Below are 52844 nucleotides of genomic sequence, written 5' to 3' on the forward strand. Positions count from 1 at the left end.
CGAAGGCCGTCTCGGAGGAGATCGTCCAGAAGACCAAGGGCGAGTAGCCTCTCGGGGGCCCCTTCTCGAAGGGGCCCCCGGGACGCGCCCTGCCGGTTCGGCCCCTGGGCCGAGCGCGGATACCATAACTGCATACCCCGAAGCGCTTCGCCGCCGCGCGTGCTGCGAAGCGAGACAGAACCAGACGTCCTAGGAGGACACAGTGGCCAAGGCCAAGTTCGAGCGGACCAAGCCGCACGTGAACATCGGAACGATCGGTCACGTCGACCACGGCAAGACGACGCTCACCGCCGCGATCTCGAAGGTCCTCGCGGACAAGTACCCGTCGGCGACCAACGTGCAGCGCGACTTCGCCTCGATCGACTCCGCTCCCGAGGAGCGCCAGCGCGGCATCACGATCAACATCTCGCACGTCGAGTACGAGACGCCGAAGCGCCACTACGCGCACGTCGACGCCCCGGGTCACGCCGACTACATCAAGAACATGATCACGGGCGCCGCGCAGATGGACGGCGCGATCCTCGTGGTCGCCGCCACCGACGGCCCCATGGCGCAGACGCGCGAGCACGTGCTGCTCGCGAAGCAGGTCGGCGTGCCGTACCTGCTCGTCGCGCTCAACAAGTCGGACATGGTCGACGACGAGGAGATCCTCGAGCTCGTCGAGCTCGAGGTCCGCGAGCTGCTGTCGTCGCAGGACTTCGACGGCGACAACGCTCCCGTCGTCCGCGTCTCGGGCCTCAAGGCGCTCGAGGGCGACGAGAAGTGGTCGCAGGCCGTCCTCGACCTCATGGAGGCCGTCGACGAGTCCATCCCGGACCCGATCCGCGACAAGGACAAGCCCTTCCTCATGCCGATCGAGGACGTCTTCACGATCACCGGTCGTGGCACGGTCGTCACGGGTCGCGCGGAGCGCGGCACGCTCGGCATCAACTCCGAGGTCGAGATCGTCGGCATCCGCGCGACGCAGAAGACCACGGTCACGGGCATCGAGATGTTCCACAAGCAGCTCGACGAGGCATGGGCCGGCGAGAACTGCGGTCTCCTGCTCCGTGGCACGAAGCGCGAGGACGTCGAGCGCGGCCAGGTCGTCGTCAAGCCGGGCTCGGTCACGCCCCACACCAACTTCGAGGGCACGGCCTACATCCTGTCCAAGGACGAAGGTGGGCGTCACAACCCGTTCTTCACGAACTACCGCCCGCAGTTCTACTTCCGCACCACCGACGTCACCGGCGTCATCTCGCTGCCCGAGGGCACCGAGATGGTCATGCCCGGCGACACCACCGACATGGTCGTCGAGCTGATCCAGCCGATCGCCATGGAGGAGGGCCTCGGCTTCGCCATCCGCGAGGGTGGCCGCACCGTCGGCGCCGGCACGGTCACGAAGATCGTCAAGTAGTCATCTGACTGCACCGCGACCCCGGTCGCATCGGAAGGGCCCCGCCTCGGCGGGGCCCTTTCGCGTGCCGCCGGCACGGCGCTGGGCGGGAGGCTCCTCGCCGTGCTCGTAGGATGGACGGCATGGTGGACATCATCGACTTCGACGTGCAGACGACGCCCATCGAGGGCCTGGCCCTCATCCGGATGAAGCAGATCACGGACGACCGCGGCACCGTCCGCGAGTTCTTCCGCGCGTCCGCGCTCGCCGAGGCGGGATTCCCGCTGCCGGCCTTCCAGCAGGTGAACGTCACCGAGACGAAGCCGGGCGGCATGCGCGGCATGCACGGCGAGTCGATGGTGAAGCTCATCGCGATCGCGCACGGCACGGCGTACGGCGCCTGGGTCGACACCCGGCCCGGCTCGCCCACGCGCGGCGCCGTCTTCCAGACCGACCTGCAGCCGGGCACGCAGATCCTCGTCCCCGAGGGCGTCTGCAACGGCTTCCAGTCGACGGGCGACACCCCGACGCAGTACGTGTACTGCTTCACGAGCGAGTGGGTGCCCGGCATGGCCGGCGTCGCCATCACGCCGCTCGACCCCGAGCTCGGCATCCTCTGGCCGATCGAGCCCGACCGCGACGACCGGTCGATCATCAGCCAGAAGGACCTCGACGCACCGACGCTCGCCGAGGTGCTCGCGGGCTGACCCGCACCCCGGGTCCGACGCGCATGCCCGCCATCGCGCTCGACGCGTCGATCGCCGACGACGTCGTCGCCTTCCTCGACGAGCACCTCGCCGACATGCGCAGCGTCTCGCCACCGGAGTCGGTGCACGCGCTCGACGTCGCCGCGCTGCGCGCCGAGGGGATGCGGCTGTGGGTGCTGCGTGGCGACGACGGGTCGGTCGCGGGCACGGTCGCGCTCGCGCCGATCGCGGGCGAGCCCGGCCACGTCGAGCTGAAGTCGATGCGCGTCGCCGGCGCGAGCCGCGGCGGCGGCCTCGGCCGGCTGCTGCTCGACCACGTGCTGGCGGAGGCCGCGGCCGGCGGGGCGACGCGGATGAGCCTCGAGACGGGCGCCGAGCCGTACTTCGCGCCGGCGCGAGCGCTCTACCTCCGCAGCGGCTTCGCGGTCTGCGAGCCGTTCGGGTCGTATGCGCTGGACCCGTGCAGCCTGTTCATGACGCGCGCGATCTGAAGGGCCGCACAGAGCTCACCGCGCGGCAGGGTCCGCATCCCGACCCGGCTGGGAGCGGCGTGCGGCCAGGCGCGCGCTCAGCTCGGCGGCGATCTCGACGACGAGCACCTGCAGCGCGGGCCATGCGTCCGCGGCATCCGCGTCGTCGAGGCGCACCGTGACGCCCACCCCGGCGACGGGATCGCCGACCGCGTCGATCGCCGCCGCGGCGACGGAGCCGTACGCGGGGTCGACGTCGCCGCGCTCGAGCGACCAGCCGCGGGCGCGCACGTCGGCGAGCATCCGCCCGAGCGCGGCGCGCGTCGCCGGCTCGCCGCCGCCGGCGAGGTCGGCGTCGTGCGGCATGAGCGCACGCACCTGGGCGTCGTCGAGCGCCGCGAGCAGCGCGCGCCCCGTCGCGGTGCGCACGGCCGGCAGCCGCACGCCGACGCTCGAGACCGTCGTGGGGGAGCGGCGGCCGGAGCCGCGGCCCGCGTACCGCACCTCGACGCCCGACAGCACCGCGAGATGCGCCGTCGCCGGCACGGGGGCCGCTCGCACGAGCCGGTCGAGGAGCGGCTGACCCAGCCGCTCGATCCGGGTGGCGGCGTCGACGCGCGAGCCGATGCGCGCGACCCGGGCGCTCGGACCCCATGCGCCGAGCTCGGGGTAGTGCACGAGGAAGCCCTCGTCGCGCATGACGGCGAGCAAGTCGTAGGTCGTCGAGCGAGGGATGCCGAGGTCGCGTGCGATGGTCTGCGCGCGCACGGGGCCGAGGTGCTCGGCGAGCAGCGCGAGGACGCGCAGCGCGTGCCTCGCCGCGGGCATGCGGGGCGTCGGCATGCGCGCCTCCCCTCCGACCCGGCCCAGCGTCCGAGATCTCGGACACCAGTGTCTCCCAGCTCGATGCGCCGGCGCACGCGCCGGGCTGAGATGGACCCATGCAGGAGATCGTCATCGGGGCAGGGCCCCTCGCAGCAGCCGACGTCGTCGCGGTCGCCCGCCACGGCGCGCGCGTGCGCATCCATCCCGGCGCGCTCGTCGCCGTCGCCGAGACCCGCGCGATCGTCGACGCCCTCGCCGACGACGTGCAGCCGCACTACGGCATCTCGACCGGCTTCGGCGCCCTCGCGACGACGTCGATCGCGCCCGTCGACCGCACGCGGCTGCAGCAGAGCCTCATCCGCTCGCACGCCGCATCCTCGGGGCCCGCGGTGGAGGACGAGGTCGTGCGCGCCCTCATGCTCCTGCGCCTGCGCACCCTCGCCACCGGCAGGACGGGCGTGCGACCGATCGTCGTGGAGACGTACGCCGCCATGCTCGACGCCGGCATCCACCCCGTGATCGGCGAGCACGGCTCCCTCGGCTGCTCGGGCGACCTCGCTCCGCTGTCGCACGTCGCGCTCGCGCTCATGGGCGAGGGCACCGTGCGCGTCGACGGCGTCGAGCTGCCCGCCCCGGATGCGCTCGCCGCCGCCGGCATCGAGCCGGTCGTGCTCGCGGAGAAGGAGGGCCTCGCCCTCGTGAACGGCACCGACGGCATGCTCGGCATGCTGTGCCTCGCGCTCGCCGACCTCGACCGGCTGCTCGGCACCGCCGACCTCGCCGCCGCCATGAGCGTCGAGGGGCTGCTCGGCACCGACGCGCCCTTCGCCGCCGACCTGCAGGCGCTGCGCCCGCACCTCGGGCAGGCCACGAGCGCCGCGACGATCGCGAGCCTCCTCGCAGGCAGCCCGATCGTCGCGAGCCACGCGGGACCGGAGGACACGCGCGTGCAGGACGCGTACTCGCTGCGCTGCGCCCCGCAGGTGCACGGCACGGCGCGCGACACCGCCGACCACGCGGCGCGCGTCGCCGCCGCCGAGCTGTCGTCGGCGATCGACAACCCCGTCGTGACGCTCGACGGCCGCATCGTCTCGAACGGCAACTTCCACGGCGCGCCCGTCGCCGCCGTGCTCGACTTCCTCGCGATCGTCGTCGCGGACGTCGCCTCGATGAGCGAGCGCCGCACCGACCGGTTCCTCGACCCGGCGCGCAGCCACGGGCTCCCGCCGTTCCTCGCCGGCCAGCCGGGCGTCGACTCCGGCCTCATGATCGCCCAGTACACGCAGGCGGGCATCGTCTCCGAGCTCAAGCGGCTCGCGATGCCCGCGTCGGTCGACTCCATCCCCTCGAGCGCGATGCAGGAGGACCACGTGTCGATGGGATGGGGTGCGGCGCGCAAGCTGCGCACCGCGCTCGCGGGCCTCGAGCAGGTCCTCGCGATCGAGGTCATGACGGCGGCGCGCGGCATCGAGCTGCGCGACGCTCCCGCCGGCAGGCGGACGGGCGCCGTGATCGCGGCGGTCCGCGAGCACGTGCCCGGCGCCGGCCCCGACCGGTTCCTCGCCCCCGACATCGCCGCCGTCCGCGCGCTCGTCGCCTCCGGCGACCTGCTCGCGGCGGCGGGCATCACCAGCACCGCGTCGGCGATCGCCGACGCCGACGGAAGGAACGACCGATGACCGGTCCCAGCGTCAGCGGCCCCAGGCCCGTCCGCGCCCATCGCGGCACCGAGCTCCATACGAAGGGGTGGGAGCAGGAGGCCGTGCTGCGCATGCTGCAGAACAACCTCGACCCCGAGGTCGCCGAGCACCCCGACGCGCTCGTCGTCTACGGCGGCACGGGCAAGGCCGCGCGCTCGTGGGAGGCGTTCGACGCCATCGTGCGCACGCTCGAGACGCTCGAGGACGACGAGACGCTGCTCGTGCAGTCGGGCAAGCCCGTGGGCGTCCTGCGCACGCACGAGCGCGCGCCGCGCGTCCTCATCGCGAACTCGAACCTCGTGGGCGACTGGGCGACGTGGCCCGAGCTGCGCAGGCTCGAGGCCGCGGGCCTCATGATGTACGGCCAGATGACGGCCGGATCGTGGATCTACATCGGCACGCAGGGCATCCTGCAGGGCACGTACGAGACGTTCGGCGCCGTCGCACGGGCGCTCGGCCGCGACTCGCTCGCCGGCACCATCACCCTCACCGCGGGGCTCGGCGGCATGGGCGGCGCGCAGCCGCTCGCCGTGACGATGCAGGGCGGCGTGGCGATCTGCGTCGAGGTCGACGCGACGCGCATCGCGCGCCGCATCGAGCACCGCTACCTCGACGAGCAGGCGACGAGCGTCGAGGACGCCGTCGAGCGGGCGATCCGCGCCCGCGACGAGGGCCGTGCCGTGTCGATCGGCGTGCTCGGCAACGCCGCCGAGATCGTGCCGCAGCTGCTCGCGATGCAGGCGCCCATCGACGTCGTCACCGACCAGACGAGCGCGCACGACCCGCTCGCGTACCTGCCGGTCGAGGTCGCGTTCGACGACTGGCACGCGGCGCGCGAGGCCGACCCCGAGGGCTTCGCCGAGGCGGCGCGTGCGTCGATGGCGCGGCACGTCGAGGCGATGGTGGGCTTCCAGGACGCCGGCGCCGAGGTGTTCGACTACGGCAACTCGCTGCGCGCGGAGGCGCGGCTGGGCGGCTACGAGCGCGCCTTCGACTTCCCCGGGTTCGTCCCGGCCTACATCCGCCCGCTCTTCTGCGAGGGCAAGGGGCCGTTCCGCTGGGTGGCGCTCTCGGGCGACCCCGAGGACATCGCGAGGACCGACCGCGCGATCCTCGAGCTGTTCGGCGACGATCCGCAGCTGCGCCGCTGGATCGAGCTCGCCGGCGAGCGCGTCGCGTTCCAGGGCCTGCCTGCGCGCATCTGCTGGCTCGGCGCCGAGCAGCGGCACCTCGCGGGGCTGCGGTTCAACGAGATGGTCGCCTCGGGCGAGCTCTCCGCGCCGATCGTCATCGGCCGCGACCACCTCGACGCCGGCTCCGTCGCGAGCCCGTATCGCGAGACGGAGGCCATGAAGGACGGCTCCGACGCGATCGCCGACTGGCCCCTGCTCAACGCGCTCACGGCCACGGCGTCGGGCGCGAGCTGGGTGTCGATCCACCACGGCGGCGGCGTCGGCATGGGCCGGTCGATCCACGCGGGCCAGGTGAGGGTCGCCGACGGCACGCCGCTCGCCGCCGAGCGCCTCGAGGCCGTGCTGCGCAACGATCCGGCCATGGGCGTGCTGCGGCACGCGGACGCCGGGTACGACGAGGCGACGGAGTTCGCGCTCGCGCACGGCATCCGCGTGCCGATGCAGGAGGGATGATGCCGCGCTCGACGCTCGTGACGGGCATCGGCGAGCTCATCACGAACGACGAGCACCACGGCGGCCGCCTGCAGGACGCCGCCGTGGTGCTCGAGGGGGAGCGCATCGCGTGGGTCGGCGCGGCGGCCGCGGCGCCGTCCGCCGACGAGCGCGTCGACGTCGCAGGTCGCGCCGTGCTCCCCGGATGGGTCGACGCGCACACGCACCTCGTCTTCGCCGGCGACCGCTCGGCGGAGTTCGAGGCGCGCATGGCGGGGGAGGCGTACGCCGCCGGCGGCATCGCCACGACGGTCGCGGCGACCCGTGCCGCGTCGGACGCGACCCTGCAGGCGTCGTTGGACGGCCTCGTCGACGAGGCGCTGCACGGAGGCACGACGGCGTTCGAGACGAAGACGGGCTACGGCCTCACGGTCGCGGACGAGGCGCGCTCGGCGCGGATCGCGGCGACGCGCGCCGATGCCGTGACGTTCCTCGGCGCGCACCTCGTGCCCGACGGCCGCGACCAGGCGGCGTACCTCGACGAGGTCACGGGGCCCATGCTCGCGGCGGTCCTGCCGCACGTCGACGCGATCGACGTCTTCTGCGAGCGCGGCGCGTTCGACGAGGCGGCCTCGCGGCGCGTGCTCGAGGCGGGACGGGCGGCCGGCCTCGCGGTGCGCGTGCACGGCAACCAGCTCGGACCCGGACCGGGCGTGCGCCTCGCGCTCGAGCTCGGCGCACGCAGCGTCGACCACGTCGGCTTCGTCGACGACGACGAGATCGCGGGGCTCGCCGCGTCGTGGGCCGACGGTGCGCGCGGCACGGTCGCGACGCTCCTGCCCGCATGCGACCTGTCGACGCGCATGCCGCTCGCGCCGGCCCGTGCGCTCGTGGACGCGGGCGCCGTCGTGGCGATCGCGACGAACGCGAACCCCGGAACCTCCTCCACGACGTCGATGGCGTTCTGCGTCGCGACGGCCGTGCTGCAGCAGCACCTGACGGTCGCGGAGGCGGTGCGCGCGGCGACGCTCGGCGGCGCCATCGCGCTCGGGCGCGACGAGCCGCGCGCGGGTGCGCCCGATCTCGGCCGCATCCGCGCGGGTGCGCGTGCCGACCTCCACGTGCTCGACGCCCCGTCGGCCGCGCACCTCGCGTACCGGCCCGGCGTGCCCCTCACGCACGCCGTGTGGCGCGCGGGGGAGCGGGTCGTCTGGCCGCGGGGACGCTCGGAGAGGACCGCGAGCGCCTAGCGCCGGGGGCGCTCGGCGAGGCCCGCGAGCGCCTCGAGCACGCACAGCGCGGTCAGCCGCACCGTGCGGCCATCCGCGGCATCCGCGGTGGCGTCGACCTCGGTGAGGTCGAGGGATCGCACGCGCGGGTCGCGGGCGAGGGCGCGCACGAGCTCCCGCAGGCGCCATGCCGAGATGCCGCCGGGCACCGATGCGGGGCAGGCGGGCACGGCGGCGCGGTCGACGACGTCGACGTCGACGTCGACGTGCACCGGTCCGCGCCCTGCCGCTGCGACGTCGAGCGCGCGGGCGGCGACGATGCCGGCCGGCTCCTCCTCGACGGCGGCGCGCGAGATGACGACGATGCCGAGCTCCGCCGCGCGGCGGGCGTGGGCGGCGGAGTTCGCGAAGTCCTGGATGCCGACCTGCACGATGCGGCGGCCGTCGAGCCCGGCCTCGACGAGCCGGCGGACGGGGGACCCGTTGGAGCGGCCGTTGCGCAGGTCGTGGTGGGCGTCGAGCGTCACGAGCCCCGCCGTGGCCGCCGTGACGCCCGCACCGCGCCAGGCGCCGAGCGCCGCGGGCACGGTCGCGGCGTTGTCGCCGCCGAGCACGATGACGAGGCGCGAGCGCGTCGCTGCGCGCGCGACGAGCGCGGTCGCCGCCTCCTCGTCGCCGTCGGGGTCGACGGCGTCGCCTGCATCGGCGATCCGCAGCGCGCCGAGGTCGACGCCCTCGGCGTGGGCGGCGAAGCGCGCGAGCGCCTCGCGTACGGCGAGCGGCGTCGCGTGCGCGCCCGTCGCGCTGATGCTCGTCGCGTGCGTGCCGACGCCCACGAGCACGGCGTCGACGTCCTCGTCCCCGAGGTCGGCCCATCCGCCGGCCCGCGGCCACAGCGCGTCGACGTGCATCGCGTCCCGCACCCGCCGCGCCGCGACCCGCGAGTCGACCCCTGCGTCCGACCGTGCGTCGCGCCCTGAAGGCAGACCTGCGTCCGCCCCCGCGTCGGTCCTCGCGTCCGTCTGTGCGTCCGTCCGTGCGTCCTCGCCCATGCGCCCACGCTATCCGCAGCCCCGCCCGCCCTGATGACTGGTCACGGTCGCACGTCGACCAGTCGCCGTCTCGCCGGTACGCTGGAGCCACCGGCGCGGTCCCCGGGGTGCGCGTGCCGGAGGCGACGGCAGCCGCCGCGGCCGCCAGCGCCGAGCCGCGATCCCGCTGCATGACCCGGGATGCAGGCCCCGATGCGGTGGCCGCGACACGCCCGGGTTGCACACACCACCCATGCGTGCGAGAATCGTCAGGTTGCAGACGCCGCGATCGCGGCTCACTGCTCGGCAGTGCACAGGACCTCAGGTCGTGGGCCGCGGGCAGATCGACATCACTTCGCCGAAGCTCCTGCGGGCGTGCCCGCAGCAGGATCGGCGTGCCCCTCGGGGCGTTGACAGAAGAACATGGCGCACAGCAGTGCTCAAGGTCGCAGTCGCAAGGCTGCGCGTCGATGAGAGAAGGACAGCATGGCGGGACAGAAGATCCGCATCCGACTGAAGTCGTATGACCACGAGGTCATCGACTCGTCGGCGCGGAAGATCGTCGACACCGTGACCCGTGCGGGCGCGACGGTGGTGGGCCCCGTGCCGCTGCCGACCGAGAAGAGCGTGGTGCCGGTCATCCGCTCTCCCCACAAGTACAAGGACAGCCGCGAGCACTTCGAGAAGCGCACGCACAAGCGCCTCATCGACATCGTCGACCCGACGCCGAAGGCGGTCGACTCGCTCATGCGCCTCGACCTCCCTGCCGACGTCAACATCGAGATCAAGCTCTAAGGAATCGCATGTCCACCCTCGCAACGACTCAGGGTCTGCTGGGCCGGAAGCTCGGCATGACGCAGGTGTGGGACGAGCAGAACAAGCTCGTGCCCGTCACCGTCGTCGAGATCACGCCCAACGTGGTCACGCAGATCCGCACGCCCGAGCGTGACGGCTACGACGCGATCCAGATCGCGTTCGGCCAGATCGACCCCCGCAAGGTGAACCAGCCCACGGCCGGTCACTTCAAGGCAGCAGGCGCCACGCCTCGCCGCCACCTCACCGAGGTCCGCACCGCCAACGCGTCCGAGTACGCGCTCGGCCAGGAGATCGCGGTCGACGTCTTCCAGGCCGGCCAGAAGGTCGACGTCGTCGGCACTTCGAAGGGCAAGGGCTTCGCGGGCGTCATGAAGCGTCACAACTTCGCCGGCGTCTCCGCCTCCCACGGTGCCCACCGCAACCACCGCAAGCCCGGCTCCATCGGTGCCTCGTCGACGCCCAGCCGCGTCTTCCGCGGCATGCGCATGGCGGGCCGCATGGGCGGCGACCGCGTGTCGGTGCTCAACCTCACGGTGCACTCCGTCGACCTCGAGAAGGGCCTGATGCTCGTCAAGGGCGCCGTCCCCGGGGCTCGCGGCCGCATCGTGTTCGTCCGCAACGCCGTGAAGGGAGCCTGACCATGGCGAACAAGGTCGACGTCCTCGACGCCAAGGGTGCGAAGGCAGGCTCGGTCGAGCTGCCCGAGTCGCTCTTCGACGTCCAGACGAACGTGCCCCTCATCCACCAGGTGGTCGTCGCGCAGCTCGCTGCCGCACGCCAGGGCACGCACAGCACCAAGAACCGCGGCGAGGTGTCCGGTTCCGGTCGCAAGCCGTTCAAGCAGAAGGGCACCGGCCGTTCGCGCCAGGGCTCGATCCGCCAGCCCGAGCACCGTGGTGGTGGCGTCGTGCACGGCCCGACGCCGCGCGACTACTCGCAGCGGACCCCCAAGAAGATGATCGCCGCCGCGCTCCGCGGTGCGCTCTCGGACCGCGCCCGCGGTGGCCGTCTCCACGTCGTGGAGTCGTTCTCGACCGACGAGGCTCCCTCGACGAAGACGGCCGTCGCGCTGCTCGCGACGGTGGCGTCCTCGAAGCAGGTCCTCGTGGTGCTGCACCGCGACGAGGAGTCGGCGTGGCTGTCGGTCCGCAACCTGGACAACGTCCACGTGCTCACGTGGGACCAGCTGAACGCGTACGACGTGCTCCGCAGCGACGACCTCGTCTTCTCGCAGGCCGCGTACCAGGCGTTCGTCGAGGCCCGCACGGGCGAGACCGTCGAGGTCGAGGCCGCTGCGGCGAAGAAGGCTCCGAAGGCGAAGGCCGCGAAGGCCGAGGCCACCGAGGCAGAGGAGAAGTAGGACGATGAGCATCCAGAAGGACCCGCGCGACGTCATCCTGCGCCCGATCGTCTCGGAGAAGAGCTACTCGCTCATCGACCGTGGCAGCTACACCTTCGAGGTCGACCCCCGCGCCTCCAAGACCGAGATCCGCCTCGCGATCGAGAAGATCTTCGGCGTCAAGGTCGAGCGCGTCAACACGCTGAACCGACAGGGCAAGACCCGCCGCACGAAGTTCGGCCTCGGCAAGCGCAAGGACACCAAGCGCGCGATCGTCACGCTGCGCTCCGGCTCGATCGACATCTTCACGGCCGTCGGCTGAGGATCTGAGGACTAGACACATGGCTATTCGCAAGTACAAGCCGACGACCCCGGGTCGTCGTGGCTCGTCGGTCGCCGACTTCGCGGAGATCACGCGCTCGACCCCCGAGAAGTCGCTGCTCCGCCCGCTGCCCAAGACGGGTGGCCGCAACAACACCGGTCGCATCACCACGCGGCACATCGGTGGCGGTCACAAGCGTCAGTACCGCGTGATCGACTTCCGTCGTCACGACAAGGACGGCATCGACGCACGCGTCGCGCACATCGAGTACGACCCGAACCGCACGGCGCGCATCGCGCTGCTGCACTTCGCGGACGGCACGAAGCGCTACATCATCGCGCCGAACAAGCTCTCGCAGGGCGACGTCGTCGAGTCGGGGTCGGGTGCCGACATCAAGCCCGGCAACAACCTGCCCCTGCGCAACATCCCCACGGGTACCGTCATCCACGCCATCGAGCTCCGCCCCGGCGGCGGCGCGAAGATGGCCCGCTCGGCCGGCGCCTCCGTGCGTCTCGTCGCGAAGGACGGCCCCTACGCCCAGCTGCGTCTCCCCTCGGGCGAGATCCGCAACGTGGATGCGCGCTGCCGCGCCACGATCGGCGAGGTCGGCAACGCCGAGCAGTCGAACATCAACTGGGGCAAGGCCGGTCGCAACCGCTGGAAGGGCATCCGCCCGACCGTCCGCGGCGTCGCGATGAACCCGGTCGACCACCCGCACGGTGGTGGCGAGGGCAAGACGAGCGGTGGCCGTCACCCGGTGAGCCCCTGGGGCAAGCCGGAGGGCCGTACCCGTCGCCCCAACAAGGAGAGCGACAAGCTCATCGTCCGTCGCCGGTCCACGAACAAGAAGCGGAAGTAACCCAAGATGCCTCGCAGCCTCAAGAAGGGCCCGTTCGTCGACGACCACCTGTTCCAGAAGGTGGTCCGTCAGAACGAGGCCGGCAGCAAGAACGTCATCCGTACCTGGTCGCGCCGCTCGATGATCGTGCCCGCGATGCTCGGTCACACGATCGCCGTCCACGACGGTCGCAAGCACATCCCGGTGTTCGTCACCGAGTCGATGGTCGGTCACAAGCTCGGCGAGTTCGCGCCGACCCGTACCTTCCGCGGCCACGTGAAGGACGACAAGAAGGGCCGTCGCCGCTGACGCGGCGACGCTGAAGGAGGAAGAGATGATCGAGTCGATCGCTCGGGTGCGGCACATCCGCATCACCCCGCAGAAGGCCCGTCGCGTCGTGGCCCTCATCCGCGGGAAGCAGGCGGAGGAGGCCATGGCCATCCTCAAGTTCGCGCCCCAGAGCGCGGCGGAGCCCGTCCGCAAGCTCGTCGCCTCCGCGGTGGCGAACGCTCGCGTGAAGGCCGACGCCGCCAACACCTACCTCGACGAGCAGGACCTGTACGTGTCCAGCATCTACGTCGACGAGGGCACCACGCTCAAGCGGTTCCGACCGCGCGCGCAGGGTCGTGCCTTCCGCATCAACAAGCGAACGAGCCACATCACCGTCGTGCTGGCCACGCCCGAGACGGAGGTCTAGGAACAATGGGACAGAAGGTCAACCCGTACGGGTTCCGCCTCGGCATCACCACCGACCACGTGTCGCGGTGGTTCGCCGACTCGTCGAAGCCCGGTCAGCGCTACGCCGACTACGTGGCCGAGGACATCAAGATCCGCGAGCTGCTCAAGAAGAGCCTCGACCGTGCCGGCGTGGCACGCATCGAGATCGAGCGCACCCGCGACCGCGTCCGCGTGGACATCCACACGGCACGTCCGGGCATCGTCATCGGCCGCCGCGGCGCCGAGGCCGAGCGCATCCGCTCGGAGCTCGAGAAGCTCACGAGCAAGCAGATCCAGCTGAACATCCTCGAGGTCAAGAACCCCGAGGCCGAGGCACAGCTCGTCGCACAGGGCATCGCGGAGCAGCTCAGCGCTCGCGTCGCGTTCCGTCGTGCGATGCGCAAGGGTCTGCAGGGCGCGCAGCGCGCCGGCGCCAAGGGCGTCCGCGTCCAGGTGTCGGGTCGCCTCGGCGGCGCCGAGATGAGCCGCTCGGAGTTCTACCGCGAGGGCCGCGTGCCCCTGCACACGCTCCGCGCGAACATCGACTACGGCTTCTACGAGGCCCGCACCACCTTCGGCCGCATCGGCGTGAAGGTCTGGATCTACAAGGGCGACATCACCAACCGCGAGCTCGCTCGCGAGCAGGCGAACCAGAAGTCGCAGCGTCCGGAGCGCCGGGGACCCCGTCGCGACTCCAACGCCGGATCGGAGGGCTGATCATGCTGATCCCCCGTCGCGTCAAGCACCGCAAGCAGCACCACCCGAGCCGTACCGGTCAGGCGACCGGCGGCACGAAGGTCAGCTTCGGCGAGTTCGGCATCCAGGCCCTGACGCCCGCGTACGTGACCAACCGTCAGATCGAGTCCGCTCGTATCGCGATGACGCGTCACATCAAGCGTGGCGGCAAGGTGTGGATCAACATCTACCCCGACCGTCCGCTGACCAAGAAGCCCGCCGAGACCCGCATGGGATCCGGCAAGGGCTCGCCCGAGTGGTGGGTCGCGAACGTCAAGCCGGGCCGCGTCCTCTTCGAGGTCGCCGGCGTCGACGAGGCGCTCGCCCGCGAGGCGCTCACCCGTGCAATCCACAAGCTGCCGCTCAAGGCGCGCATCATCACCCGCGAGGAGGCTGACGCATAATGGCGATCGGAACGAAGGAGCTGCTCCCCGTCGAGCTCGCCACGTTCGACGACGAGCGTCTCGTCGCCGAGCTGAAGCGCGCCAAGGAGGAGCTGTTCAACCTGCGCTTCCAGGCTGCCACCGGGCAGCTCGAGAGCCACGGCCGCGTGCGTGCCGTGAAGCGCGACATCGCGCGCCTCTACACCGTGATCCGTGAGCGCGAGCTCGGGATCAGCGCCTCCCCGGCGCCGGTGGAGAAGCCCGCCGAGAAGAAGAAGTCCAAGAAGGCCACCGAGGCCGAGAAGGTCGAGGAGAGCTGATGGCCGACAAGGCAGAGGCAGCTCAGACGATCCAGCGCGGCTACCGCAAGTCGCGTCAGGGATTCGTCGTGAGCGACAAGATGGACAAGACCATCGTCGTCGAGGTCGAGGACCGCGTGAAGCACCCGCTCTACGGCAAGGTCATCCGCACGTCGTCGAAGGTCAAGGCCCACGACGAGCAGAACACCGCCGGCATCGGCGACCGCGTCCTGATCGCGGAGACTCGACCGACGAGCGCCACCAAGCGCTGGCGTCTGGTCGAGGTCCTCGAGAAGGCCAAGTAGGGCGAGGGAGACAGACATGCTGCAGCAGGAATCCCGCGTCAAGGTCGCCGACAACACCGGCGCCAAGGAGCTTCTGACCATCCGCGTGCTCGGCGGCTCCGGCCGCCGCTACGCGGGTCTCGGCGACACGATCGTCGCGACGGTCAAGGACGCCATCCCGGGTGGGAACGTGAAGAAGGGCGATGTGGTCAAGGCCGTCATCGTCCGCACGGTGAAGGAGACTCGTCGTCCCGACGGCTCCTACATCAAGTTCGACGAGAACGCCGCCGTGATCCTGAAGACCGATGGTGACCCCCGTGGCACCCGCATCTTCGGACCGGTCGGCCGTGAGCTGCGCGATCGACGATTCATGAAGATCGTCTCGCTCGCGCCGGAGGTGCTGTGATGGCGACCATCAAGAAGGGCGACACCGTCCAGGTGATCTCGGGTGGCCGGGAGAGCCGTGGCGGCGATCGCGGCAAGACCGGGCGCGTGCTCGAGGTCCTCAGGGACCAGGACCGCGTGATCGTGGAGGGCATCAACCTCGTCACGAAGCACGTCAAGGTCGGCCAGACGCAGCGCGGCACGAAGACGGGCGGGATCGAGACCCAGGAGGCCCCGATCCACCTGTCGAACGTCGCGCTCATCGACCCGGAGACCAAGAAGCCGACGCGTGTCCGTGCCTCGATCAGCAAGGTCGAGAAGGACGGCGTCAAGGTGACGACGAAGGTGCGTGTGAGCACGCGCTCGGGCAAGGAGATCAAGAGCAATGACTGACACGGCAGTGCGCCTGCCGCGCCTCAAGGCGCAGTACCGCGCGGAGATCGTGGGCCAGCTGCGCTCGCAGTTCGAGTACGCGAACGTCATGCAGGTCCCCGGCCTCGTGAAGATCGTCGTGAACACGGGCGTCGGCGAGGCTGCTCGCGACTCGAAGGTCATCGACGGCGCGGTGAAGGACCTCACGGCCATCACCGGCCAGAAGCCGATGGTCACCAAGGCTCGCAAGTCGATCGCCCAGTTCAAGCTGCGCGAGGGCATGCCCATCGGTGCCCACGTGACGCTCCGCGGCGACCGGATGTGGGAGTTCCTCGACCGTCTGCTGACGCTCGCGCTGCCCCGCATCCGCGACTTCCGCGGCCTGAGCCCGAAGCAGTTCGACGGCAACGGCAACTACACGTTCGGCATCCAGGAGCAGGCGGTCTTCCACGAGATCGACCAGGACCGCATCGACCGGGTCCGAGGCTTCGACATCACCGTCGTCACGACGGCCAAGTCGGACGACGAGGGTCGCGCGCTGCTCAAGGCGCTCGGCTTCCCCTTCAAGTCCGAGTAGCAGGACCCTCGGCGCCCATCGGCGTCGAGGCACGTGTCCAGGTCGCCGTCCGTGGAACGGGCGGGGAAACCGGACTCAACCCAAGGAGACATCCATGACGATGACCGATCCGGTCGCCGACATGCTGACGAGGCTCAGGAACGCCAACACGGCGTTCCACGACGAGGTCTCGCTGCCGTCGTCGAACCTCAAGACGCACATCGCCGAGATCCTCGAGCGCGAGGGCTTCATCACCGGCTGGAAGGTGGAGGACGCCCGCGTGGGCAAGACCCTCACCATCGGCCTCAAGTACGGCCCCGAGCGTCAGCGCTCGATCGCCGGCATCAAGCGGGTCTCGAAGCCCGGCCTCCGCGTGTACGCGAAGTCGACCGAGATCCCCCAGGTGCTCGGCGGCCTCGGCGTCGCGATCCTCTCGACGAGCTCGGGACTGCTCACCGACCGTGAGGCCCAGCAGAAGGGCGTGGGTGGGGAAGTCCTCGCCTACGTGTGGTGATCTGACATGTCTCGAATCGGACGACTCCCCATCGACATCCCCGCGGGTGTCGAGGTCAACGTCGACGGCGCCTCGGTGACCGTCAAGGGCCCGAAGGGCGAGCTCAGCCTGGAGGTCGCGAAGCCGATCCAGGTCGAGGTCGTCGACGGCCAGGTGCAGGTCACGCGCCCGGACGACGAGCGCGAGTCGCGCTCGCTCCACGGCCTGACCCGCACGCTCATCGCGAACGACATCGTCGGCGTGACCGACGGCTACTCCAAGGGCCTCGAGGTCGTCGGCACGGGCTACCGCGTCGCGTCGAAGGGCGCCGGCATCGAGTTCGCGCTCGGCTACTCGCACCCGATCGCCGTCGAGCCCCCCGCGGGCATCACGTTCACGGTCGAGGGCAACAACAAGGTCATCGTCGCCGGCATCTCGAAGCAGGCCGTCGGCGAGGTGGCTGCCAACCTCCGCAAGCTCCGCAAGCCCGAGCCCTACAAGGGCAAGGGCGTCCGCTACGCGGGCGAGCAGATCCGCCGCAAGGCCGGAAAGTCAGGTAAGTGATGGGAATCGGAACCCGAGGCACCAGCAAGTCCGCTGCCCGCGGCCGTCGTCACTCGCGACTGCGCAAGAAGATCGTCGGCTCGGCCACCACGCCGCGCCTCGTCGTCACCCGCTCCGCACGGCACCTGTTCGTGCAGATCGTGGACGACGCCCAGGGCCACACGCTGGCCTACGCGTCGACGATGGAGGCCGACCTGCGCGGCCTCTCCGCCGACAAGTCGGAGAAGGCGAAGCGCGTCGGCGAGCTCGTCGGCGAGCGCGCCAAGGCCGCCGGCGTCGAGAAGGTCGTGTTCGACCGCGGCGGCAACCGCTACGCGGGCCGAGTCGCGGCAGTGGCCGACGGTGCACGAGAGGCAGGTCTGGAGCTGTGAGCGAAGAGACGAAGGAGACGCAGGTGAGCGACACAACCGCCACCGCCGCTGCGGAGACGACGGTGCAGGGCACCGACGTTCGCAGCGAGCCCCGCGAGCAGCGTCGCGGCAGCCGCGACCGCGGCACGCGCGGCGAGCGCGGACAGCGCGACCGCGGCAACGACAGCCAGTTCCTCGAGCGCGTCGTCACCATCAACCGCGTGTCGAAGGTCGTGAAGGGTGGTCGTCGCTTCAGCTTCACCGCCCTCGTGGTCGTCGGCGACGGCAACGGCATGGTCGGCGTCGGCTACGGCAAGGCCCGCGAGGTCCCCACGGCGATCTCGAAGGGCGTCGAGGAGGCGAAGAAGAACTTCTTCCGCGTCCCCCGCATCGCCGCGACGATCCCGCACCCCGTGCAGGGCGAGGCTGCTGCAGGCGTGGTCCTGCTGCGTCCGGCCGCTGCCGGTACCGGCGTCATCGCTGGGGGCCCCGTCCGCGCGGTCCTCGAGTGCGCCGGCATCCACGACGTGCTGTCGAAGTCCCTCGGCTCGTCGAACACCATCAACATCGTCCACGCGACGGTGAAGGCGCTCAAGCAGCTGGAGGAGCCGGCAGCGGTCGCAGCCCGTCGTGGGCTCGACCTCGACCGCGTCCTCCCGGCACGCCTGCGCCGTGCAGCGTCCGATGCCGTGCAGCACGCGGCGGAGATCGCGGAGGCGACCCGATGAGCAAGCTCAAGGTGACCCAGGTCAAGTCGAAGATCAGCGAGAAGCCCAACCAGCGCGAGACGCTGCGGTCGCTCGGCCTCAAGCGCATCGGCCACACGGTCGTGCGCGAGGACGATGCGCAGAACCGCGGCTACATCAACGTTGTGCGGCACCTCGTGCGCGTCGAGGAGGTCGACGAATGAGCGACAAGAAGAACAAGGACGGCGAGCAGCTGCCCGCACTCAAGGTGCACCACCTGCGTCCCGCGCCGGGTGCCAAGAAGGACCGTCAGCGCGTCGGACGCGGTGAGGGCTCGAAGGGCAAGACGGCCGGTCGTGGCACCAAGGGCACGAAGGCCCGCAACACCGTGCGCCTCGGCTTCGAGGGTGGTCAGCTCACCTCGGTGATGCGCGCCCCCAAGCTGCGCGGCTTCAAGAACCCGTTCCGCACGGAGTACCAGGTCGTCAACGTCGGCCAGCTCCAGGACCTCTTCCCCGAGGGTGGCGACGTGACCGTCGCAGCGCTCGTGGCGAAGGGTGCCGTGCGCAAGAACGAGCTCGTGAAGGTGCTCGGCGACGGCGAGCTGACGGCTACGCTGAACGTGACGGTCGACAAGGTGTCGGCTGCTGCGGAGCAGAAGATCGTCGCCGCCGGCGGCTCCATCCACTAAGCGACGGGGATGGGGTGGCCCTCGCGGCCGCCCCATCCTTCTTCTGCGTCCACCGGAAGGCTCACGTGTTCAAGGCAATCGGCAGGATCTTCAGGACTCGCGATCTGCGACGGAAGATCCTCTTCACGCTCGCCATCGTGGCGGCGTTCCGGCTGGGATCGTTCATCCCCGCCCCGTTCGTCGACTACGGCAACGTCCAGGCGTGCCTCGACACGGCCGCGGCGGACACGTCGGGCCTCTACCAGCTCGTCAACCTGTTCTCGGGTGGCGCGCTGCTCCAGCTGAGCGTCTTCGCGCTCGGCATCATGCCGTACATCACGGCATCGATCATCGTGCAGCTGCTGCGCGTGGTCATCCCCCGCTTCGAGGCGCTCTACAAGGAGGGCCAGTCGGGGCAGTCGAAGCTGACGCAGTACACGCGGTACCTCACGATCGGCCTCGGCGTCCTCCAGTCGACGACGCTCATCGCCGTCGTCCGCTCGGGCCAGCTCTTCTCCACCGGCGGCGTCGTGCCGACCGGGCCGTGCGCGAACCTGCTCACGAACGAGTCGTGGTGGGCGATCGTGCTCATGGTCGTCGCGATGACGGCCGGCACTGGCGTCATCATGTGGATGGGCGAGCTCATCACCGAGCGCGGCATCGGCAACGGCATGTCGCTCCTCATCTTCACGTCCATCGCCGCGACGTTCCCGAGCGCGCTCTTCCTCATCGGCGAGACGAACGGCACCGAGATGCTCGTCGCGGTCATCGCCATCGGCGTCGTCATCATGGGCGCCGTCGTGTTCGTCGAGCAGTCGCAGCGTCGCATCCCGGTGCAGTACGCCAAGCGCATGGTCGGCAGGCGCATGTACGGCGGCAAGTCGACGTACATCCCGATCAAGGTGAACATGGCCGGCGTCGTGCCCGTCATCTTCGCGTCGTCGCTGCTGTACTTCCCGGCGCTCATCGCATCGTTCAACTCGCCGGCCAACGGCCAGCAGCCGGCCGGCTGGGTGCAGTGGATCAACGACAACCTGACGACGGGCGACCACCCGCTGTACATGGTGCTGTACTTCCTGCTCATCATCGGCTTCACGTACTTCTACGTCGCGATCACGTTCAACCCGGACGACGTCGCCGAGAACATGCGCAAGTACGGCGGGTTCATCCCCGGCATCCGCGCAGGACGCCCGACGGCCGAGTACCTCGACTACGTGCTGACGCGCGTGACGTTCCCCGGCTCGATCTACCTGGGCGTCGTGGCGCTCATCCCGCTCATCGCCCTCGCGACGGTCGGCGCGAACCAGAACTTCCCGTTCGGCGGCGCCTCGATCCTGATCATCGTGGGCGTCGGCCTCGAGACGGTGCGGCAGATCGACGCGCAGCTGCAGCAGCGCCACTACGAGGGGCTGATCCGCACGTGACCCAGCTGCTCATCGTCGGTCCTCCCGGAGCGGGCAAGGGCACGCAGGCCTCGCGCATCGCCGAGCGCTTCGGCATCCCGACCATCTCGACCGGGGACATCTTCCGGTCGAACATCCGGGATCGCACCGAGCTCGGCCAGCAGGTCACCGCCATCCTCGACGCGGGCGACTACGTGCCGGACACGCTCACGAACGACCTCGTGCAGGATCGTCTCGAGCAGGCCGACGCGCAGGAGGGCTACCTGCTCGACGGGTACCCGCGCACCGAGGGCCAGGTCGCGTTCCTCGACGGGCTCAACGAGCGTCGCGGTCGCGGCATCGACGCCGTCGTGCGGCTCGTGGCCGACCACGACGAGGTCATCCGGCGCCTGCGCATCCGCTCGGAGGAGCAGGGGCGCAGCGACGACACCGACGGTGCCATGCGGCATCGCCTCGAGGTGTACGAGCGCGAGACCGAGCCGATCCTCGCCGCATACGCGGGGCGTGGCGTCGTCGTCGAGATCGATGGCCTCGGCGAGATCGACGAGGTCACCGAGCGCATCCTGTCGGCGCTCAGCGAGCGCGGCGTCGTCGCGCGCTGACCGTGCGCCGCATCTACAAGTCCCGCACGCAGCTCGCCGCGATGCGCGCCCCGGGCGCGCTCACGGGTCGGGCGCTCGACGCGGTCCGCGCCGCCATCCGGCCCGGCGTGACGACGCTCGAGCTCGACGCGATCGCCGAGGACGTCGTGCGCTCCGGCGGCGGCATCCCGAACTTCCAGCTCGAGCCGGGCTACCACCACACGATCTGCGCGAACGTCAACGACGTCGTGGTGCACGGCATCCCCGACGAGCGGCCCGTCGAGGCGGGCGACCTCGTGACGATCGACTGCGGCGCGATGGTCGACGGGTGGAACGGCGACGCGGCGTTCTCGCTCGTCGTCCCCGGCGGCTCCGGCTCGCTCGTCGAGGTGCGCGAGCGGCTGTCGCAGGCCACGCACGACGGGCTGTGGGCGGGCATCGCCGCGCTCGCGTCGGCGCGGATGCTCGGCGAGGTCGGCGCCGCCGTCGAGGATGCGATCGAGGCCGCGGGCGACTACGCGATCAGCGACGACTGGATCGGCCACGGCATCGGTCGCGCGATGCACGAGGAGCCGCCGGTCTTCAACTACCGCACGCGCGTGCTCGGGCCCGCGGTGAAGCCGGGCCTGTGCGTCGCGATCGAGCCGATCGTCGTCGCGGGCGACCAGGCCACGCGCATCCTCGACGACGGCTGGTCGGTCGTGACGGTCGACGGCAGCCAGGCGTGCCAGTGGGAGCACTCGGTCGCCGTGCACGCCGACGGCATCTGGGTGCTCACGGCCGAGGACGGCGGGGCGGCAGGGCTCGCGCCGTTCGGCATCGAGCCGCGCCCCATCCGCGACCGCTGACTCAGCGCCCCGCGGCGACGAGCGTGAGGTAGGCCCGCACGACGTCCTCGGTGAGGTCGAGCTCGTCGGCGATCTCGGCCGGATCGTGGCTCCAGCGGCTCGCGGCCTCGAGCGCGGCGGGATCGACGAGCAGCCGCGCCGCGAACGCGTCGGCGACGCGCTCGTTCGCCGGCGTGCCGGAGCGATGGCGATGCCGCGCATGGCCGAGCTCGTGCGCGAGGACGCAGCGGCGCTCGACGGGCGTGAGCCCCTCGGCGAGCCAGATCCGATGCGCTCGCGCGTCGTAGAGGCCGAGGAGGCCGGGCTCGAGCGCGGCGACGCCCACGCGGACGCCGAGTCGACGCGCGAGCGCGTCGAGGTCAGTCGGCGTGGCGCTCGTCGCGCCGGGAGGTGCCGCGCTTCGCGGCGAGGGGGAGGTCTGCATGCTGCCTCTGCATCGAGTCGATGCGGGGGATGCTAGCCGCTGCCTCCGACGAGCCCGTCTCGCGGACGTGGTGGGCGATGGCGGCGATCGCGTCGTCCGCGGCGGCCTCGCGCGCATCGTCCGGCAGCGAGCGCAGCAGCGACTCGATCATCGCCGACCACAGCGCGACCTCGAGGTCCTCGGCGCCGTCGTCGGTCGCGATGCCGAGCGCGCCGAGCATGCGACGCAGGACGTCCGGCTGCGGGGCGACGGCGCCGCGCTCGACGTTGCTGACCGTCGTGCGATCGACGCCCGCGATCGTCGCGAGCTCGAGCTGCGACATGCCCAGGCGGGCCCGGCTCGGCCGCACGAGCGCCGCGTAGCGCGCGCGCTCCGCGGCGCTCGCGCCCTTGAGGTTGATGCTCACGTCGTGGCCTCCGGCGTGGTCCGTTCGGCACGAGCATAGGTCCGTTGTCCACAGGAGGCCGCCGTCCGCTCGATCGGCGTCGAAGGTATGGCATGGTCTTCGACATGACCGATGGGCGACGCGTGGGTGCATCCCTGCGTCGGCTGCGCGAGACGGCAGGCATGTCGTCCGACGAGCTCGCCGCACGCCTGGGCGTCGGCGTCGACCACCTCCGCGCCGTCGAGCGCGGCGTGGTCACGCCGTCCGCCGACTTCCTGGCCGCCGCGACCGCCGTGCTCGCGGCGCACCTGCGCGATGCGGGCGTCGGGGGTGCGTCATGAGCCGTCGACGGGGTGTCGGCGCGCAGCCTCCGCGGGCCATCGACTCGCCTCCCACCGCTGGTGGGCGCCGCGCTCGGGCTGGCGACGAGCCCGTCGCGCGCTCCCGAGACGTCGGCCGAGCACGAGGCCGACCGGCAGCGCAGCCCTGGCCCTCCGATCCCGACACGCCTCGCCTCGACCCGTGCCGCGGCACCTCGGTCGTGGCGTGGCTCGGCATCCTGGTCGTCGTCACGACGGTCATGGCGCTGCGGCTGCCGCAGCTCGAGCGCCTCGCCCGCGCGCGCACCGCCCCGCTCTCGGGAGACCCGGGCGACGCCGCGCTCGACGGCGCCTCGGTGCGCGGCGGCGTCCTCGCCGCGATCGTCGTGCTCGTCGTCGTCACGATCGCCGTCGCGGTCGTCGTCTCGCTGCTCGAACGATGGCTCGGTCCTGCGGCGTGGGCGCCTCGCTCGTGGCTCCGGCTCGGCGCCGGGGGCCTCGTCCTCGGCGTCACGACCGTCGGGCTGCAGCTCGGCGCCATCGCGCTCGACGTGGAGTCCGTCGGCACGTCGCCGCTCGCGCTCGGCCCCATCGCCGCGCTCGCCGCCCTCGTGCCGTTCGCATTCCGCGAGCCGCGATCGCCGCGCGGCTACCGGCGCGCACTCGTCGTGACCGTGGCCGCGGGGGTGCTGCCGTGGATGCAGTGAGCAGCCGCGGTCCGCTCGGCCTGCGCGTGCCGCTGTCGCGGCCGCTCGCACGCGCGTCCGCCCTCGCCGTCGCGCTCTCCTGCGGAGGCCTGGGGATGGCGGTCGCCGCGGGTGGCAGGGGCGTCGAGGCCCACGCACCGGCGCGGACGGTCGCGGTCGTCGTGGTCGTCGCCATGTCGGTCGCCGTCATCGCGGGAGTCGCACTCGCGATGCTCGGGCCGTGGTCGGCCAGGATCGTCACGGCGCTCACGTTCGCCTTCGCGGGCGTCGCCGGCGCCACCGCGCTGGGTGTCGCACCCGTCGGCGGCTCGCTCGCTCCGACGCTCGTCGTCCTCGTCGCCGCGGTGGCGCTCGTCCACCACCTGCTCGCGTCTCCCGAGCTCGACGGCGGTGACGCATGAACGTCGCCGCCGCGTTCGCGCCGGCATCTGTCTCGGCCGTCCGGTCGGCCGCCGCTCGAAGGGGACTGCGATGCATGCCGTCGTGACGCGCGGGGTGCGGCTCGCCGCACCGCTGGCATCCGTCGTCGTGCCCGACCTCGAGGTCGCGTCGCCCGGCATCACCGTGCTCGGCGGGCCGCACGGCACCGGCGCGTCGACGTTCGTCGAGCTCTGCGCGGGCACCCTGGCCGCCCGCAGCGGCGCCGCGCGCGTGCTCGGGCTCGATCCCGCCGACCCGCGGCTCGTGCGCAGCCGCAGCATCTGCCGCACGACGATCGGGCTCGCCGCGCGAGCGAGCGTGCGGCAGCACGTACGGCTCTTCGCGCACGCCGCCGGCATCGACGACGAGCCGTTCCTCGCCCGCTTCGCCGCCCACGGCCCGCTCGCCTGGCTCGACGCGCCGACCGAGCGGCTGTCGGCCGGCATGGCGCGGCTCGCGTGGGTCGTCCTGACGACGACGCCGCAGCGCGAGCTCGTCGTGCTCGACGAGCCGTTCCTCGATCTCGACGACGCGGCCTCCGCGGTCCTGCTCGACGAGATCGAGGCGTGGGCACGCACGTCGGCGGTGCTCCTCGTCGACCGCAGTGCGCCCCGCGGGTGGTCGCGGGACGTGGTGCGCATCGCGATGGGATCCGGCGAGTGAGTGCGATCGAGGCGCAGGGCCTCGGCGTCGAGCGCTCCGGCCGCACGATCCTCCGCGACGTGTCCCTCCAGGTGCCGTGGGGCAGCGTGACCGGCCTCCTCGGCACCGACGGCGCCGGCAAGAGCACCACGATCCGTCGGCTGCTCGGCCTCATCGCCGGGCGCGGCACCGTGCGGATCGCCGGCGTCGCGCCCGAGCGCATCCACAATCCCGCCCGCGTCGTCGGCGTCGCGCTCGACGCGCTGGCCGCCTACCCGGCCCACACGCCGAGGATGCACCTCGAGCAGCTCGCGGTCGCGGCCTCGATCGGGCGCGGACGCGTGCCCGGTCTGCTCGAGGACGTCGGGCTCGCCGACGTCGCCGACCCGCGGCGGCGGGTGCCCATCTCGGCGCTCTCGCTCGGCATGCGGACGCGACTCGCCATCGCGGGCGCGCTCGTGGGGGCGCCGCGCATCCTCGTGCTCGACGAGCCGTTCGACGGCCTCGATCCCATGGGCAGGCACTGGCTGCGCGACGTGGTGCGCCAGCACGCCGACCGCGGGGGAGCGGTGCTGCTGTCGGCCCACGGCCTCGACGAGGTCGCTCCCGTCGTCGACCGGGTCGTCGTGCTCGACGCCGGGCGCGTGCGCTTCGAGGGCGAGACCGCGGCGCTCCGGGCGCGGCTCGCGAGCGCCGTCGACGTGCGGACGCCGTACGTCGCGAGGCTGCGTCGCGCCGTCGAGGCCCTCGGCGCGACCGTCGTGCACGCCGAGGGCGACCGGCTGCGGGTCGCGGGCGTCGCCTCCGAGACCGTCGCGTGGGCCGCGCTCGCCGAGCGCATCCTCGTCCTCGAGCTCACCACCTGGACGCCGTCGCTCGACGACGCGTTCGTCGACGCGATCGGGCCGGCATGAGGCGCGGCGTCCACCCCGTCGGCTGGCGGGCCGCCATGGGCTCCGAGCTCCTGCGGCTGCGCGGCGGTCGGCGGGCGCTCGCGATCGGCGCGAGCGCGGTCGTCGCGACGCTCGTGGCCACCGCGCCGGTCGTGCTGCTGGCGAGCACGCTCGCGCCCGGCCCCGCGGAGGCGGCGGCCGCCGCCGTGCACCGAGGATCGGGCGCGCACGTGGGCGTCGCCGTGGCCGTCGGGCTGCTCGTCGGCGCCGACCATCGGCACGGCACCGCGACGCTCGGCTGGCTCCAGCTCGGAGGACACGGTCGGCTCGCCGCCGTCGCCGCCGGGCAGGCGCTCCTCGCCGTCCTCCTCGCCACCGCCTCGGCGTCGATCGCGCTCCTGCTCGTCGCGTCGCTGGCCGGCGTGCCGCTCGACGGCATCCCGCTCGCGCTCGGCGTCCACGTCGCCCTCACGGTGCTGTGGTCGGCGTGGCTCGTCTGCCTCGTCACCGTGACGCGCTCGACGCTCGTGACCATCGCGTGCGGCGTCCTCGTCCCCGCGGTGCTCGAGCCGGCGATCTCCGGATCGCTCGCCATGGTCGGTGCGGCGGGCGTGCAGCGACTCCTGCCCGGGACGGCGCTGCGCATGCTCGGCGAGCTCGCGGCGCCCGGAGACCGCGTCGTCCTCGCGGCGGTCGACCCCGTCGATCCCGTGCTGCTCCCGGCCGTCGTCGGCTGCTGGACGCTGCTGCTCGCGATCCTCGCGCTGCGCCGCGCGTTGCGGGGGCCCTGACCGACCCGCCCGGTCGCGGAGGGGTCGGACGCGTCGTGCGCGCGGGCGCTCGCGAGGCAGGTCAGCACGGCTCGGGCCGCGCCGCAACCTAGTCGGCGAACGCATGGGGGAGCGATCGGCGGGTGCTAGGTTCGTCACCGAGAATCCCGTCCGATCAGGAGCACCCCCATGGCCGAGCGCACCGTCACCGTCGCATCCTCGCAGGGCCTGCACGCCCGCCCCGCATCGCTGTTCACGCAGGCGGCGGCGAAGGCGTCCTCGCCCGTCACGATCGCGAAGGGCGACAAGCAGGTCAACGCCGCGTCGATCCTGTCGGTCATCTCCCTCGGCGTCGCCAAGGGCGACGCCGTCGTGATCTCGAGCGACGACGAGGCGACCCTCGACGCGCTCGAGGAGCTCCTCACCACCGATCACGACGCCTGACCCCACCACGGCACCAGAGAGGTCGACGATGACCGCCACCGCACCCGCGACCGAGCAGAGGGGCGGCGCGCGAGTCGCCGTCCAGAGGTTCGGCACCTTCCTGTCGGGCATGATCATGCCCAACATCCCCGCGCTCATCGCGTGGGGCATCCTCACGGCGTTCTTCATCCCCGAGGGCTTCACGCCCCGCGAGGACTTCTCGACGCTCGTGGGTCCGACGATCCACTACCTGCTGCCGCTGCTCATCGCCAACACCGGCGGTCGCATGGTCTACGACGCGCGCGGTGGCGTCGTGGGCACGTTCGCGACCATGGGCGCGATCCTCGGATCCGACTGGCTCATCGGCCTCATCAACGCCGACCTGCCCGACGACAACCAGCTCGGCCAGGTCCACATGTTCATCGGCGCGATGATCCTCGGCCCGCTGAGCGCCTGGGTCATGAAGCGGCTCGACCGGCTCTGGGAGGGCAAGGTCCGCGCCGGCTTCGAGATGCTCGTCAACATGTTCTCCGCGGGCCTGCTCGCGTTCACGATGGCGGCGTTCGGCTTCTACGTCATCGCCCCGATCGTCAACGGCATCATGACGGTCGTCGGCGGCGCGGTGGGCTGGCTCGTCGAGACCGGGCTCCTGCCGCTCGCGTCGATCCTCATCGAGCCCGCGAAGGTCTTCTTCCTCAACAATGCCATCAACCACGGCGTGCTCACGCCGCTCGGGCTCACCGAGGCCGCGGCCGACGGCCAGTCGATCCTCTTCCTCCTCGAGGCGAACCCCGGCCCCGGCACGGGCGTGCTCCTCGCGTACACGATCTTCGGCATCGGCGCCGCCCGCGCGACGGCACCCGGCGCCGCCCTCATCGTGTTCGCCGGCGGCATCCACGAGGTCTACTTCCCGTACGTGCTCATGAAGCCGGCGCTGCTGCTCGCGGTCGTCGCCGGCGGCATGACGGGCGTCGCGACGAACATGATCCTCGAGACGGGCCTCCGCAACCCCGCGGCCCCGGGCTCGATCCTCGCGATCTGGGCGGCATCGCCCGCGGGCAGCATCCTCGGCGTCACGCTCTCGGTCGTCCTGGCGGCCGCGGTGTCGTTCGCCGTGGCCGCGGTCATCCTGCGTGCATCCCGCAAGCGCGACCTCGAGCGCGAGGCGGCCGGGCACGATGCCCTGGGCGCCGCGATCTCCCGCACCGAGGCGAACAAGGGCCGCTCGTCCGACGCGCTCGCCGGTCTTCGCGGGGCATCCGCGGGCGGCGCGGCCACCGCGACGCTCGCCGGACCGATCTCGAAGATCGTCTTCGCCTGTGACGCCGGCATGGGATCGAGCGCCATGGGCGCCTCGGTGCTGCGCAGCAAGATCAAGCAGGCGGGCTTCGGCGACGTGAGCGTCTCCAACGTGGCGATCGCGAACCTCGACGCGACGCCCGACGTCATCGTCACCCAGCAGGAGCTGACGGAGCGCGCCCGCCAGCGCACGCCCGACGCGATCCACGTCTCGGTCGACAACTTCATGAGCAGCCCGAGGTACGAGGACGTCGTCCGGCTCGTCGCCGAGAGCCGCGAGGCACCCGGCGACGACGCACCCGCGGCGGCTCCGGCGCCGACGGGCCCTGCCGCGTCGACGGCCGACGACGTGCTCACGCTCGAGCGCATCACGGTCTCGCCGCGTGCCCGCTCGAAGGAGGAGGCCATCCAGGAGGCCGCCGACGCGCTCGTCGCCGCCGGCGCCGTGACGCCGGCGTACGCCGACGCCATGCGCGAGCGCGAGGCGACGGTGTCGACGTACATGGGCAACCTGCTCGCCATCCCGCATGGCACGAACGAGGCCAAGGGCGAGGTGCTCGCGTCCGCGATCTCCGTCGCCCGGTACTCCGAGCCGCTGTCGTGGGACGGCAACGACGTGCGCTTCGTCGTCGGCATCGCCGGCAAGGACGGCGGGCACCTCGAGATCCTCGCGAAGATCGCGACGGTCTTCAGCGAGGAGGAGCAGGTGCAGCGGCTCGTCGACGCGCGCGACGAGCAGGAGATCCTCGACATCCTCTCGGCGGTCAACGACTGATGCGGGCCGTCCACTTCGGTGCCGGCAACATCGGCCGCGGGTTCGTCGGGCTGCTGCTCCACGAGGCCGGCTACCACGTGACGTTCGTCGACGTGAACGCCGACCTCATCGGGATGCTGCAGGCCGCCGACTCGTACGCCGTCACCGAGGTGGGCCCCGACGCCCGCGAGCACGTCGTCACGGGGTTCGACGCCATCGACTCCCGTGCCGACGAGGCCGCGGCCGTCGCGGCGATCGCCGAGGCGGACGTCGTCACGTGCGCCGTGGGGCCGACGGTGCTGCGCTTCATCGCACCCGTCGTCCGGGCGGGCCTCGCCGCCCGCCCCGAGGGCGCCGCGCCGCTGGCCGTCATGGCGTGCGAGAACGCGATCGGCGCCTCCGACACGCTCGCGGGCTTCGTGCTCGAGGGCGTGCCGGAGCTCGCCGACCGCGCGGTCTTCGCCAACACGGCCGTCGACCGCATCATCCCGGCGCAGGACGCCTCGGGCGTCGACGTCGTCGTCGAGGACTTCTTCGAGTGGTCGATCGACCGCACGCCCTTCGCGGGCGCCGAGCCGACCATCCCGGGCGCGCACCTCGTCGACGACCTCACGCCGTGGATCGAGCGCAAGCTGTTCACGGTGAACACCGGGCACGCGACGACCGCGTACCACGGGCGACTGGCGGGAGCGGCGACGATCGCCGACGCGCTGGGGATGCCCGCGGTGCGCGCGGAGGTCGAGGCGGCGCTCGCCGAGACGAGCGCGCTGCTCGTCGAGCGCTTCGGGCTCGACGCCGACGAGCACGCCGCCTACGTGGCACGCGCCATCCAGCGCTTCGAGAACCGAGCGCTGCCGGACACGTGCGAGCGCATCGGCAGGCAGCCGTTGCGCAAGCTCTCGCGGGACGAGCGCTTCATCCGCCCCGCGGCGGCGCTCGCCGAGCAGGGCGTCGAGCCCGTGGCGCTGCTGCGTGCCGTCGAGGCGGCGCTCGCGTTCGACCCGGCCGACGACGAGCAGGCCGTCGAGCTGCAGCGGCTGCTGCGCGAGCTCGATCCCGAGGCGTTCGTCGCCGAGGTGTGCGGCATCGCGGCGGGTCACCCGCTGCAGCCGGCGCTCGTCGCCGTCGTCGCGGCGCGCTGACGCGCCGCGGTCCCGGCCGGGGCGCCTACGATGGCGGCATGCCGTCGCGCCCGCAGCCCTGCCGGACCGCCGATGTCCGCGCGGTCGGCTGATGGCCGTGCGACGGGGCATCTCGGGCCGCACGAGCGCGACGCCGCGACACCGGCTGCTGTACGGGTGGGACATCGAGGACGAGCAGATCGAGCTCTCGCTGCTCGCCCCGGGCAGCCGCGTGCTCTCGGCGGCAGGCGCGGGCGAGCTCGTGGCGCACCTCGCGGCGGCCGGCCACGAGGTGGTCGCCGTGAGCGCCAACCGCGAGCAGCTCGAGTACGCGCGGCGACGCTCGGCGGGCGGCGCGTTCGAGCCGGGCTCGGCGGAGCGCGTGCTCGAGGCCGGCCGCGCCCTCATCCGCGCCGCGAGCCCCGCATGGCATCGGCGCAAGGTGCGGAGCCTGCTCTCCGACGCGTCGCCGCAGCGCGTGCAGCAGCAGTGGCGGCAGCGCTTCGACAACCGCACGTTCCGCAGCGTGCTCCACGCGACGATGGCCCCGGCCGGCATGCTCGCCGCCGCCATCCAGCGCGACTTCTCGACGGCGCTGCCGGCGCACTTCACCGACACGGTGCGCGCGCGCATCGACGCGCGCCTCGGCATCCACCCCTCGCCGGGCAACCGCTTCGCGTGGCGGCTGCTCGCGGGGGAGGACCCGCCCGGCTACGCGCCGCCGATCGCCCCGCCGGGGTCGATCGCGTTCGCCGAGGAGGATGCGCTGACGCACCTCGAGTCGGTCGCGCCGGCGTCGTACGACGCCGTGACGCTCTCGAACGTCGCCGACGGCACGCGCGCCGACGTCGTCGAGCGCCTCGGCCGGGCCGCACGCCGCGCCGTCGTGCCCGGCGGGCCCATCGTCGTGCGCTCGTTCGCCGCGTCGGCGGACGCACGAGCGAGCGCGCTCGCCGACGAGGATCGCAGCCTCATCTGGGGCGGCATCCACGTGCAGCGCTGACCCGCGCTCGGCGCGACACGCCCGAGTTGCAGCCCGGCGCGATCCCCGCGTACAGTAGACCCTTGGTGTCATGACGCGACTGCGTCCATGCCACCCGCACGACCAGCAACCAATCCCCAACCCTAGACGAGGTCATGGCTAAGAAGGACGGCGTCATCGAGATCGAGGGCTCGGTCATCGAGAACCTGCCGAACGCGATGTTCCGCGTGGAGCTCACCAACGGGCATGTCGTCCTCGCGCACATCTCCGGCAAGATGCGGCAGAACTACATCCGCATCCTGCCCGAGGACCGCGTGATCGTCGAGCTCAGCCCGTACGACCTGACCCGTGGTCGCATCGTCTACCGGTACCGATAGGTCGCTGAGAAGGAACGGCTCCATCCCGGAGCACGAGGCCAGCGAGAAGAGAAGAACATGAAGGTCAATCCCAGCGTCAAGCCCATCTGCGACAAGTGCAAGGTCATCCGCCGGCACGGTCGCGTGATGGTCATCTGCGCGAACCCGCGCCACAAGCAGCGCCAGGGCTGAGCCCGCAGCGCGACGATCGGCCACGCCGACCATCGCGCGACGGGCTCGAGGTCGAGGGGCAGGCGGCATCGCCGCCACCGCTCCGAGACTAGGCAGGTCGACCGGCATCCGCCGCGAGACCGCATCACACAAGCACCGCACGATCCGGACCTCCATCGAGGCGAGGGGACACCCAGGGCAGGAGAGGCCCTGGCACCGCGGCAGCACCACACCTCCCATGACTCCGAGAAGGAGCACAGATGGCACGTCTCGCAGGCGTGGACATCCCGCGCGACAAGCGCGTGGTGATCGCACTCACCTACATCTACGGCGTCGGACGCACGCGTTCGGTCGCGACGCTCGAGGCCACCGGCATCGACGAGAGCACCCGCGTCAAGGACCTCACCGACGAGCAGCTCGTCGCGCTCCGCGACCACATCGAGGGCACCTTCAAGGTGGAGGGAGACCTCCGTCGCGAGGTCGCCGCCGACATCCGCCGCAAGGTCGAGATCGGCTCCTACGAGGGCGTCCGCCACCGTCGCGGCCTCCCGGTGCGCGGACAGCGCACGAAGACCAACGCGCGCACCCGCAAGGGACCCAAGCGCACCGTCGCCGGCAAGAAGAAGGCCCGTTAAGGGCCCCGGGAGGTAGAGACTCATGGCAGCTCCCAAGTCCGCGGTTCGCAAGCCGCGTCGCAAGGACAAGAAGAACGTCCCCGTCGGTCAGGCGCACATCAAGTCGACCTTCAACAACACCATCGTGTCGATCACCGACACGACCGGTGCCGTCATCTCGCAGGCCTCCGGCGGCGCGATCGGCATGAAGGGCTCGCGCAAGTCGACGCCCTACGCCGCGCAGCTCGCCGCGGAGTCGGCCGCGCGTCAGGCGCAGGACCACGGCATGAAGAAGGTCGACGTGTTCGTCAAGGGCGCAGGCTCCGGTCGCGAGACCGCGATCCGCTCGCTCCAGGCCACCGGCCTCGAGATCGGCGCGATCCACGACGTCACGCCGCAGGCGCACAACGGCGTCCGTCCGCCGAAGCCCCGCCGCAACTGATCGAACGAAGCCCGGGGACGATCCGTCCCCGCGCGTCGCCTGCAGCCATTCGCCATCGCGAGTCATATAGCGGACTCGCAGAACAGGAACGCCTACCGTGCTGATCGCCCAGCGCCCGACCGTCTCCGAAGAGGTCATCTCGGAGCACCGCTCGCGGTTCACCATCGAGCCGCTCGAGCCCGGATTCGGGTACACCCTCGGCAACTCCCTCCGTCGCACCCTCCTCTCGTCGATCCCCGGCGCCGCCGTCACCGGCATCCGCATCGACGGCGTGCTCCACGAGTTCACGACCATCCAGGGCGTGAAGGAGGACGTGACCGAGATCATCCTCAACCTCAAGGGCCTCGTCGTCTCGAGCGAGCACGACGAGCCGATCGTCGCGTACCTCTCGAAGCAGGGTGCGGGCAGCGTCTCCGCCGCCGACATCACGGCCCCGGCCGGCGTCGAGATCCACAACCCCGAGCTCGTCATCGCCACGCTCAACGACAAGGCGAAGTTCCAGCTCGAGCTGACGATCGAGCGTGGCCGCGGCTACGTCTCCGCATCGCAGAACCGCGACGAGTTCGCCGAGGCCGGGTCGATCCCGATCGACTCGATCTACTCGCCCGTGCTCAAGGTGACCTACCGCGTCGGCGCGACCCGTGCCGGCGAGCGCACCGACTTCGACTCCCTCGTCGTCGACGTCGAGACGAAGTCGGCGATCACGCCCCGCGACGCCGTCGCGTCCGCAGGCCGCACGCTCGTCGAGCTCTTCGGCCTCACGCGCGACCTCAACGCAGCGGCAGAGGGCATCGAGATCGGCCCCGCACCGGCCGCTGAGCAGCTCTCGGGCGAGCTCGGCACGCCGATCGAGGAGCTCGACCTCTCGGTCCGCTCGTACAACTGCCTCAAGCGCGAGGGCATCAACACGGTGTCCGAGCTCGTCGCCCTCAGCGAGACGCAGCTCATGAACATCCGCAACTTCGGCCAGAAGTCGGTCGACGAGGTCAAGGACAAGCTCACCGAGCTCGGCCTGAGCCTCAAGGACGCGGTGCCCGGCTTCGACGGCGCGCACTTCTACGGCTACGACGACGAGGAAGCCCTCTAAGGGCTTCGGAAGACACCAAGGAGCACCACCATGCCCAGGCCCACGAAGGGACCCCGCCTCGGAGGCGGACCGGCGCACGAGCGCCTGCTGCTCGCGAACCTCGCCGCCGCGCTGTTCACGCACAAGGCCATCACGACGACCGAGACGAAGGCCAAGCGCCTCCGTCCGATCGCCGAGCGCCTCGTCACGTTCGGCAAGCGCGGCGACCTGCACGCGCGTCGCCGCGTCCTCGCCGTGATCGGCGACAAGGGCGTCGTGCACGAGCTGTTCACGGAGATCGCACCGCTCGTCGCCGAGCGCGAGGGTGGCTACACCCGCATCACGAAGCTCGGCTTCCGCAAGGGCGACAACGCCCCCATGGCGCGCATCGAGCTCGTGCTCGAGCCCGTGCAGAAGAAGCCGTCGCGCTCGAAGGCCGCCGCTGCCGCGGAGACCGCCGACGCCGACCAGGCTGCCGCCGAGGAGCGCGACGCCGAGCAGCCCACGGAGACGACCGAGGAGATCGTGGAGGCGAACACCGCCGCCGCTCCCGAGGCCGACGCCGCCGAGGCAGACGCATCGACCGACGAGGCCCCGGCCGAGTCGAAGGACGAGACCAAGTAGGTCGAGGTCCATCCGCCACGAGGGCGGGAGCGCGCTGCGCTCCCGCCCTCGTCGCATGTCCGGGGTGCTCCGAGGACCTCGGAGCCTCGGTACCGTGGAGGCATGCCTCGCGTCCGCCTCGACATCGCGTACGACGGCACCGACTTCTCCGGCTGGGCGGCGCAGCCCGGGCGACGCACGTGCCAGGGCGTGCTCGAGGCCGCCATCTCGACGGTCATGCGCACGCCGGTGCGGGTCACGGTCGCCGGCCGCACCGACGCGGGCGTGCACGCGACCGGGCAGGTCGCGCACGTCGACCTCGCCGACGATCCGGAGCCCAGGCTCGAGCATCGGCTGTCGTCGCTCGTGCGCGAGCGCGACCTCGTCGTGCGCGCCGCCACGGTGGCGCCCGAGGGGTTCGACGCGCGCTTCTCCGCGCTGCATCGGCGCTACGAGTACCGCATCCAGACGCGGGTGGCGGATCCTCTCGCCCGGCGCACGAGCGCGTTCGTGCCGCAGGAGCTCGACGTCGAGGCGATGTCGCGCGCCGCGGCCGTGCTCGTGGGCCTGCACGACTTCGCGGCGTTCTGCAAGCCGCGCGAGGGCGCGACGACGATCCGCACCCTGCAGGCGTTCACGTGGGAGGCGCGCGGCGACATGCTCGTCGCGGCCGTGCGGGCCGACGCCTTCTGCCACTCGATGGTGCGCTCGCTCGTCGGTGCGTGCGTCGGCGTGGGGGAGGGGCGGATGGACCTGGCGCAGGCGGCCGCGCTCCTCGAGGTGCCCGAGCGCTCGAACGGCTTCCGCCTCATGCCCGCCCAGGGGCTGACGCTCGTCGAGGTCGGGTACCCGCCGGACGCCGAGCTCGCCGCGCAGGCGCAGCGGGCGCGCGCACGTCGCTCCGCCGAGGACCTCAGGGCAGCAGCAGGCGCCTGAGCGCGTCGACGTCGTCGACGACGTGCGCGGCGCCGGCCGCCTCGAGCTCCTCGCGCGAGCCGTAGCCCCATGTCACGCCGACGGCGGCGACGCCGGCCTCGTGCGCGCCCTCGACGTCGTGCAGGCGATCGCCCACCATGACGACGTCGCCCGTGGCGGGCACGCCGAGCTCGGCGAGGGCACGGGCGATGAGCGGCGCCTTGCTCCGGCCGTCGTCGGTCGGGATGCGGCCGTGCACGGCGCCGAGCGACGCGCGCAGGCCGAGGTGGTCGGCCACCGCGACCGCGTCCTCCTGCACCTTGAAGGTCAGGATGCTCGTCGGCACCCCGGCCGCGTGGAGGTCGGCGAGCAGCGCGCGGATGCCCGGATAGACCTCCTGGTCCCACAGGCCGCCGCCGTCGATGAGGTGCTCGCGGAAGAGCGCGATGCCGCGCTCGACGGTCGCGTCGTCGTGGCCGAGGGCTGCGAGCGTCGCGGCGGTCGGCGGCCCGAGCCAGCCGCGGAGCACGTCGTCGGGAGGCACGGGCCAGCCGAGGCCCTCGTGCATGTGACGCAGCGAGGCGAGGAGGCCGGGGGCCGAGTCGCTGAGCGTCCCGTCGAGGTCGAGGAGCGCGGCCGAGGGGATCACGGGCCCATCCTCGCATCCGAGGCCGTGGCTACGATGGTGGCGTCGGTGCCGATGGCGAGTGGATGAGGCGATCTTCGATGACGGACGTGCAGGAGTTCAAGCAGGCGTTCCGCGGGTACGACCAGGCGCAGGTGGATGCCGAGGTGCAGCGCCTTCGCGACGCCGTGGAGCAGTCGCGCCGCTCGGCGCAGGCGGCGGCGCAGGACGTGCAGGCGCAGGCGGAGCACCACCGCGACGACATGTCGGCGGCCGAGCAGCGCATCACGCGGCTCGAGGGCGAGCTCATCGAGGTGCGCAGCCGGCTGCAGGCGGCCGAGTCGCGCGCCCAGATCCTCGGTCGCGAGGTCGGCGAGGACGGCGAGGAGCCGCGCTTCGAGGAGATCCTGCGCGTCGCGGAGGAGCAGGCATCGGCGCTCATCGACAACGCCGTGCAGCAGGCCGACCGCATCGTGGCCGACGCGACGACGCAGATCGCCCGCGACCGGAAGACGCAGAAGGAGGAGTCGGAGCGCATCCTCGAGCACGCGAAGCACGAGGAGGCGCAGGCTCGCCTGCGGATCGAGACCGAGCGCAGCGCGCACGCCGCCGAGCTCGAGTCGCGCGAGGCGAAGCACCAGGAGCGCGTCGCGCAGGCCGACTCGGAGGCGAGGGTGCTCATCTCGGAGGCCGAGCGCGGCGCATCCGCCCTCCGCGCGCAGTCGACGGGCGAGGCCGACGCGATGCGCAGCGAGGCCGAGCGCATCCTGCGCGACGCACGGGCGCGGCAGCTCGAGCTCGAGGCCGCGGCGAAGCGCAGGCAGGAGGAGGCGCAGCAGGAGTTCCTCCGCCTGCACAACCACGCGATCCAGCACGCCGAGCGCATCACGGGCGACGCGAACGACAAGGTGGCGTCCGCGCTGCAGCACGCCAACCACATCGCCGAGCAGGCGCAGGCGTTCGAGGACCTCTCGCGCGCCCAGGCGACGCACGTCGAGCGCCAGTCCGTCGCGAAGGCGAGCGCGATCCTCGGCGAGGCGCGCACGCGCGCGCACTCGATCGTCGAGTCGGTGCTCGCGCACTCGAAGGACGTGCTGCACGAGGCCGAGGACCGCGCGCGGACGCTGCGCTTCCAGCAGCAGCAGCTGCAGGGCTTCCGCGCCGAGCTCGGCCAGCTCATGGCCATCGCGGAGGCGACGCGGGCGGCGCTGCCGACGTTCGGCGACGACGACGCGTCGACGGACGCCGCCTCGACCGCGTCCGCGTCGTCGAGCGCGGCCGAGCGTCCCTTCCCGCCGGTGCCGGCCCCCGTCGACGAGCCGGGCGACGGCGCCGACGACGGCGTCGTCGACGCCGAGCCGATCGTCGAGCAGGATCCGCACGCGCAGCACGTCGACCTCGCCGACGACCTCGACGGCCTCACGATCGTCACGGGCGACGGCGAGCGCGACGAGCCCGCCGCACCCGAGGGCGGCATCGTCAGCGAGCAGGTCGAGGTCGTCTGGCACGAGGATCGCGACGACCGCTGAGCCTCGCGCCGCGCGCCCGGGCGCCGCGCCACGCCGCGCGGAGACCGGTCGGATTGACCCGGCGAGGGCGCGCACGGTAGTGTCGACCCTTGGTGCTCGCCACGTTGCGAGCCTCGAGCTGAGCCCTCCAACCGGGTGCGTCCCACACGGGAACCCCATGGAGCGGGATGCACGACCATCTCAACTTCGACCCGTGAGGCACACATGACTCGCACCTACTCGCCCAAGGCGAGCGAGATCCAGCACGACTGGATCGTCATCGACGCATCCGACGTGGTCCTCGGCCGTCTGGCCAGCCACGCCGCCGCGCTCCTGCGCGGCAAGCACAAGGCGACCTTCGCCCAGCACATGGACATGGGCGACCACGTCATCATCGTGAACGCCGCGAAGGTGGCCCTCACCGGCGCCAAGCGCGAGCAGAAGCTGGCCTACCGCCACTCCGGCTACCCGGGCGGCCTCAAGGCCACCGGCTACGCCGAGCTCCTCGAGCGGTACCCCGCGCGCACGGTCGAGAAGGCCATCCGCGGCATGCTGCCGAAGAACTCCCTGGGCCGCGCCCAGATCAAGAAGCTCAAGGTGTACGCGGGTGCCGAGCACCCTCACGCTGCCCAGCAGCCGACCCCGTACACGTTCGACCAGGTCGCCCAGTAGGCGCGAGAGGGAACCGACACATCATGGCGAAGATCGCAGACTCCATCGAGACGCCGGAGAGCTTCTCGACCGAGACGCCCGAGGCCGCAGCGCCCCGTGCGCCCCGTGTCCTCACCGTCGGCGGCCAGGCCGTCGGCCGACGCAAGCAGGCCATCGCCCGCGTGCGCCTCGTCCCCGGTTCGGGCACCTTCGTGGTCAACGGGCGCACGCTCGAGGACTACTTCCCGAACAAGCTGCACCAGCAGCTCATCAACGACCCGTTCACGATCCTCGAGCTCGGTGGCAGCTACGACGTCATCGCGCGCATCTCCGGTGGTGGCCCCTCGGGCCAGGCCGGCGCCCTGCGCCTCGGCATCGCTCGCTCGCTCAACCAGATCGACGAGGAGAACAACCGCCCCGAGCTGAAGAAGGCCGGCTTCCTCTCGCGTGACGCCCGCGTCATCGAGCGCAAGAAGGCCGGTCTCAAGAAGGCTCGCAAGGCACCTCAGTACTCGAAGCGCTGACCTTGTCGCGCCTGTTCGGCACGGACGGAGTCCGAGGCCTGGCCGGTGCGGACATCACGGCCGAGCTCGCGCTGTCACTCGCCCAGGCGAGTGCAGCCGTGCTCGGCCGTGCTGCACGTCTGGAGGGTCGTCGGCCCGTCGCCGTCGTCGCTCGCGACCCGCGGGTCTCGGGCGAGTTCATCGTGGCCGCGGTCTCCGCGGGTCTCGCCTCGAGCGGGGTCGACGTGCTCGACGCCGGGGTGATCCCGACGCCGGCGGCCGCGTTCCTCGTCGGCGACGTCGACGCCGACTTCGGCGTCATGATCTCGGCGTCGCACAACCCGGCGCCCGACAACGGCATCAAGTTCCTCGCGCGGGGCGGGCTCAAGCTGCGCGACGCCGCCGAGGACGACATCGAGCGCGCGATGGCCGAGCAGCCGTTGCGCGCCGTCGGCGGCGAGGTCGGGCGGATCCGCCGCTTCGCCGACGCCGAGGATCGCTACGTGCTGCATCTGCTCGGCACGCTCGACGTGCGGCTCGACGGCCTGCACGTCGTGCTCGACTGCGCGAACGGCGCCGCGTCGGGTGTGAGCCCGGACGCGTTCGTCGACGCCGGCGCGACCGTGACGGTCATCGGCGCCGAGCCGGACGGCATGAACATCAACCGCGACGTCGGGTCGACGCATCTCGAGCTGCTGCAGGAGCGCGTCGTCGCGCTCGGCGCCGACCTCGGCATCGCGCACGACGGCGACGCCGACCGCTGCCTCGCGGTCGACGCCGAGGGCCGCGTCGTCGACGGCGACCAGATCCTCGCGATCCTCGCCGTGGCCGCGAAGGGGCGCGGCGAGCTCGTCGACGACACGCTCGTCGCGACCGTCATGTCGAACCTCGGGCTCCGTCTCGCGATGGACGAGCACGGCATCGAGCTCGTGCAGACCGCCGTGGGCGACCGCTACGTGCTCGAGGCGCTCGACGCCTACGGGCTGACCCTCGGCGGCGAGCAGTCGGGCCACGTCATCCTCACGCGGCACGCGACGACGGGCGACGGCATCCTCACCGGCATGCACATCGCGCAGGAGATGGCCCGCACGGGTCGCTCGCTCGCCGAGCTCGCGTCGGTCATGCAGGTGTTCCCGCAGGTCCTCGTGAACGTGTCGGGCGTCGACCGCCTCGCGCTCTCGGGCGACGACGTCATCCACGCCGAGGTCGCCCGCATCGAGGCGGAGCTCGGCGACGCCGGGCGCGTGCTGCTGCGCCCGAGCGGCACCGAGAAGATCATCCGCGTCATGGTCGAGGCACGCGAGCAGCACACCGCCGACCGCGTGGCGCACGAGCTGGCGCAGCTCGTGCGCGACCGGCTCGGCATGGCGTCCGAGGGCTAGCGCGCCGCGCGCGCGGCCCGGTCAGCGGGCTCGCGCGCGGTACGCGGCGACGTTGACGCGCGACTGGCACGCCGTGGAGCAGAAGCGGCGCGAGCGGTTGCGGGACAGGTCGAGCATCGGCAGGCCGCAGCGGGGATCCGCACAGCGCTTGCAGCGGTCGGTCTCGCCGAGGCGGATGATGTCGACGAACGCGATCGCGGTCTCGACGGCGATGCGCTCGGCGAGCGGGCGCTCGGCGTCGACGGCGTGCAGATGCCAGTCGATGCCGTCGTGCCGCACGAGCTGCGGCGCGGCGTCGGCGGTGCGGAGGATCGCGTTCGCGAGCGCCGGCACGTCGTCGCGCTCGGCGTCCCACATGGCGAGCAGCGCGGGGACGACGTCGCGCACCTGCTGCGCCTCGAGGTCGTCGTGGGTCCGCGCGCCGGTGTACTGCATGCTGCCCACCGCGCGGTCGAGCCCGGCGGCGTCGTCGAGCGTGCCGTCGGCCGCCGCGGTCGCGAACGCGACGACGGCGTCGAGCGCTGCGACGGTCTCGGTCGGCAGCCGCAGGGGGGTCACCATGTGGCGCGTCTCATCGTCCATAGGATAGCGTCACGACCGTACGAACGAACGCCCATGACATCCGACGGAGCGAGCATGACCGACCGACGCAGCCTCGGACTGCTGCTGTGCATCGCCGCCGCAGCGTCCTTCGGCCTCTCCGGCATCTTCGCGAGCGCCCTCATCGGCTCGGGCTGGTCGCCCGGCGCCGTGACCACCGCGCGCATCTGCCTCGCGGCGCTCGTCATGCTCGTCCCCGCGCTCCTCGCCCTCCGCGGCCGGTGGCGCGCGCTGTGGGCCGGCCGGTGGCAGGTGCTGCTCTTCGGCATCTTCGCCGTCGCCATCTGCCAGCTCGCGTTCTTCAGCGCCGTGCAGCGCATCCCGCCGGCGCTCGCGCTGCTGATCGAGTTCCTCGGCCCTGTGCTGCTCGTCGGCTGGACGTGGGCGCGCACGCGGCGCTCGCCCGCCGCGCTCACGCTCGTCGGCGCCGGCATCGCGGTGCTGGGCCTCGGGCTCGTGTCGGGCGTCGGCCAGGCGGAGGGGCTCGACCCCATCGGCATCGGCCTCGCGCTCGTCTCGGCGGTCGGCAACGCCGTCTACTGGGCGTCGGCCGCATCCACGACGCACGGCCTGCCGCCCGTGACCCTCGCGGGCCTCGGCCTCGCCGTCGGCGGCGTCCTGCTGCTCGCCGCAGGCGCGATCGGCGTGCTGCCGATGACCATCGCGACGGCGCCGACGATCCTCGCGGGCGCAGAGGTGCCCATGGTCGTGACCCTCGCGATCCTCGTGCTCGTCGCCACCGTCGCCGCCTACGTCCTCGGCGTGTCCGGCGTGCGCCGGCTCGGCGCGACGCTCTCGAGCTTCCTCGGCTACTCCGAGCCGCTGTTCGGGGTGCTCTGGATGGCGCTGCTGCTCGCGATCGTGCCCTCGCCCGTGCAGGGAGCGGGCGCGATCGCGATCCTCGCGGGCGTCGTGCTCGTGCGCGCCGGCGAGCTGCGCAGGCCGCGCGCGCAGCGCGACCCGGTGACGGCGCCCGTCGAGCTGCCGCTCGTCGCACCCGAGGAGCCCGCACGGGCGCCGGGCGCCGCCGCCCGCGCGCTGCAGCCCACCGACGACGCCGGCGGCACCGTGCGCTAGATCTTGCGCAGCAGCACCGACCGCACCGTGTGGTCGGTGTCCTTGCGCAGCACGAGGTCGGCGCGGGAGCGGGTCGGCTGGATGTTCTCGGCGAGGTTCGGACCGTTGATCGCATCCCAGATCTTCACGGCGTGCGCGCGCGCCGCCTGCTCGTCGAGGTCGGCGAAGCGGTGGAAGTACGAGTCGGGGCTCTGGAACGCGCCCTGCTGCAGCGCGAGGAAGCGCTCGACGTACCACTCGCGGATCGACGCGGTCCGCGCGTCGACGTAGATCGAGAAGTCGAAGAGGTCCGACACGGCCATGTGGGCCTTCGACGCCGGCGGCTGCAGCACGTTGAGGCCCTCGACGATGAGGATGTCGGGCCTGCGGATGACGATGCGCTCGTCGGGCACGATGTCGTAGGTGAGGTGCGAGTACACGGGCACCTCGACCTCCTCGTCGCCCGACTTCACGCGCGAGATGCACTGCAGCAGCGCACGGCGGTCGTAGGCCTCCGGGAATCCCTTGCGCTGCATGAGGCCGCGCCGCTCGAGCTCGGCGTTCGGCAGGAGGAAGCCGTCGGTCGTGACGAGGTCGACGCGGGGGCTGCCCTCCCAGCGCGCGAGGAGCTCCTGCAGCAGGCGGGCCGTCGTCGACTTGCCGACCGCGACGGAGCCCGCGACGCCGATGACGAACGGCACGGGGTGCTCGCGCTCGCCGAGGAAGGCGGTGGTGTCGCGCCGCAGGCGCCGCGCGGCCTCCTGGTACAGGCTCACGAGCCGCGAGATGGGCAGGTACACCTCGGCGACCTCGCGCAGCTCGAGGCGGTCGCCGAGCCCGCGCAGGCGCGCGACCTCCCGCTCGGTGAGCGGGTTGGGCGTCGTGGGGGCGAGTCGGGACCAGGCCATGCGCCCGATCTCGACGAACGGCGTCTGCTGCTGCGTCACAGGCGCCGAGCCTAGCGAGGGGTGCGTCGCGCCGCCGGTACGCTGAGGGGCATGTGCGGCATCGTCGGGTATGCAGGTCCACGGGACACCGTCGAGGTGCTCCTCGAGGGGCTCGGTCGGCTCGAGTACCGCGGCTACGACTCCGCGGGCGTCGCCGTCGTGGGCGTCGACGGGGTCTCGTGGCGCAAGCGCGGAGGCAAGCTCGGCGTGCTGCGGTCGTCGCTCGACGACGCGCCGCTGCCCGAGTCGGGCATCGGCATCGGCCACACGCGCTGGGCGACGCACGGCGGGCCGACCGACGAGAACGCGCACCCGCACCTCGGCGACGACGGGCGCCTCGCGCTCATCCACAACGGCATCATCGAGAACTTCGCCGAGCTGCGCGCCGAGCTCGAGGCGGCGGGCGAGACGTTCACGTCCGACACCGACACCGAGGCCGCCGCGCTGCTGCTCGGCCGCCTCCACCGCGAGCACCGCGACCTCACGCAGGCCATGCTCGCCCTCGCCGGCAGGCTCGAGGGGCAGTTCACGCTCCTCGCCGTGCACCTCGACGAGCCCGACGTCGTCGTCGGCGCGTGCCACAACTCCCCGCTGCTCGTCGGCCTCGCCGAGGGCGAGCAGTTCCTCGCGAGCGACGTGAGCGCCTTCGTGCGCTACACGCGCCACGCCAGGGCGCTCGGCAACGACGAGGTCGCGACGATCACGCCCGAGGGCGTCACGGTCGTCGACTTCGACGGCCGGCCGCTCGAGGGCGAGACGTTCGAGGTCACGTGGGATGCCGCGGCCGCCGAGAAGGGCGGCTGGTCGTCGTTCATGGCGAAGGAGATCGCCGAGGACCCCGAGGCCGTCGCCAACACGCTGCGCGGACGCCTCGTCGACGGCCTGCCGTCGCTCGGCGAGCTCGGCTCGCTCGACGACGACGCGCTGCGCGGCATCGACCGCGTGCAGATCGTCGCGTGCGGCACCGCGGCGTACTCCGCGCTCGTCGGCAAGTACGCGATGGAGGCGTGGGCGCGCATCCCCGTCGAGGTCGACCTCGCGCACGAGTACCGGTACCGCGACCCGATCGTCGACGAGCGCACGCTCGTCATCTCGATCTCGCAGTCGGGCGAGACGATGGACACGAAGATGGCGGTGCAGCACGCCATCGCGCAGGGCGCCCGCACGCTGTCGATCTGCAACACGCAGGGCTCGACGATCGCGCGCGCCTCGGAGGCCGTCCTCTACACGCACGCGGGGCCCGAGGTGGCCGTCGCGTCGACGAAGGCCTTCCTCGCGCAGGTCGTCGCGCTGCTGCTCACGGGCCTCCACCTCGGACGCGTGCGCGGCGCCATGGCCGACGACGCGATCCGCGAGGTGACCGAGGCGCTCGAGGAGCTGCCCGAGCAGCTGCGTACGCTGCTCGCCGACCAGGACGAGATCCGCGAGCTCGCGCAGTGGATGAGCGACACGCGCTCGGTGCTCTTCCTCGGCAGGCACGTGGGGTACCCCGTCGCGCTCGAGGGTGCGCTGAAGCTCAAGGAGCTCAGCTACATCCACGCGGAGGGCTTCGCCGCCGGCGAGCTGAAGCACGGCCCGATCGCGCTCATCGAGCCCGGCCAGGTCGTCTTCGTCGTCGTGCCGAGCCCGCGGCACCAGCAGGGCCTGCACGCGAAGGTCGTCTCGAACATCCAGGAGATCCGTGCGCGCGGCGCCCGCGTCATCGCGGTGGCCGAGGCGGGCGACTCGGCGGTGCTGCCGTACGCGAACCAGGTGCTGCGCATCCCGCTGACCCTGCCGCTGCTCGAGCCGGTGCTGTCGGTCGTGCCGCTCCACGTCTTCGCGCTCGAGCTCGCGACGGCGAAGGGCCTCGACGTCGACCAGCCGCGCAACCTCGCGAAGTCCGTGACGGTCGAGTGATCGTCGGGCTGGGCATCGACGTCGTCGACGTCGCGCGCTTCGAGCGCGCGGTCGCGCGCACGCCCGGCCTGGCCCAGCGGCTCTTCGCCGACGACGAGCTCGTCGTCTCCGGGTCGCCGAGGCCCGTCCGCTCGCTCGCAGCCCGCTGGGCGGCCAAGGAGGCGGCGGCGAAGGCGCTCGGCACCATCGAGGGCCAGCGGTGGCGCGACCTCGTGGTCGCGTCCGACGCGGCCGGCGCGCCCTCGCTCGTGCTCGGTGGCGCGTGGGCGGCGCTCGCGACCTCGCGCGGCGTCACGAGCGTCCACGTGTCCCTCACGCACGACGCGGGCGTCGCGGCAGCCGTCGTGGTCGCGGAGGCGTGATGCGCGTCGAGGTCGACGCGTCGGCGATCGCCGCGAACGTCGCCGCCGTCGCGGCGCAGGCGGGCGTCGGCGTGTGCGGCGTCGTGAAGGCCGACGGCTACGGGCACGGCGCCCTCGTCGCCGCGCGCGCGATGCTCGACGGCGGGGCCGCGTGGCTCGGCGTCGTCGACGTCGCCGAGGCGCTCGCGCTGCGCGAGGCGGGCATCGACGTGCCGATCCTCGCCTGGCTGCACGCGGCGGATCCCGATCTGGCGCCCGCGGTCGCCGCGGGCGTCGACGTCGGCGTCTCGAGCCTGGTGCAGCTCGAGCTGGCGGCGCTCGTGGGCGCGACGGTGCATCTCAAGGTGGACACGGGCCTCGGGCGCAACGGCGTGCCGCTCGGCGAGTGGGAGGCCGTCGTGGCCCGCGCGGCCGCGCTGCAGGCCGCGGGCTCGGTGCGCGTGCGCGGCATCTTCTCGCACCTCGCGGGCTCGGGCGCCGTCTCGGATGCCCGCCAGCGCGACGCCTTCGTCGCGGCGTGCGACGTCGCGGCCGCCCTCGAGCCCGAGGTGCGCCATCTCGCGAACTCCTCGGCGGCCATGGGCCTCGCGGGCGCGGGCATGGATCTCGTGCGCGTCGGCATCGCCGCCTACGGCATCCACCCCGATGGCGACGATGCCGCCGGCTCGGCCGCGACGGCCGCGGGGCTCCGGCCGGCGATGCGCGTCACGGGCGTCGCGACCGACGGCGTGCTCGACGTCGGCGCGCGCCACGGCCTGCTGCCCGCCGAGGGCGCACCCGTGCTCGTGGGCGGTCGGATCGTGCCGATCGCGGAGGTCGGGGTCGCGACGTCGCGGCTCGCCGAGCACGCGACGGGCGAGGCCGTGCTGTGGGGCGACCCCGGCGAGGGCGAGCCGACGGCCGTCGCGTGGGCGCTGGCCGCGGGCACGATCGGCTACGAGGTCGTCACGCGGATGGCTGCTGCATGAGCGCCCTCGCACCCCGTCGCGTCGCGACGGTCGACCTCGCGGGCGACGTCGTGCGGCTCGCGGGCGAGGTCGTGTCGACGAAGCGCGTGCCGGCCGGGCACGGCGTCTCGTACGGCAGCGAGCACGTCACCGCCGAGCCGACGACCCTGGCCCTCGTCGCGCTCGGCTACGCCGACGGCGTGCCGCGCTCGGCATCCGGCGCGCCCGTGACCGTCGGCGGCGCGTCGCACGCGATCGCCGGGCGCGTCGCGATGGACCAGGTCGTGCTCGACGTCGGCGACGCGCGCGTCCAGGCGGGCGCGGAGGCCGTGCTGTGGGGTGCGGGCGGCACCGGCATCGAGGCATGGGGCGAGGCCGCGGGGGTGCCGGCGGCGCTGCTCGCCGCGTTCGTCGGCCCGCGGGTCGACGTCGTCGTCGAGGGCGTCGTGGCCGACGCCGATGCGATGGAGGGACTCGGCGTGCGCCTCGCTGGCATCCTCGCCGCCGGCGACGTCCTCGTGCTCACGGGCGAGCTGGGTGCGGGCAAGACGACGCTCGTGCGCGGCATCGGCGCGGGGCTCGGCGCGGTCGGCACCGTGCAGAGCCCGACGTTCGTCATCGCGCGGACGCACCGCACCGCGACCGTCCCGCTGCTGCACGTCGACGCGTACCGGCTCGGCGACGAGGCCGAGCTCGACGACCTCGACCTCGACGTCGAGGCCTCGATCACCGTCGCCGAGTGGGGCCTGCCGCTCGTGCACGCCGTCGACGCGTGGCTGCACGTCGAGATCGTGCGCGCGCGCGGCGGCGACGACGTCGACGAGCCGCGCACCGTGCGGCTCACGGGGCACGGGCCGGCATGGCCCGCCGCCCGCCTGCTGACATTCGCGAGGGGGAGCGCATGATCCTGGCCATCGACACGTCGCGGGGCACGTCGATCGCGCTCGTCGACGGCGATCGCGTCGTCGCGTCGCGTGAGGAGCACGACACGAGGCGCCATGCGGAGGTGCTCGACGTCCTGCTCGCCGAGGTGCTCGGCACGCATCGCAGCGCCGTCACGAGCGTCGTCGCGGGGCTCGGGCCCGGCGCGTTCACCGGCCTGCGCATCGGCATCGTCGCCGTGCGCACCGCGGCGCTCGGCCTCGGGGTGCCGTGGGTCGGCGTGTGCAGCCACGACGCCGTCGGGGTCGGCCAGCAGGGGCTCGTGCAGGTCACGACCGACGTGCGCAGGCGCGAGCGGGCGTGGAGCATCTACGACGGCGGCCACCGCGTCGACGGTCCGGCGATCGCGCCCGCGCTCGAGGTGCCCGTCGTCGAGGGCGCTCGCCGCGTCGACGCCGACTGGATCGACGCCGCCGGGCTCGTCGCGGCGCTCGCCGCCGGCGCGGAGACGGGCCGGGAGGCGCTGTACCTCCGCGAGGCGGACGCCGTGCCGAGCGCCGCACCGAAGCGGGTGACGACGTGATCGCGCTGCGCACGGCCGTGCCGGGCGACCTCGACGCCATCATGGCGATCGAGACCGCGTCCTTCGGGCTCACCGCATGGTCGCGCCCGGTCATGGAGCGCGAGATGACGAGCGAGTGGGGGCGCTACGTCGTGGCCGTCGACGACGCGGGCGCCGTCGTCGGCTACGTCGGCCTGCGCGCCGTGGGCGTCGAGGGCGACATCCAGACGATCGCCGTCTCGGCGGCCGCACGCGGCACGGGCCTCGGCAGGCGACTCCTCGCCGAGGCGCAGCAGGACGCCCGGATGCGCGGCGTCCGCGAGCTGTTCCTCGAGGTGCGCGAGGACAACGCCCCGGCGCGTGCGCTGTACCTGTCCGAGGGGTTCGAGGAGATCGGCGTGCGCCCCGGCTACTACCAGCCGGAGGGCATCGACGCGATCGCGATGCGGAAGGAGCTCGCATGAGGCCGCTCGTGCTGGGCATCGAGACGAGCTGCGACGAGACCGGCGTCGGGATCGTGCGCGGCGACGAGCTGCTCGCCAACGTCGTCGCGTCGTCGATGGACCTCCACGCGCGCTTCGGCGGCGTCGTGCCCGAGATCGCGGCCCGCGCGCACCTCGAGGCCATGGAGCCGACCATCGAGCGCGCGCTCGCCGAGGCGGGCGTGACGCTCGGCGATCTCGACGCCATCGCCGTGACGGCCGGCCCCGGCCTCGCGGGCGCGCTCATGGTCGGCGTCGGCGCCGCGAAGGCGCTCGGCGTCGCGACGGGCCTGCCCGTGCACGGCGTCAACCACCTCGTGGGCCACGTGGCGGCGGATGCGCTCGCAGGCGGGCCGATCGACGAGGAGACGATCGCGCTGCTCGTCTCCGGCGGCCACACGTCCCTCCTGCACGTCCGTGACGTCGACGCCGACGTCGTGACGCTCGGCGAGACGATCGACGACGCGGCGGGGGAGGCGTTCGACAAGGTCGCGCGGCTGCTCGGCCTCGGCTACCCGGGCGGGCCGTCGATCGACGCGGCCGCCGTCGACGGCGATCCGCGCGCCATCGCCTTCCCGCGCGGCCTCACCGCGCCGAAGGATCGCGAGCGGCACCGCTTCGACTTCTCGTTCTCGGGCCTCAAGACCGCCGTCGCCCGCCACGTCGAGCGCACGGGCGACGCGGGCGAGCTGCGCGTCGCGGACGTCGCGGCATCCTTCCGCGAGGCCGTCGTCGACGTGCTCGTGACCAAGGCGCTCGACGCGTGCGCGCACACGGGCGTGCCGCGCCTGCTGCTCGGCGGCGGCGTCGTCGCGAACGCGAGGCTGCGCGAGGTCGCCGCGGAGCGGTGCGAGGCGGCGGGCGTCGCGCTGCGCGTGCCTCCGCTGGCGCTGTGCACCGACAACGGCGCGATGATCGCCGGGCTCGGCGCGCGCCTCGTCTCGCGCGGCGTCGCACCGAGCGCGCCGGGCTTCGGCGTGGAGTCGACGCTCGACGCCGGGATCGTCCAGGTCGGCTGACGCGCCCATCGGCAGCGCCGTGTGCGCGCGACAGAGCCGCCGCACAGGCTCGGATGGCATGCTCTGCAGCGTGAGCATCGCACCGCCGCCGCCCCTCGCCGCCGCGCACGAGGCGCCCGACGCCGCCGCGTACCGCGCGCCCGCGACCGACCTGCTCGCGATGCTCGCCATCTGCGCGAGCGCCGCAGGCCTCGTGCTGCTGCCGGGGATCGGGTCGATCGCCGGCATCGTGCTCGGCGCGATCGCGCTCGTCCGCATCCGACGCACGGACGCGGGCGGCCGCCCGCTCGCGCTCGCGGCGATCGTGCTCGGCGCGCTCTCGCTCGTGCTGCTCGTCGTGGGGGTCGCGCTCTTCGCGGTCGGCATCGGCGAGCTCGTGGAGCAGCTGCCCACCGTTCGATGACGCGACCCACGGTCTCGGCCGGGACGCGTGCGGTAGCGTGAGCACGTCGCGTCGCACCGCTCTTCGTGACGACCGTGACCACAGCCTGCCAGGCAGGCGAGGATCCCAGGAGGGACCATGAGCGACCAGTTCCCGCAGCAGGGCGACGAGCGACGCTTCGCGCCGTCGGAGACCCCCGAGCAGCAGCCCGCGACCGACCCGAGCTTCGGCCAGCAGTCGCAGCAGCCCGAGCAGGGCCAGTCGTGGAGCGCCTCGAGCGACTCGTCGGCCGGCTCGTGGGGCCAGGCCGCCGCGCAGCAGCCCGAGCAGCCCGCGACCCCGTCCTACGGCCAGCAGGCGACGCCGTCGTACGGCCAGCAGTCCGAGACGCCCGCATACGGCCAGCAGGCCGAGCAGACGCCGTCGTACGGACAGCAGCAGCCCGAGACGCCCTCCTACGGCCAGCAGCCCGCATCGACCCCGTCGTACGGCCAGCAGCCCGAGACCCCGTCGTACGGCCAGCAGTCCGAGACCCCGTCGTACGGCCAGCAGTCCGAGACCCCGTCGTACGGCCAGCAGCAGCAGTCGTACGGCCAGTCGACGCCCGCTCCGTCGTACGGGCAGCAGACCCCGGCCTACGGCCAGCAGTCGTCGGCGCCCGCCTACGGCCAGCAGCAGCAGGACGGGTCGTACGGCCAGCAGGCCGCCTACGGCCAGCCCGGCTACCAGCAGCCGCAGTACGGCCAGCAGCAGACCGGCTACGCCGCCTACGGCCAGCAGCAGTTCGGACAGCCCGAGAAGGCACCGCGCGGCAAGCTCACGGGCCTCACGATCACGGCGATCGTGCTCGGTGCGCTCGGCTTCGTGCTGTCGTGGTCCGGCCTCGGCCTCCTGCCCGCCGTCGGCGCGATCGTCACGGGCCTCATGAGCATGCGCCGCGCGCCCCAGAACAAGCCGTGGGGCCTCATCGCGATGCTCGCGGGCGTGCTCGGCACCCTCATCACGCTCATCGTCATCATCATCTACGTCGTCGTGTGGGGTCAGTACTTCGCAGCGGGCGGCTCGTTCTGAGCCATCCCCGCCGATCGCACGAACGCCCCGCCTGCTCGGCGGGGCGTTCTGCGTGACGGGGAGGCGCCTCAGGCGCGCTCGGCGAGGATCGCCCGGTGGCGGCCGCCCAGGCGCGTCGCGACGAGCGTCGCCGAGCGGTCGCCCTGCAGGCGCAGGCGCCTGCGCAGGCGATCGGGGTCGACGTCGGCGCCGCGCTTCTTGATCTCGAGCGTGCCGATGCCCCGCTCGCGCAGCTCGCGCTGGATCGTGCGCTCGTCGAGGGGGAGCGTCGCGAGCACGCGGAACCGCTGCGTGAACGGGCTCGTCGCGTCGGCGTCGGTCGTGAGGTACGCGATGCGCTCGCTCACGGCCCCCGCTGCGATGCGCTCCGCGATCGAGCCGATGAGGCGCGCGCGGATGACGGATCCCGCGGGCTCGTGCAGCCAGGCGCCGAGCTCCCGCACCGGCACGTCGTCGGCGTCGGGCGTCCCCGCCACCTCGTGCGCGCCGGCCGCGTCGAGCACGAGCGCCGAGGTCGACACGCCGACGCGGGCGAGCCCGCCCGTCCACACGACGGCCTCGACCGTCTCGCCGTCGACGGTGACCCACTGCGCCTCGCTGCCGGCCGGGATCAGGTCGCGGTCGATCGCCGGGGCGACCTTGATGCCCATGGGGCGCTCGTGGGCGAGCGAGAGCAGCCACGGCAGCGGCGGCGACCATGCCTCGACCGGCAGCCTGCGGCCCGTGGCGTCGCGCCGTGCCGGGTCTGCCCAGACGGCGTCGACGCCCGCGAGGTCCACGTCCTCGGCGCGGGCGTGGGAGACGGATGCCTCGGGCAGCGGGGCGAGGTTGAAGCCCGCGACCGCGGCGGTGACCTCGTCGGCGTCGACGGCTCGCACGACGCAGCCGGCACCCGCGAGCGCCATCGCGTCGCCGCCGATGCCGCAGCCGAGGTCGGCGACGGCGCGCATGCCCGCGTCGCGCATCCGGCCGGCGTGCACGGCGGCGACGCGCAGCCGCGTCGCCTGCTCGAGACCCGCCTCCGTGAAGAGCATCGCCGCGGCGAAGTCGCCGAACTTGGCGTGCGCGCGCCGGCGCAGCCGGGCCTGCGTCAGCACGGCGGCGACGAGCGCCGGGTCGTGCCCGCGGCGACGCAGCGTCGCCACCGCCTGCACGGCGCCACCGAGGTCGTCGAGGCTCGCCGACGCCTCGTCGAGGAGGGCGAGGCCCTCGCGCGAGAGCAGCATGCGCAAGCCGACGGCGTCCATGTCCCCATCCAAGCAGCAGCGACGCTGGCACTCATGTTGACCGAGTGCCAGCGCCTCGCGTACAGTCGACCTGGCACTCGACGACGTCGATTGCCAGCAGACTGTCGACTCAGGAAAGAGGCAACCGTGTCGGTCTCCATCAAGCCGCTCGAGGACCGCATCGTCATCCGCCAGGTCGAGGCGGAGACGACGACTGCCAGCGGGCTCGTCATCCCCGACACCGCCAAGGAGAAGCCCCAGGAGGGCGAGGTCGTGGCGGTCGGACCGGGTCGCATCGACGACAACGGCAACCGCGTGCCCGTCGACGTCGCCGAGGGCGACCGCGTGCTCTACTCGAAGTACGGCGGCACCGAGGTGAAGTTCGGCGGCGACGAGTTCCTCGTGCTGTCCGCGCGCGACGTGCTCGCCGTGGTCGTGCGCTGACGCGCACCGATCCACCACCGCCGAAGGCGGCGCCCGGGATGGGCGCCGCCGTCGGCGTCGTTCCAGGAGGCATGATGCGCGAGTCGTCCCGCGGGCTGCTGCTCGCCGTCGGCGCCTACCTCGTGTGGGGCGTCATGCCGATGTACGTCGTCCTCATGGAGGGCATCGGCGCCATCGAGCTCATCGGCTGGCGCATCCTCGCCTCGCTCGTCGTCGCGGCGATCATCGTCACGGTCGTGCGCGGCTGGTCCCGCATCCGCGCGGTGCTGCGCGATCGGCGCAGCATGCTGTTCCTCTGCCTCTCCGGCGTCGCGATCCTCGCGAACTGGACGGTCTTCGCGTACGCGGTGCTCAGCCAGCACATCGTCGAGACGAGCCTCGGCTACTTCCTCAACCCGATCCTGTCGGTCGTGCTCGCCGTCGTGGTGCTCCGCGAGCGCCTGCGCCCCGCGCAGTGGGTCGCGGTCGGCATCAGCTCGGTCGCGGTCGTCGTGCTCGTCGTGGGCTACGGCACGTTCCCGTGGATCGCGCTCGTGCTCGCGGTGTCGTTCGGCACGTACGGGCTGCTGAAGAAGCAGGTCGGCGCCAAGGTCGACGCCATCACGGGCTTCACGATCGAGACCGCGGCGACGCTGCCCATCTCGATGGCGATGCTCGTCGGGTCGATCGTCATCGTCGGTCCGACCATCCTCGAGGTCTCGCCCGGGCAGCAGTGGGCGGTCCTCGGCTTCGGCGTCGTCACGGCGCTGCCCCTCATGCTGTTCTCCGCGGCGGCGCGACGCGTCTCGCTCGCGACGCTCGGCTTCACGCAGTACATCGCCCCGTCGATGAGCCTCGCGTTCGGCGTGCTCGTCATGGGCGAGCCCATGCCGCTCGAGCGGCTCGTCGGCTTCGCCATCGTGTGGCTCGCGCTCGCGGTGCTCATGGTCGACCTCGTCGTCGCCGAGCGGTCGAGGCGCCGCGCGCTCGCCGTGCCGCTGCCCGCTCCCTGAGCGGCTGCGCCCCGCTCGACGACCGTGACCGTACCGGGATCAGACCGTTACAAGAACGTCACGCAACTGAGGGTTTCTCGGACCTTCCCGCGTCTATCGTTGCCTCAACCCCGGCACGGTCGGGGGCATCACCCTTGACTCAAGGAGCACCATGAAGGCATTCCTTCGACCGCGTTCGCGCCGGAACGCGCTGCTCGCAGCGAGCGCCATCGGCGTCCTCGCGATGGCCGCATGCTCGTCGGGCGGCGGCGGCGACGCCGGCGGCGGCGATGGAGGCGGCGACGGCGGCCCCGAGTCGACGCTCTACGTCGGCACGATCCTGCCCCAGACCGGCAACCTCGAGTACCTCGGCCCGCCCGAGTTCGCAGGCGTCGACCTCGCAGCGGCCGACCTCG

The 52844-nt window shown here is 72.5% G+C and carries 71 protein-coding genes (1 of these 71 cut by a window edge); 63 read left to right on the forward strand and 8 right to left on the reverse strand.

Annotated elements, in window-relative coordinates:
- The first annotated feature begins 202 nt into the window (after positions 1 to 202).
- From tuf to ABD249_RS02395, 3 genes are all read left to right on the forward strand, one after another.
- A complete protein-coding gene (tuf, locus tag ABD249_RS02385; RefSeq protein WP_344339912.1) occupies positions 203 to 1396 on the forward strand; it encodes an elongation factor Tu in 1194 nt (397 codons plus the stop codon).
- A gap of 122 nt (positions 1397 to 1518) precedes the next feature.
- Positions 1519 to 2082 (forward strand): dTDP-4-dehydrorhamnose 3,5-epimerase family protein, encoded by a 564-nt coding sequence (locus tag ABD249_RS02390; protein WP_344339914.1) that lies wholly within the window; start codon positions 1519 to 1521, stop codon positions 2080 to 2082.
- A 23-nt stretch (positions 2083 to 2105) separates the two neighbouring features.
- Complete coding sequence (locus ABD249_RS02395; RefSeq protein WP_344339916.1) at positions 2106 to 2573, forward strand: GNAT family N-acetyltransferase; 468 nt, start codon at positions 2106 to 2108, stop codon at positions 2571 to 2573.
- A 15-nt stretch (positions 2574 to 2588) separates the two neighbouring features.
- Here ABD249_RS02395 and ABD249_RS02400 read toward each other — a convergent pair whose 3' ends face one another.
- Entirely contained in the window at positions 2589 to 3395 is an 807-nt protein-coding gene (locus tag ABD249_RS02400) for an IclR family transcriptional regulator (protein ID WP_344339918.1), read from the reverse strand.
- A 98-nt stretch (positions 3396 to 3493) separates the two neighbouring features.
- On the opposite strand from ABD249_RS02400, the gene hutH reads away from it, so the two are divergent.
- The 3 genes from hutH to hutI are packed head-to-tail and all read left to right on the forward strand — an operon-like array spanning position 3494 to position 7952.
- Entirely contained in the window at positions 3494 to 5056 is a 1563-nt protein-coding gene (gene hutH, locus ABD249_RS02405; protein WP_344339920.1) for a histidine ammonia-lyase, read from the forward strand.
- On the forward strand, positions 5053 to 6723 hold the full coding sequence (hutU, locus tag ABD249_RS02410; protein ID WP_344339922.1) for a urocanate hydratase: 1671 nt from the start codon (positions 5053 to 5055) through the stop codon (positions 6721 to 6723). Before hutH ends, hutU begins: the two co-directional genes overlap by 4 nt.
- Entirely contained in the window at positions 6720 to 7952 is a 1233-nt protein-coding gene (hutI, locus tag ABD249_RS02415) for an imidazolonepropionase (protein ID WP_425546276.1), read from the forward strand. Before hutU ends, hutI begins: the two co-directional genes overlap by 4 nt.
- On the opposite strand, the gene ABD249_RS02420 is transcribed toward hutI, so the two are convergent.
- Positions 7949 to 8842 carry an arginase family protein gene (locus ABD249_RS02420; protein ID WP_344339927.1) on the reverse strand — a complete coding sequence of 298 codons (894 nt, stop codon included), beginning with the start codon at positions 8840 to 8842 and terminating at the stop codon, positions 7949 to 7951. The genes hutI and ABD249_RS02420 overlap by 4 nt on opposite strands.
- A 606-nt stretch (positions 8843 to 9448) precedes the next feature.
- Here ABD249_RS02420 and rpsJ point away from each other — a divergent pair.
- From rpsJ to map, 23 genes are all read left to right on the forward strand, one after another.
- Positions 9449 to 9757: a 30S ribosomal protein S10 gene (gene rpsJ / locus ABD249_RS02425; RefSeq protein WP_344339930.1), complete on the forward strand. Its 309-nt coding sequence runs from the start codon at positions 9449 to 9451 to the stop codon at positions 9755 to 9757.
- Between the two features lie 8 nt (positions 9758 to 9765).
- The gene (gene rplC, locus ABD249_RS02430; protein WP_344339932.1) at positions 9766 to 10416 is read left to right on the forward strand and encodes a 50S ribosomal protein L3; all 651 of its coding nucleotides are present in this window, start codon (positions 9766 to 9768) and stop codon (positions 10414 to 10416) included.
- Between the two features lie 2 nt (positions 10417 to 10418).
- The gene (gene rplD / locus ABD249_RS02435) at positions 10419 to 11138 is read left to right on the forward strand and encodes a 50S ribosomal protein L4 (RefSeq protein ID WP_344339934.1); all 720 of its coding nucleotides are present in this window, start codon (positions 10419 to 10421) and stop codon (positions 11136 to 11138) included.
- 4 nt (positions 11139 to 11142) lie between these two features.
- The gene (gene rplW / locus ABD249_RS02440; RefSeq protein WP_344339936.1) at positions 11143 to 11439 is read left to right on the forward strand and encodes a 50S ribosomal protein L23; all 297 of its coding nucleotides are present in this window, start codon (positions 11143 to 11145) and stop codon (positions 11437 to 11439) included.
- A 19-nt stretch (positions 11440 to 11458) separates the two neighbouring features.
- Positions 11459 to 12298, forward strand: coding sequence for a 50S ribosomal protein L2 (gene rplB / locus ABD249_RS02445; protein ID WP_344339939.1), 840 nt, complete (start codon positions 11459 to 11461; stop codon positions 12296 to 12298).
- Between the two features lie 6 nt (positions 12299 to 12304).
- Positions 12305 to 12586 (forward strand): 30S ribosomal protein S19, encoded by a 282-nt coding sequence (rpsS, locus tag ABD249_RS02450; protein ID WP_092503023.1) that lies wholly within the window; start codon positions 12305 to 12307, stop codon positions 12584 to 12586.
- 25 nt (positions 12587 to 12611) lie between these two features.
- Entirely contained in the window at positions 12612 to 12974 is a 363-nt protein-coding gene (rplV, locus tag ABD249_RS02455; protein WP_344339944.1) for a 50S ribosomal protein L22, read from the forward strand.
- A gap of 5 nt (positions 12975 to 12979) precedes the next feature.
- Positions 12980 to 13711 (forward strand): 30S ribosomal protein S3, encoded by a 732-nt coding sequence (gene rpsC, locus ABD249_RS02460; protein WP_344339946.1) that lies wholly within the window; start codon positions 12980 to 12982, stop codon positions 13709 to 13711.
- Between the two features lie 2 nt (positions 13712 to 13713).
- Positions 13714 to 14133 carry a 50S ribosomal protein L16 gene (gene rplP, locus ABD249_RS02465; RefSeq protein WP_344339949.1) on the forward strand — a complete coding sequence of 140 codons (420 nt, stop codon included), beginning with the start codon at positions 13714 to 13716 and terminating at the stop codon, positions 14131 to 14133.
- On the forward strand, positions 14133 to 14432 hold the full coding sequence (gene rpmC / locus ABD249_RS02470; protein WP_344339951.1) for a 50S ribosomal protein L29: 300 nt from the start codon (positions 14133 to 14135) through the stop codon (positions 14430 to 14432). The genes rplP and rpmC overlap by 1 nt, the downstream gene beginning before the upstream one ends.
- The gene (gene rpsQ / locus ABD249_RS02475) at positions 14432 to 14716 is read left to right on the forward strand and encodes a 30S ribosomal protein S17 (protein WP_344339953.1); all 285 of its coding nucleotides are present in this window, start codon (positions 14432 to 14434) and stop codon (positions 14714 to 14716) included. The genes rpmC and rpsQ overlap by 1 nt, the downstream gene beginning before the upstream one ends.
- 16 nt (positions 14717 to 14732) lie before the next feature.
- Complete coding sequence (rplN, locus tag ABD249_RS02480) at positions 14733 to 15101, forward strand: 50S ribosomal protein L14 (protein ID WP_344339955.1); 369 nt, start codon at positions 14733 to 14735, stop codon at positions 15099 to 15101.
- Entirely contained in the window at positions 15101 to 15472 is a 372-nt protein-coding gene (rplX, locus tag ABD249_RS02485; RefSeq protein ID WP_344339957.1) for a 50S ribosomal protein L24, read from the forward strand. The genes rplN and rplX overlap by 1 nt, the downstream gene beginning before the upstream one ends.
- Positions 15465 to 16028: a 50S ribosomal protein L5 gene (gene rplE, locus ABD249_RS02490; RefSeq protein ID WP_344339959.1), complete on the forward strand. Its 564-nt coding sequence runs from the start codon at positions 15465 to 15467 to the stop codon at positions 16026 to 16028. Before rplX ends, rplE begins: the two co-directional genes overlap by 8 nt.
- 94 nt (positions 16029 to 16122) lie before the next feature.
- Positions 16123 to 16521, forward strand: coding sequence for a 30S ribosomal protein S8 (gene rpsH / locus ABD249_RS02495; RefSeq protein ID WP_344339962.1), 399 nt, complete (start codon positions 16123 to 16125; stop codon positions 16519 to 16521).
- Between the two features lie 6 nt (positions 16522 to 16527).
- Entirely contained in the window at positions 16528 to 17064 is a 537-nt protein-coding gene (gene rplF / locus ABD249_RS02500; protein WP_344339964.1) for a 50S ribosomal protein L6, read from the forward strand.
- Complete coding sequence (gene rplR, locus ABD249_RS02505; RefSeq protein ID WP_344339966.1) at positions 17064 to 17435, forward strand: 50S ribosomal protein L18; 372 nt, start codon at positions 17064 to 17066, stop codon at positions 17433 to 17435. The genes rplF and rplR overlap by 1 nt, the downstream gene beginning before the upstream one ends.
- A gap of 23 nt (positions 17436 to 17458) precedes the next feature.
- Positions 17459 to 18142, forward strand: a complete 684-nt coding sequence (gene rpsE, locus ABD249_RS02510) for a 30S ribosomal protein S5 (protein WP_344339968.1) — start codon at positions 17459 to 17461, stop codon at positions 18140 to 18142.
- Positions 18139 to 18324 carry a 50S ribosomal protein L30 gene (gene rpmD, locus ABD249_RS02515; RefSeq protein ID WP_344339970.1) on the forward strand — a complete coding sequence of 62 codons (186 nt, stop codon included), beginning with the start codon at positions 18139 to 18141 and terminating at the stop codon, positions 18322 to 18324. Before rpsE ends, rpmD begins: the two co-directional genes overlap by 4 nt.
- Positions 18321 to 18791, forward strand: coding sequence for a 50S ribosomal protein L15 (rplO, locus tag ABD249_RS02520; protein ID WP_344339973.1), 471 nt, complete (start codon positions 18321 to 18323; stop codon positions 18789 to 18791). The genes rpmD and rplO overlap by 4 nt, the downstream gene beginning before the upstream one ends.
- Positions 18792 to 18856: 65 nt before the next feature.
- Positions 18857 to 20194 carry a preprotein translocase subunit SecY gene (secY, locus tag ABD249_RS02525; RefSeq protein ID WP_344339976.1) on the forward strand — a complete coding sequence of 446 codons (1338 nt, stop codon included), beginning with the start codon at positions 18857 to 18859 and terminating at the stop codon, positions 20192 to 20194.
- Complete coding sequence (locus tag ABD249_RS02530) at positions 20191 to 20775, forward strand: adenylate kinase (protein ID WP_344339979.1); 585 nt, start codon at positions 20191 to 20193, stop codon at positions 20773 to 20775. The genes secY and ABD249_RS02530 overlap by 4 nt, the downstream gene beginning before the upstream one ends.
- 2 nt (positions 20776 to 20777) lie before the next feature.
- Positions 20778 to 21602 (forward strand): type I methionyl aminopeptidase, encoded by an 825-nt coding sequence (gene map / locus ABD249_RS02535; RefSeq protein ID WP_425546277.1) that lies wholly within the window; start codon positions 20778 to 20780, stop codon positions 21600 to 21602.
- Between the two features lies 1 nt (position 21603).
- Here the strand turns inward: map and ABD249_RS02540 are convergent, their stop codons facing one another.
- Together ABD249_RS02540 and ABD249_RS02545 are read right to left on the reverse strand one after the other, a co-directional pair.
- Complete coding sequence (locus tag ABD249_RS02540; RefSeq protein ID WP_344339981.1) at positions 21604 to 22026, reverse strand: ImmA/IrrE family metallo-endopeptidase; 423 nt, start codon at positions 22024 to 22026, stop codon at positions 21604 to 21606.
- Positions 21962 to 22432, reverse strand: coding sequence for a helix-turn-helix transcriptional regulator (locus ABD249_RS02545; protein WP_344339983.1), 471 nt, complete (start codon positions 22430 to 22432; stop codon positions 21962 to 21964). Before ABD249_RS02545 ends, ABD249_RS02540 begins: the two co-directional genes overlap by 65 nt.
- 104 nt (positions 22433 to 22536) lie before the next feature.
- Here ABD249_RS02545 and ABD249_RS02550 point away from each other — a divergent pair, with 104 nt between their 5' ends.
- The 17 genes from ABD249_RS02550 to truA all read left to right on the forward strand — a co-directional run bounded on the left by ABD249_RS02550 (position 22537) and on the right by truA (position 34930).
- Positions 22537 to 22752: a helix-turn-helix domain-containing protein gene (locus ABD249_RS02550; RefSeq protein ID WP_344339986.1), complete on the forward strand. Its 216-nt coding sequence runs from the start codon at positions 22537 to 22539 to the stop codon at positions 22750 to 22752.
- 200 nt (positions 22753 to 22952) lie between these two features.
- Positions 22953 to 23438 (forward strand): hypothetical protein, encoded by a 486-nt coding sequence (locus ABD249_RS02555; RefSeq protein WP_344339988.1) that lies wholly within the window; start codon positions 22953 to 22955, stop codon positions 23436 to 23438.
- A complete protein-coding gene (locus tag ABD249_RS02560) occupies positions 23426 to 23839 on the forward strand; it encodes a hypothetical protein (protein WP_344339991.1) in 414 nt (137 codons plus the stop codon). The genes ABD249_RS02555 and ABD249_RS02560 overlap by 13 nt, the downstream gene beginning before the upstream one ends.
- Positions 23840 to 23909: 70 nt before the next feature.
- Positions 23910 to 24521, forward strand: coding sequence for an ATP-binding cassette domain-containing protein (locus ABD249_RS02565; RefSeq protein WP_344339993.1), 612 nt, complete (start codon positions 23910 to 23912; stop codon positions 24519 to 24521).
- On the forward strand, positions 24518 to 25414 hold the full coding sequence (locus ABD249_RS02570) for an ATP-binding cassette domain-containing protein (protein ID WP_344339995.1): 897 nt from the start codon (positions 24518 to 24520) through the stop codon (positions 25412 to 25414). The genes ABD249_RS02565 and ABD249_RS02570 overlap by 4 nt, the downstream gene beginning before the upstream one ends.
- Complete coding sequence (locus ABD249_RS02575; RefSeq protein WP_344339997.1) at positions 25411 to 26184, forward strand: hypothetical protein; 774 nt, start codon at positions 25411 to 25413, stop codon at positions 26182 to 26184. Before ABD249_RS02570 ends, ABD249_RS02575 begins: the two co-directional genes overlap by 4 nt.
- A gap of 168 nt (positions 26185 to 26352) precedes the next feature.
- Entirely contained in the window at positions 26353 to 26607 is a 255-nt protein-coding gene (locus ABD249_RS02580; protein WP_344339999.1) for an HPr family phosphocarrier protein, read from the forward strand.
- 28 nt (positions 26608 to 26635) lie between these two features.
- Positions 26636 to 28660 (forward strand): PTS mannitol transporter subunit IICBA, encoded by a 2025-nt coding sequence (locus ABD249_RS02585; protein ID WP_344340001.1) that lies wholly within the window; start codon positions 26636 to 26638, stop codon positions 28658 to 28660.
- Positions 28660 to 29781, forward strand: coding sequence for a mannitol-1-phosphate 5-dehydrogenase (locus ABD249_RS02590; protein WP_344340003.1), 1122 nt, complete (start codon positions 28660 to 28662; stop codon positions 29779 to 29781). Before ABD249_RS02585 ends, ABD249_RS02590 begins: the two co-directional genes overlap by 1 nt.
- A gap of 97 nt (positions 29782 to 29878) precedes the next feature.
- Positions 29879 to 30763 carry a class I SAM-dependent methyltransferase gene (locus ABD249_RS02595; RefSeq protein ID WP_344340005.1) on the forward strand — a complete coding sequence of 295 codons (885 nt, stop codon included), beginning with the start codon at positions 29879 to 29881 and terminating at the stop codon, positions 30761 to 30763.
- A gap of 134 nt (positions 30764 to 30897) precedes the next feature.
- Entirely contained in the window at positions 30898 to 31119 is a 222-nt protein-coding gene (infA, locus tag ABD249_RS02600; protein WP_092502965.1) for a translation initiation factor IF-1, read from the forward strand.
- Positions 31120 to 31176: 57 nt separating this feature from the next.
- Positions 31177 to 31290, forward strand: coding sequence for a 50S ribosomal protein L36 (gene rpmJ, locus ABD249_RS02605; RefSeq protein WP_137756603.1), 114 nt, complete (start codon positions 31177 to 31179; stop codon positions 31288 to 31290).
- Between the two features lie 239 nt (positions 31291 to 31529).
- Positions 31530 to 31904, forward strand: a complete 375-nt coding sequence (rpsM, locus tag ABD249_RS02610) for a 30S ribosomal protein S13 (protein WP_344340010.1) — start codon at positions 31530 to 31532, stop codon at positions 31902 to 31904.
- Between the two features lie 22 nt (positions 31905 to 31926).
- Positions 31927 to 32325: a 30S ribosomal protein S11 gene (rpsK, locus tag ABD249_RS02615; RefSeq protein ID WP_092502961.1), complete on the forward strand. Its 399-nt coding sequence runs from the start codon at positions 31927 to 31929 to the stop codon at positions 32323 to 32325.
- Positions 32326 to 32422: 97 nt separating this feature from the next.
- On the forward strand, positions 32423 to 33412 hold the full coding sequence (locus ABD249_RS02620) for a DNA-directed RNA polymerase subunit alpha (RefSeq protein ID WP_344340013.1): 990 nt from the start codon (positions 32423 to 32425) through the stop codon (positions 33410 to 33412).
- Between the two features lie 30 nt (positions 33413 to 33442).
- Entirely contained in the window at positions 33443 to 34015 is a 573-nt protein-coding gene (gene rplQ, locus ABD249_RS02625) for a 50S ribosomal protein L17 (RefSeq protein ID WP_344340015.1), read from the forward strand.
- 102 nt (positions 34016 to 34117) lie between these two features.
- On the forward strand, positions 34118 to 34930 hold the full coding sequence (truA, locus tag ABD249_RS02630; RefSeq protein WP_344340016.1) for a tRNA pseudouridine(38-40) synthase TruA: 813 nt from the start codon (positions 34118 to 34120) through the stop codon (positions 34928 to 34930).
- On the opposite strand, the gene ABD249_RS02635 is transcribed toward truA, so the two are convergent.
- On the reverse strand, positions 34908 to 35558 hold the full coding sequence (locus ABD249_RS02635; protein ID WP_344340018.1) for an HAD hydrolase-like protein: 651 nt from the start codon (positions 35556 to 35558) through the stop codon (positions 34908 to 34910). The two genes, truA and ABD249_RS02635, sit on opposite strands and share 23 nt — an antisense overlap.
- A gap of 77 nt (positions 35559 to 35635) precedes the next feature.
- Between ABD249_RS02635 and ABD249_RS02640 the strand changes: the two genes are divergently transcribed.
- From ABD249_RS02640 to glmM, 4 genes are all read left to right on the forward strand, one after another.
- Positions 35636 to 37063, forward strand: a complete 1428-nt coding sequence (locus ABD249_RS02640) for a DivIVA domain-containing protein (RefSeq protein WP_344340020.1) — start codon at positions 35636 to 35638, stop codon at positions 37061 to 37063.
- Between the two features lie 204 nt (positions 37064 to 37267).
- Positions 37268 to 37714: a 50S ribosomal protein L13 gene (gene rplM, locus ABD249_RS02645; protein ID WP_344340021.1), complete on the forward strand. Its 447-nt coding sequence runs from the start codon at positions 37268 to 37270 to the stop codon at positions 37712 to 37714.
- 23 nt (positions 37715 to 37737) lie between these two features.
- The gene (rpsI, locus tag ABD249_RS02650; protein ID WP_344340023.1) at positions 37738 to 38217 is read left to right on the forward strand and encodes a 30S ribosomal protein S9; all 480 of its coding nucleotides are present in this window, start codon (positions 37738 to 37740) and stop codon (positions 38215 to 38217) included.
- Between the two features lie 2 nt (positions 38218 to 38219).
- Positions 38220 to 39578 (forward strand): phosphoglucosamine mutase, encoded by a 1359-nt coding sequence (gene glmM / locus ABD249_RS02655; protein WP_344340024.1) that lies wholly within the window; start codon positions 38220 to 38222, stop codon positions 39576 to 39578.
- Between the two features lie 21 nt (positions 39579 to 39599).
- Here the strand turns inward: glmM and ABD249_RS02660 are convergent, their stop codons facing one another.
- Positions 39600 to 40160, reverse strand: a complete 561-nt coding sequence (locus ABD249_RS02660) for a CGNR zinc finger domain-containing protein (RefSeq protein ID WP_344340027.1) — start codon at positions 40158 to 40160, stop codon at positions 39600 to 39602.
- A 54-nt stretch (positions 40161 to 40214) separates the two neighbouring features.
- Between ABD249_RS02660 and ABD249_RS02665 the strand changes: the two genes are divergently transcribed.
- Positions 40215 to 41255 (forward strand): EamA family transporter, encoded by a 1041-nt coding sequence (locus ABD249_RS02665; RefSeq protein ID WP_344340028.1) that lies wholly within the window; start codon positions 40215 to 40217, stop codon positions 41253 to 41255.
- On the opposite strand, the gene coaA is transcribed toward ABD249_RS02665, so the two are convergent.
- Positions 41252 to 42181, reverse strand: coding sequence for a type I pantothenate kinase (gene coaA / locus ABD249_RS02670; protein ID WP_344340030.1), 930 nt, complete (start codon positions 42179 to 42181; stop codon positions 41252 to 41254). The two genes, ABD249_RS02665 and coaA, sit on opposite strands and share 4 nt — an antisense overlap.
- Before the next feature lie 51 nt (positions 42182 to 42232).
- Between coaA and glmS the strand changes: the two genes are divergently transcribed.
- The 9 genes from glmS (at position 42233) to ABD249_RS02715 (ending at position 49787) form a co-directional block, all read left to right on the forward strand.
- Positions 42233 to 44080: a glutamine--fructose-6-phosphate transaminase (isomerizing) gene (glmS, locus tag ABD249_RS02675; RefSeq protein WP_344340031.1), complete on the forward strand. Its 1848-nt coding sequence runs from the start codon at positions 42233 to 42235 to the stop codon at positions 44078 to 44080.
- The gene (locus ABD249_RS02680; protein WP_344340032.1) at positions 44077 to 44442 is read left to right on the forward strand and encodes a holo-ACP synthase; all 366 of its coding nucleotides are present in this window, start codon (positions 44077 to 44079) and stop codon (positions 44440 to 44442) included. Before glmS ends, ABD249_RS02680 begins: the two co-directional genes overlap by 4 nt.
- Positions 44442 to 45410 carry an alanine racemase gene (locus ABD249_RS02685; protein WP_344340034.1) on the forward strand — a complete coding sequence of 323 codons (969 nt, stop codon included), beginning with the start codon at positions 44442 to 44444 and terminating at the stop codon, positions 45408 to 45410. The genes ABD249_RS02680 and ABD249_RS02685 overlap by 1 nt, the downstream gene beginning before the upstream one ends.
- Complete coding sequence (gene tsaE / locus ABD249_RS02690) at positions 45407 to 46294, forward strand: tRNA (adenosine(37)-N6)-threonylcarbamoyltransferase complex ATPase subunit type 1 TsaE (protein ID WP_344340035.1); 888 nt, start codon at positions 45407 to 45409, stop codon at positions 46292 to 46294. Before ABD249_RS02685 ends, tsaE begins: the two co-directional genes overlap by 4 nt.
- Positions 46291 to 46854, forward strand: a complete 564-nt coding sequence (tsaB, locus tag ABD249_RS02695; RefSeq protein WP_344340036.1) for a tRNA (adenosine(37)-N6)-threonylcarbamoyltransferase complex dimerization subunit type 1 TsaB — start codon at positions 46291 to 46293, stop codon at positions 46852 to 46854. The genes tsaE and tsaB overlap by 4 nt, the downstream gene beginning before the upstream one ends.
- Positions 46851 to 47297 (forward strand): ribosomal protein S18-alanine N-acetyltransferase, encoded by a 447-nt coding sequence (gene rimI, locus ABD249_RS02700; protein ID WP_344340038.1) that lies wholly within the window; start codon positions 46851 to 46853, stop codon positions 47295 to 47297. Before tsaB ends, rimI begins: the two co-directional genes overlap by 4 nt.
- The gene (gene tsaD / locus ABD249_RS02705; RefSeq protein WP_344340039.1) at positions 47294 to 48334 is read left to right on the forward strand and encodes a tRNA (adenosine(37)-N6)-threonylcarbamoyltransferase complex transferase subunit TsaD; all 1041 of its coding nucleotides are present in this window, start codon (positions 47294 to 47296) and stop codon (positions 48332 to 48334) included. The genes rimI and tsaD overlap by 4 nt, the downstream gene beginning before the upstream one ends.
- Positions 48335 to 48404: 70 nt before the next feature.
- Positions 48405 to 48737, forward strand: a complete 333-nt coding sequence (locus ABD249_RS02710; RefSeq protein WP_344340041.1) for a DUF4190 domain-containing protein — start codon at positions 48405 to 48407, stop codon at positions 48735 to 48737.
- Between the two features lie 117 nt (positions 48738 to 48854).
- Positions 48855 to 49787, forward strand: coding sequence for a hypothetical protein (locus ABD249_RS02715; protein WP_344340042.1), 933 nt, complete (start codon positions 48855 to 48857; stop codon positions 49785 to 49787).
- A gap of 68 nt (positions 49788 to 49855) precedes the next feature.
- On the opposite strand, the gene ABD249_RS02720 is transcribed toward ABD249_RS02715, so the two are convergent.
- Positions 49856 to 51034 carry a class I SAM-dependent methyltransferase gene (locus ABD249_RS02720; protein WP_344340045.1) on the reverse strand — a complete coding sequence of 393 codons (1179 nt, stop codon included), beginning with the start codon at positions 51032 to 51034 and terminating at the stop codon, positions 49856 to 49858.
- A gap of 126 nt (positions 51035 to 51160) precedes the next feature.
- Between ABD249_RS02720 and groES the strand changes: the two genes are divergently transcribed.
- The 3 genes from groES to ABD249_RS02735 all read left to right on the forward strand — a co-directional run.
- Positions 51161 to 51457 (forward strand): co-chaperone GroES, encoded by a 297-nt coding sequence (gene groES / locus ABD249_RS02725; protein WP_344340047.1) that lies wholly within the window; start codon positions 51161 to 51163, stop codon positions 51455 to 51457.
- Between the two features lie 74 nt (positions 51458 to 51531).
- A complete protein-coding gene (gene rarD / locus ABD249_RS02730) occupies positions 51532 to 52449 on the forward strand; it encodes an EamA family transporter RarD (RefSeq protein ID WP_344340048.1) in 918 nt (305 codons plus the stop codon).
- A gap of 151 nt (positions 52450 to 52600) precedes the next feature.
- A protein-coding gene (locus ABD249_RS02735) for an ABC transporter substrate-binding protein (RefSeq protein ID WP_344340050.1) crosses the window boundary here: on the forward strand, positions 52601 to 52844 show its 5' end (the start). The gene runs 1022 nt beyond the window's last position; 244 of the gene's 1266 nt are visible here — the first part of the coding sequence; it begins with the start codon at positions 52601 to 52603; the stop codon falls past the right edge of the window.

Origin of the sequence: Agrococcus versicolor (assembly GCF_039531815.1) — a bacterium.
GTDB lineage: Bacteria > Actinomycetota > Actinomycetes > Actinomycetales > Microbacteriaceae > Agrococcus > Agrococcus versicolor.

Bases quoted from the DNA above. Each gene is read 5' to 3' on its own strand.
- ABD249_RS02390 (WP_344339914.1), top strand. From the start codon at position 1,519: ATGGTGGACATCATCGACTTCGACGTGCAGACGACGCCCATCGAGGGC.
- ABD249_RS02395 (WP_344339916.1), top strand. From the start codon at position 2,106: ATGCCCGCCATCGCGCTCGACGCGTCGATCGCCGACGACGTCGTCGCC.
- ABD249_RS02400 (WP_344339918.1), bottom strand. From the start codon at position 3,395: ATGCCGACGCCCCGCATGCCCGCGGCGAGGCACGCGCTGCGCGTCCTC.
- hutH (WP_344339920.1), top strand. From the start codon at position 3,494: ATGCAGGAGATCGTCATCGGGGCAGGGCCCCTCGCAGCAGCCGACGTC.
- hutU (WP_344339922.1), top strand. From the start codon at position 5,053: ATGACCGGTCCCAGCGTCAGCGGCCCCAGGCCCGTCCGCGCCCATCGC.
- hutI (WP_425546276.1), top strand. From the start codon at position 6,720: ATGATGCCGCGCTCGACGCTCGTGACGGGCATCGGCGAGCTCATCACG.
- ABD249_RS02420 (WP_344339927.1), bottom strand. From the start codon at position 8,842: ATGCACGTCGACGCGCTGTGGCCGCGGGCCGGCGGATGGGCCGACCTC.
- rpsJ (WP_344339930.1), top strand. From the start codon at position 9,449: ATGGCGGGACAGAAGATCCGCATCCGACTGAAGTCGTATGACCACGAG.
- rplC (WP_344339932.1), top strand. From the start codon at position 9,766: ATGTCCACCCTCGCAACGACTCAGGGTCTGCTGGGCCGGAAGCTCGGC.
- rplD (WP_344339934.1), top strand. From the start codon at position 10,419: ATGGCGAACAAGGTCGACGTCCTCGACGCCAAGGGTGCGAAGGCAGGC.
- rplW (WP_344339936.1), top strand. From the start codon at position 11,143: ATGAGCATCCAGAAGGACCCGCGCGACGTCATCCTGCGCCCGATCGTC.
- rplB (WP_344339939.1), top strand. From the start codon at position 11,459: ATGGCTATTCGCAAGTACAAGCCGACGACCCCGGGTCGTCGTGGCTCG.
- rpsS (WP_092503023.1), top strand. From the start codon at position 12,305: ATGCCTCGCAGCCTCAAGAAGGGCCCGTTCGTCGACGACCACCTGTTC.
- rplV (WP_344339944.1), top strand. From the start codon at position 12,612: ATGATCGAGTCGATCGCTCGGGTGCGGCACATCCGCATCACCCCGCAG.
- rpsC (WP_344339946.1), top strand. From the start codon at position 12,980: ATGGGACAGAAGGTCAACCCGTACGGGTTCCGCCTCGGCATCACCACC.
- rplP (WP_344339949.1), top strand. From the start codon at position 13,714: ATGCTGATCCCCCGTCGCGTCAAGCACCGCAAGCAGCACCACCCGAGC.
- rpmC (WP_344339951.1), top strand. From the start codon at position 14,133: ATGGCGATCGGAACGAAGGAGCTGCTCCCCGTCGAGCTCGCCACGTTC.
- rpsQ (WP_344339953.1), top strand. From the start codon at position 14,432: ATGGCCGACAAGGCAGAGGCAGCTCAGACGATCCAGCGCGGCTACCGC.
- rplN (WP_344339955.1), top strand. From the start codon at position 14,733: ATGCTGCAGCAGGAATCCCGCGTCAAGGTCGCCGACAACACCGGCGCC.
- rplX (WP_344339957.1), top strand. From the start codon at position 15,101: ATGGCGACCATCAAGAAGGGCGACACCGTCCAGGTGATCTCGGGTGGC.
- rplE (WP_344339959.1), top strand. From the start codon at position 15,465: ATGACTGACACGGCAGTGCGCCTGCCGCGCCTCAAGGCGCAGTACCGC.
- rpsH (WP_344339962.1), top strand. From the start codon at position 16,123: ATGACGATGACCGATCCGGTCGCCGACATGCTGACGAGGCTCAGGAAC.
- rplF (WP_344339964.1), top strand. From the start codon at position 16,528: ATGTCTCGAATCGGACGACTCCCCATCGACATCCCCGCGGGTGTCGAG.
- rplR (WP_344339966.1), top strand. From the start codon at position 17,064: ATGGGAATCGGAACCCGAGGCACCAGCAAGTCCGCTGCCCGCGGCCGT.
- rpmD (WP_344339970.1), top strand. From the start codon at position 18,139: ATGAGCAAGCTCAAGGTGACCCAGGTCAAGTCGAAGATCAGCGAGAAG.
- rplO (WP_344339973.1), top strand. From the start codon at position 18,321: ATGAGCGACAAGAAGAACAAGGACGGCGAGCAGCTGCCCGCACTCAAG.
- ABD249_RS02540 (WP_344339981.1), bottom strand. From the start codon at position 22,026: ATGCAGACCTCCCCCTCGCCGCGAAGCGCGGCACCTCCCGGCGCGACG.
- ABD249_RS02550 (WP_344339986.1), top strand. From the start codon at position 22,537: ATGACCGATGGGCGACGCGTGGGTGCATCCCTGCGTCGGCTGCGCGAG.
- ABD249_RS02565 (WP_344339993.1), top strand. From the start codon at position 23,910: ATGCATGCCGTCGTGACGCGCGGGGTGCGGCTCGCCGCACCGCTGGCA.
- ABD249_RS02575 (WP_344339997.1), top strand. From the start codon at position 25,411: ATGAGGCGCGGCGTCCACCCCGTCGGCTGGCGGGCCGCCATGGGCTCC.
- ABD249_RS02580 (WP_344339999.1), top strand. From the start codon at position 26,353: ATGGCCGAGCGCACCGTCACCGTCGCATCCTCGCAGGGCCTGCACGCC.
- ABD249_RS02585 (WP_344340001.1), top strand. From the start codon at position 26,636: ATGACCGCCACCGCACCCGCGACCGAGCAGAGGGGCGGCGCGCGAGTC.
- ABD249_RS02590 (WP_344340003.1), top strand. From the start codon at position 28,660: ATGCGGGCCGTCCACTTCGGTGCCGGCAACATCGGCCGCGGGTTCGTC.
- infA (WP_092502965.1), top strand. From the start codon at position 30,898: ATGGCTAAGAAGGACGGCGTCATCGAGATCGAGGGCTCGGTCATCGAG.
- rpmJ (WP_137756603.1), top strand. From the start codon at position 31,177: ATGAAGGTCAATCCCAGCGTCAAGCCCATCTGCGACAAGTGCAAGGTC.
- rpsM (WP_344340010.1), top strand. From the start codon at position 31,530: ATGGCACGTCTCGCAGGCGTGGACATCCCGCGCGACAAGCGCGTGGTG.
- rpsK (WP_092502961.1), top strand. From the start codon at position 31,927: ATGGCAGCTCCCAAGTCCGCGGTTCGCAAGCCGCGTCGCAAGGACAAG.
- rplQ (WP_344340015.1), top strand. From the start codon at position 33,443: ATGCCCAGGCCCACGAAGGGACCCCGCCTCGGAGGCGGACCGGCGCAC.
- truA (WP_344340016.1), top strand. From the start codon at position 34,118: ATGCCTCGCGTCCGCCTCGACATCGCGTACGACGGCACCGACTTCTCC.
- ABD249_RS02640 (WP_344340020.1), top strand. From the start codon at position 35,636: ATGACGGACGTGCAGGAGTTCAAGCAGGCGTTCCGCGGGTACGACCAG.
- rplM (WP_344340021.1), top strand. From the start codon at position 37,268: ATGACTCGCACCTACTCGCCCAAGGCGAGCGAGATCCAGCACGACTGG.
- rpsI (WP_344340023.1), top strand. From the start codon at position 37,738: ATGGCGAAGATCGCAGACTCCATCGAGACGCCGGAGAGCTTCTCGACC.
- ABD249_RS02660 (WP_344340027.1), bottom strand. From the start codon at position 40,160: ATGGACGATGAGACGCGCCACATGGTGACCCCCCTGCGGCTGCCGACC.
- ABD249_RS02665 (WP_344340028.1), top strand. From the start codon at position 40,215: ATGACCGACCGACGCAGCCTCGGACTGCTGCTGTGCATCGCCGCCGCA.
- glmS (WP_344340031.1), top strand. From the start codon at position 42,233: ATGTGCGGCATCGTCGGGTATGCAGGTCCACGGGACACCGTCGAGGTG.
- ABD249_RS02685 (WP_344340034.1), top strand. From the start codon at position 44,442: ATGCGCGTCGAGGTCGACGCGTCGGCGATCGCCGCGAACGTCGCCGCC.
- tsaE (WP_344340035.1), top strand. From the start codon at position 45,407: ATGAGCGCCCTCGCACCCCGTCGCGTCGCGACGGTCGACCTCGCGGGC.
- tsaB (WP_344340036.1), top strand. From the start codon at position 46,291: ATGATCCTGGCCATCGACACGTCGCGGGGCACGTCGATCGCGCTCGTC.
- tsaD (WP_344340039.1), top strand. From the start codon at position 47,294: ATGAGGCCGCTCGTGCTGGGCATCGAGACGAGCTGCGACGAGACCGGC.
- ABD249_RS02715 (WP_344340042.1), top strand. From the start codon at position 48,855: ATGAGCGACCAGTTCCCGCAGCAGGGCGACGAGCGACGCTTCGCGCCG.
- ABD249_RS02720 (WP_344340045.1), bottom strand. From the start codon at position 51,034: ATGGACGCCGTCGGCTTGCGCATGCTGCTCTCGCGCGAGGGCCTCGCC.
- rarD (WP_344340048.1), top strand. From the start codon at position 51,532: ATGCGCGAGTCGTCCCGCGGGCTGCTGCTCGCCGTCGGCGCCTACCTC.